The organism is Geodermatophilus sp. CPCC 206100 (assembly GCF_048569675.1).
Classification (GTDB): domain Bacteria; phylum Actinomycetota; class Actinomycetes; order Mycobacteriales; family Geodermatophilaceae; genus Geodermatophilus.
Genome location: NZ_JAQISV010000034.1, coordinates 1 through 56,982, shown reverse-complemented (window position 1 = coordinate 56,982; position 56,982 = coordinate 1). Strand labels below are relative to the sequence as shown.

Annotated in this window: 52 protein-coding genes; 18 read left to right on the top strand and 34 right to left on the bottom strand. The window is 74.6% G+C overall.

Annotation, left to right across the window (positions count from 1 at the left end):
* Nucleotides 1-34 precede the first annotated feature (34 nt).
* The 3 genes from paaZ to paaK are packed head-to-tail and all read right to left on the bottom strand — an operon-like array spanning nt 35 to nt 4,095.
* Nucleotides 35-2,086 (bottom strand): phenylacetic acid degradation bifunctional protein PaaZ, encoded by a 2,052-nt coding sequence (gene paaZ / locus PGN05_RS16530; protein WP_419753650.1) that lies wholly within the window; start codon nt 2,084-2,086, stop codon nt 35-37.
* A gap of 57 nt (nt 2,087-2,143) precedes the next feature.
* The gene (locus PGN05_RS16525) at nt 2,144-2,752 is read right to left on the bottom strand and encodes a TetR/AcrR family transcriptional regulator (RefSeq protein ID WP_419753649.1); all 609 of its coding nucleotides are present in this window, start codon (nt 2,750-2,752) and stop codon (nt 2,144-2,146) included.
* A complete protein-coding gene (gene paaK / locus PGN05_RS16520; protein ID WP_419753648.1) occupies nt 2,749-4,095 on the bottom strand; it encodes a phenylacetate--CoA ligase PaaK in 1,347 nt (448 codons plus the stop codon). The genes PGN05_RS16525 and paaK overlap by 4 nt, the downstream gene beginning before the upstream one ends.
* 227 nt (nt 4,096-4,322) lie before the next feature.
* On the opposite strand from paaK, the gene paaA reads away from it, so the two are divergent.
* The 8 genes from paaA (at nt 4,323) to PGN05_RS16480 (ending at nt 10,940) form a co-directional block, all read left to right on the top strand.
* Entirely contained in the window at nt 4,323-5,315 is a 993-nt protein-coding gene (paaA, locus tag PGN05_RS16515) for a 1,2-phenylacetyl-CoA epoxidase subunit PaaA (RefSeq protein WP_419753647.1), read from the top strand.
* A gap of 47 nt (nt 5,316-5,362) precedes the next feature.
* A complete protein-coding gene (paaB, locus tag PGN05_RS16510; RefSeq protein WP_419753652.1) occupies nt 5,363-5,674 on the top strand; it encodes a 1,2-phenylacetyl-CoA epoxidase subunit PaaB in 312 nt (103 codons plus the stop codon).
* 101 nt (nt 5,675-5,775) lie between these two features.
* Nucleotides 5,776-6,684: a 1,2-phenylacetyl-CoA epoxidase subunit PaaC gene (paaC, locus tag PGN05_RS16505; RefSeq protein WP_419753646.1), complete on the top strand. Its 909-nt coding sequence runs from the start codon at nt 5,776-5,778 to the stop codon at nt 6,682-6,684.
* Nucleotides 6,681-7,193, top strand: coding sequence for a 1,2-phenylacetyl-CoA epoxidase subunit PaaD (gene paaD / locus PGN05_RS16500; RefSeq protein ID WP_419753645.1), 513 nt, complete (start codon nt 6,681-6,683; stop codon nt 7,191-7,193). Before paaC ends, paaD begins: the two co-directional genes overlap by 4 nt.
* The gene (paaE, locus tag PGN05_RS16495; RefSeq protein ID WP_419753644.1) at nt 7,194-8,279 is read left to right on the top strand and encodes a 1,2-phenylacetyl-CoA epoxidase subunit PaaE; all 1,086 of its coding nucleotides are present in this window, start codon (nt 7,194-7,196) and stop codon (nt 8,277-8,279) included.
* Nucleotides 8,276-9,049 carry an enoyl-CoA hydratase-related protein gene (locus PGN05_RS16490; RefSeq protein ID WP_419753643.1) on the top strand — a complete coding sequence of 258 codons (774 nt, stop codon included), beginning with the start codon at nt 8,276-8,278 and terminating at the stop codon, nt 9,047-9,049. The genes paaE and PGN05_RS16490 overlap by 4 nt, the downstream gene beginning before the upstream one ends.
* Nucleotides 9,046-9,495, top strand: coding sequence for a thioesterase family protein (locus PGN05_RS16485; RefSeq protein ID WP_419753642.1), 450 nt, complete (start codon nt 9,046-9,048; stop codon nt 9,493-9,495). The genes PGN05_RS16490 and PGN05_RS16485 overlap by 4 nt, the downstream gene beginning before the upstream one ends.
* Nucleotides 9,496-9,551: 56 nt before the next feature.
* On the top strand, nt 9,552-10,940 hold the full coding sequence (locus tag PGN05_RS16480) for an MFS transporter (protein ID WP_419753641.1): 1,389 nt from the start codon (nt 9,552-9,554) through the stop codon (nt 10,938-10,940).
* 29 nt (nt 10,941-10,969) lie between these two features.
* On the opposite strand, the gene PGN05_RS16475 is transcribed toward PGN05_RS16480, so the two are convergent.
* From PGN05_RS16475 to PGN05_RS16435, 9 genes are all read right to left on the bottom strand, one after another.
* Entirely contained in the window at nt 10,970-12,193 is a 1,224-nt protein-coding gene (locus tag PGN05_RS16475; RefSeq protein ID WP_419753640.1) for an MFS transporter, read from the bottom strand.
* Nucleotides 12,194-12,255: 62 nt separating this feature from the next.
* On the bottom strand, nt 12,256-13,035 hold the full coding sequence (locus tag PGN05_RS16470; RefSeq protein ID WP_419753639.1) for an IclR family transcriptional regulator: 780 nt from the start codon (nt 13,033-13,035) through the stop codon (nt 12,256-12,258).
* Between the two features lie 13 nt (nt 13,036-13,048).
* On the bottom strand, nt 13,049-13,744 hold the full coding sequence (locus tag PGN05_RS16465; protein WP_419753638.1) for a TetR/AcrR family transcriptional regulator: 696 nt from the start codon (nt 13,742-13,744) through the stop codon (nt 13,049-13,051).
* 103 nt (nt 13,745-13,847) lie between these two features.
* Complete coding sequence (locus PGN05_RS16460) at nt 13,848-14,933, bottom strand: LLM class flavin-dependent oxidoreductase (RefSeq protein ID WP_419753637.1); 1,086 nt, start codon at nt 14,931-14,933, stop codon at nt 13,848-13,850.
* Nucleotides 14,930-15,817, bottom strand: coding sequence for an alpha/beta fold hydrolase (locus tag PGN05_RS16455; RefSeq protein ID WP_419753636.1), 888 nt, complete (start codon nt 15,815-15,817; stop codon nt 14,930-14,932). Before PGN05_RS16455 ends, PGN05_RS16460 begins: the two co-directional genes overlap by 4 nt.
* A complete protein-coding gene (locus PGN05_RS16450; RefSeq protein WP_419753635.1) occupies nt 15,814-15,954 on the bottom strand; it encodes a hypothetical protein in 141 nt (46 codons plus the stop codon). Before PGN05_RS16450 ends, PGN05_RS16455 begins: the two co-directional genes overlap by 4 nt.
* Nucleotides 15,955-15,989: 35 nt before the next feature.
* Complete coding sequence (locus tag PGN05_RS16445) at nt 15,990-17,252, bottom strand: Rieske 2Fe-2S domain-containing protein (protein ID WP_419753634.1); 1,263 nt, start codon at nt 17,250-17,252, stop codon at nt 15,990-15,992.
* A 97-nt stretch (nt 17,253-17,349) separates the two neighbouring features.
* Nucleotides 17,350-18,351, bottom strand: a complete 1,002-nt coding sequence (locus PGN05_RS16440) for an asparaginase (RefSeq protein WP_419753633.1) — start codon at nt 18,349-18,351, stop codon at nt 17,350-17,352.
* Nucleotides 18,352-18,389: 38 nt separating this feature from the next.
* A complete protein-coding gene (locus PGN05_RS16435) occupies nt 18,390-19,337 on the bottom strand; it encodes a PDR/VanB family oxidoreductase (RefSeq protein ID WP_419753632.1) in 948 nt (315 codons plus the stop codon).
* A 233-nt stretch (nt 19,338-19,570) separates the two neighbouring features.
* Between PGN05_RS16435 and PGN05_RS16430 the strand changes: the two genes are divergently transcribed.
* The gene (locus tag PGN05_RS16430) at nt 19,571-20,449 is read left to right on the top strand and encodes a TIGR03619 family F420-dependent LLM class oxidoreductase (protein ID WP_419753631.1); all 879 of its coding nucleotides are present in this window, start codon (nt 19,571-19,573) and stop codon (nt 20,447-20,449) included.
* Nucleotides 20,450-20,493: 44 nt separating this feature from the next.
* Here the strand turns inward: PGN05_RS16430 and PGN05_RS16425 are convergent, their stop codons facing one another.
* The 4 genes from PGN05_RS16425 to PGN05_RS16410 form a co-directional block, all read right to left on the bottom strand.
* Complete coding sequence (locus tag PGN05_RS16425; RefSeq protein WP_419753630.1) at nt 20,494-21,468, bottom strand: ABC transporter substrate-binding protein; 975 nt, start codon at nt 21,466-21,468, stop codon at nt 20,494-20,496.
* A gap of 132 nt (nt 21,469-21,600) precedes the next feature.
* A complete protein-coding gene (locus PGN05_RS16420; RefSeq protein ID WP_419753629.1) occupies nt 21,601-22,413 on the bottom strand; it encodes an ABC transporter permease in 813 nt (270 codons plus the stop codon).
* A complete protein-coding gene (locus tag PGN05_RS16415) occupies nt 22,410-23,237 on the bottom strand; it encodes an ABC transporter ATP-binding protein (RefSeq protein WP_419753628.1) in 828 nt (275 codons plus the stop codon). The genes PGN05_RS16420 and PGN05_RS16415 overlap by 4 nt, the downstream gene beginning before the upstream one ends.
* Nucleotides 23,238-23,251: 14 nt before the next feature.
* Complete coding sequence (locus PGN05_RS16410) at nt 23,252-24,193, bottom strand: ABC transporter substrate-binding protein (protein ID WP_419753627.1); 942 nt, start codon at nt 24,191-24,193, stop codon at nt 23,252-23,254.
* 259 nt (nt 24,194-24,452) lie between these two features.
* On the opposite strand from PGN05_RS16410, the gene PGN05_RS16405 reads away from it, so the two are divergent.
* Nucleotides 24,453-25,199, top strand: coding sequence for an IclR family transcriptional regulator (locus PGN05_RS16405; protein ID WP_419753626.1), 747 nt, complete (start codon nt 24,453-24,455; stop codon nt 25,197-25,199).
* A gap of 15 nt (nt 25,200-25,214) precedes the next feature.
* Here the strand turns inward: PGN05_RS16405 and PGN05_RS16400 are convergent, their stop codons facing one another.
* From PGN05_RS16400 to PGN05_RS16370, 7 genes are read right to left on the bottom strand one after another with little or no spacing between them, the layout of a single operon-like run.
* Complete coding sequence (locus tag PGN05_RS16400) at nt 25,215-26,618, bottom strand: amidase (RefSeq protein ID WP_419753625.1); 1,404 nt, start codon at nt 26,616-26,618, stop codon at nt 25,215-25,217.
* 10 nt (nt 26,619-26,628) lie between these two features.
* Nucleotides 26,629-28,080, bottom strand: a complete 1,452-nt coding sequence (locus tag PGN05_RS16395; protein WP_419753624.1) for an amidase — start codon at nt 28,078-28,080, stop codon at nt 26,629-26,631.
* Nucleotides 28,081-28,095: 15 nt separating this feature from the next.
* The gene (locus PGN05_RS16390; RefSeq protein ID WP_419753623.1) at nt 28,096-29,184 is read right to left on the bottom strand and encodes a sugar ABC transporter substrate-binding protein; all 1,089 of its coding nucleotides are present in this window, start codon (nt 29,182-29,184) and stop codon (nt 28,096-28,098) included.
* A 31-nt stretch (nt 29,185-29,215) separates the two neighbouring features.
* Nucleotides 29,216-30,274, bottom strand: a complete 1,059-nt coding sequence (locus PGN05_RS16385; RefSeq protein ID WP_419753622.1) for an ABC transporter permease — start codon at nt 30,272-30,274, stop codon at nt 29,216-29,218.
* Nucleotides 30,271-31,821, bottom strand: a complete 1,551-nt coding sequence (locus PGN05_RS16380; protein WP_419753621.1) for a sugar ABC transporter ATP-binding protein — start codon at nt 31,819-31,821, stop codon at nt 30,271-30,273. Before PGN05_RS16380 ends, PGN05_RS16385 begins: the two co-directional genes overlap by 4 nt.
* Nucleotides 31,818-33,257: an amidase gene (locus PGN05_RS16375; RefSeq protein WP_419753620.1), complete on the bottom strand. Its 1,440-nt coding sequence runs from the start codon at nt 33,255-33,257 to the stop codon at nt 31,818-31,820. The genes PGN05_RS16380 and PGN05_RS16375 overlap by 4 nt, the downstream gene beginning before the upstream one ends.
* On the bottom strand, nt 33,242-34,024 hold the full coding sequence (locus PGN05_RS16370; RefSeq protein WP_419753619.1) for an aspartate/glutamate racemase family protein: 783 nt from the start codon (nt 34,022-34,024) through the stop codon (nt 33,242-33,244). The genes PGN05_RS16375 and PGN05_RS16370 overlap by 16 nt, the downstream gene beginning before the upstream one ends.
* Before the next feature lie 125 nt (nt 34,025-34,149).
* Here PGN05_RS16370 and PGN05_RS16365 point away from each other — a divergent pair, with 125 nt between their 5' ends.
* Together PGN05_RS16365 and PGN05_RS16360 are read left to right on the top strand one after the other, a co-directional pair.
* Complete coding sequence (locus tag PGN05_RS16365) at nt 34,150-35,544, top strand: MFS transporter (RefSeq protein WP_419753618.1); 1,395 nt, start codon at nt 34,150-34,152, stop codon at nt 35,542-35,544.
* Complete coding sequence (locus PGN05_RS16360; protein WP_419753617.1) at nt 35,541-36,770, top strand: multidrug effflux MFS transporter; 1,230 nt, start codon at nt 35,541-35,543, stop codon at nt 36,768-36,770. Before PGN05_RS16365 ends, PGN05_RS16360 begins: the two co-directional genes overlap by 4 nt.
* 79 nt (nt 36,771-36,849) lie before the next feature.
* Here PGN05_RS16360 and PGN05_RS16355 read toward each other — a convergent pair whose 3' ends face one another.
* Together PGN05_RS16355 and PGN05_RS16350 are read right to left on the bottom strand one after the other, a co-directional pair.
* Nucleotides 36,850-38,805: a GMC family oxidoreductase N-terminal domain-containing protein gene (locus tag PGN05_RS16355; protein WP_419753616.1), complete on the bottom strand. Its 1,956-nt coding sequence runs from the start codon at nt 38,803-38,805 to the stop codon at nt 36,850-36,852.
* Nucleotides 38,802-39,656 carry an alpha/beta fold hydrolase gene (locus tag PGN05_RS16350; RefSeq protein WP_419753615.1) on the bottom strand — a complete coding sequence of 285 codons (855 nt, stop codon included), beginning with the start codon at nt 39,654-39,656 and terminating at the stop codon, nt 38,802-38,804. The genes PGN05_RS16355 and PGN05_RS16350 overlap by 4 nt, the downstream gene beginning before the upstream one ends.
* A gap of 242 nt (nt 39,657-39,898) precedes the next feature.
* Between PGN05_RS16350 and PGN05_RS16345 the strand changes: the two genes are divergently transcribed.
* The 4 genes from PGN05_RS16345 (at nt 39,899) to PGN05_RS16330 (ending at nt 45,872) form a co-directional block, all read left to right on the top strand.
* Entirely contained in the window at nt 39,899-41,881 is a 1,983-nt protein-coding gene (locus PGN05_RS16345) for an FAD-dependent oxidoreductase (RefSeq protein WP_419753614.1), read from the top strand.
* Nucleotides 41,882-42,013: 132 nt separating this feature from the next.
* Nucleotides 42,014-43,555 carry a sugar ABC transporter ATP-binding protein gene (locus PGN05_RS16340; RefSeq protein WP_419753613.1) on the top strand — a complete coding sequence of 514 codons (1,542 nt, stop codon included), beginning with the start codon at nt 42,014-42,016 and terminating at the stop codon, nt 43,553-43,555.
* 41 nt (nt 43,556-43,596) lie between these two features.
* A complete protein-coding gene (locus PGN05_RS16335) occupies nt 43,597-44,706 on the top strand; it encodes an ABC transporter permease (protein WP_419753612.1) in 1,110 nt (369 codons plus the stop codon).
* Nucleotides 44,707-44,849: 143 nt separating this feature from the next.
* Nucleotides 44,850-45,872 carry a sugar ABC transporter substrate-binding protein gene (locus tag PGN05_RS16330; protein WP_419753611.1) on the top strand — a complete coding sequence of 341 codons (1,023 nt, stop codon included), beginning with the start codon at nt 44,850-44,852 and terminating at the stop codon, nt 45,870-45,872.
* An 82-nt stretch (nt 45,873-45,954) separates the two neighbouring features.
* Here PGN05_RS16330 and PGN05_RS16325 read toward each other — a convergent pair whose 3' ends face one another.
* From PGN05_RS16325 to PGN05_RS16295, 7 genes are all read right to left on the bottom strand, one after another.
* The gene (locus PGN05_RS16325; protein WP_419753651.1) at nt 45,955-46,755 is read right to left on the bottom strand and encodes an IclR family transcriptional regulator; all 801 of its coding nucleotides are present in this window, start codon (nt 46,753-46,755) and stop codon (nt 45,955-45,957) included.
* Nucleotides 46,756-46,835: 80 nt separating this feature from the next.
* Nucleotides 46,836-47,777: a quinone oxidoreductase family protein gene (locus PGN05_RS16320; protein WP_419753610.1), complete on the bottom strand. Its 942-nt coding sequence runs from the start codon at nt 47,775-47,777 to the stop codon at nt 46,836-46,838.
* Entirely contained in the window at nt 47,777-48,634 is an 858-nt protein-coding gene (locus tag PGN05_RS16315; RefSeq protein ID WP_419753609.1) for an alpha/beta fold hydrolase, read from the bottom strand. Before PGN05_RS16315 ends, PGN05_RS16320 begins: the two co-directional genes overlap by 1 nt.
* 137 nt (nt 48,635-48,771) lie before the next feature.
* Nucleotides 48,772-49,641: an alpha/beta fold hydrolase gene (locus tag PGN05_RS16310; RefSeq protein ID WP_419753608.1), complete on the bottom strand. Its 870-nt coding sequence runs from the start codon at nt 49,639-49,641 to the stop codon at nt 48,772-48,774.
* A complete protein-coding gene (locus PGN05_RS16305) occupies nt 49,638-50,978 on the bottom strand; it encodes a M20 family metallopeptidase (protein WP_419753607.1) in 1,341 nt (446 codons plus the stop codon). Before PGN05_RS16305 ends, PGN05_RS16310 begins: the two co-directional genes overlap by 4 nt.
* Complete coding sequence (locus PGN05_RS16300) at nt 50,975-51,919, bottom strand: hypothetical protein (protein WP_419753606.1); 945 nt, start codon at nt 51,917-51,919, stop codon at nt 50,975-50,977. Before PGN05_RS16300 ends, PGN05_RS16305 begins: the two co-directional genes overlap by 4 nt.
* A gap of 60 nt (nt 51,920-51,979) precedes the next feature.
* A complete protein-coding gene (locus PGN05_RS16295) occupies nt 51,980-53,197 on the bottom strand; it encodes a Rieske 2Fe-2S domain-containing protein (protein ID WP_419753605.1) in 1,218 nt (405 codons plus the stop codon).
* Nucleotides 53,198-53,469: 272 nt separating this feature from the next.
* Between PGN05_RS16295 and PGN05_RS16290 the strand changes: the two genes are divergently transcribed.
* Together PGN05_RS16290 and PGN05_RS16285 are read left to right on the top strand one after the other, a co-directional pair.
* A complete protein-coding gene (locus tag PGN05_RS16290; RefSeq protein ID WP_419753604.1) occupies nt 53,470-54,453 on the top strand; it encodes an NAD(P)/FAD-dependent oxidoreductase in 984 nt (327 codons plus the stop codon).
* A 24-nt stretch (nt 54,454-54,477) separates the two neighbouring features.
* Nucleotides 54,478-54,819, top strand: a complete 342-nt coding sequence (locus PGN05_RS16285) for an indolepyruvate ferredoxin oxidoreductase subunit alpha (protein WP_419753603.1) — start codon at nt 54,478-54,480, stop codon at nt 54,817-54,819.
* A 54-nt stretch (nt 54,820-54,873) separates the two neighbouring features.
* On the opposite strand, the gene PGN05_RS16280 is transcribed toward PGN05_RS16285, so the two are convergent.
* A complete protein-coding gene (locus tag PGN05_RS16280; protein ID WP_419753602.1) occupies nt 54,874-55,665 on the bottom strand; it encodes an enoyl-CoA hydratase/isomerase family protein in 792 nt (263 codons plus the stop codon).
* A gap of 10 nt (nt 55,666-55,675) precedes the next feature.
* Nucleotides 55,676-56,982 (bottom strand): CaiB/BaiF CoA transferase family protein (locus tag PGN05_RS16275; RefSeq protein ID WP_419753601.1); only part of this gene is annotated, 1,307 nt, incomplete at its 5' end.

The following is a 56,982-nucleotide window of genomic DNA, read 5'->3' as shown; positions in this document are numbered from 1 at the left end:
CTCGGGAGCGGTTTCCGCTCCCGAGCGACTCCGCTCAGGCCGGGGGCCAGGTGTTGGCGACCATGGTGAGGACGTCGTAGGTGGCCACCGGCCGGCCCGCGGTGTCGACCACGACGGCGTCCCAGCGGACCTCGCCGTGGTCGGCGCCGCCCCGCGGGGTGATCTGCTTGCAGGTGAGCGTGACCGTCAGCTGCTCCCCCGGCTTGACCGGCGTCAGGAACCGCAGGTCGTCCACCCCGTAGTTGGCCAGCACCGGGCCGGGCGCCGGGTCGACGAAGAGCCCGGCCGCCCACGAGACGATCAGGTAGCCGTGCGCGACCCGGCCGCCGAACAGCGGGTTGGCCGCGGCGGCCGCCTCGTCGGTGTGCGCGTAGAAGGTGTCGCCGGTGAACTCGGCGAAGTGCTCGATGTCCGCCAGGGTGATCGCGCGCGGGCCGGCGGTGATCGAGTCGCCGATGCGCAGCTCGGCCAGCGACTTGCGGAACGGGTGCACGCCGTCGTCGGTGCGCCGCGCTCCGGTCACCCAGCGCCCGCCGACGGCGGTGAGCACGTCGGGCGAGCCCTGGACGGCGGTGCGCTGCATGTGGTGCAGCACGCCGCGGATACCGCCGAGCTCCTCGCCGCCGCCGGCGCGGCCCGGGCCGCCGTGCACCAGCACCGGCAGGGGCGAGCCGTGGCCGGTGCTCTCCGCCGCGTCGTCGCGGTCGAGCACCAGGATCCGGCCGTGCGCGTGCGCCGCCCCCAGTACGAACGCCCGGGCGAACTCCCGGTCGGCGGTCACCACCGAGCCGACCAGGCTGCCCTGGCCCCGGGCGGCCAGCTCCACGGCCTGCGCCACCCCGTCGTAGGGCAGGACCGTGCTGACCGGTCCGAACGCCTCGACGTCGTGCGGCTCGGCCGCGCCGAGGTCGTCGCAGCGCAGCAGCATCGGCGGCAGGAAGGCGCCGCGGTCGCGGTCGGCGCCGACCACCTCGAAGCGCTCCGGATCGCCGGCGACCAGCTCGGCGACGCCGCGCAGCGCCTTGAGCGAGCGCAGCACCTGCTCGCGCTGGTCGAGGCCGGCCAGGGCGCCCATGGTCACGCCCTCGGCACCCGGCGCCCCGACGACGACGCGGGACAGCCGTTCCCGGGTGGCCTCGACGACGTCGTCCACCAGCGCGCGGGGCACGAACGCCCGGCGGATCGCCGTGCACCTCTGGCCGGCCTTCACCGTCATCTCGGTGACCAGCTGATCGACGAACAACCCGAACTCGGGGGTGTCGGGGCCGGCGTCGGGTCCGAGCACCGAGCAGTTGAGCGAGTCGGCCTCGGCGTTGAACCGCACCGAGTTGGCCACGACCGCGGGGGAGCTGCGCAGCGCGCGGGCGGTCGCGGCCGACCCGGTGAACGACACCAGGTCCTGCCCGGCCAGCCCGTCGAGCAGGCCGGTCGGGCTGCCGGCGAGCAGCTGGACCGAGCCCTCGGGCAGCAGGCCGGACTCGACGACGGCCCGGACCACCGCCTCGGTGAGGTAGGCGGTCTGGCTGGCCGGCTTCACGATCGTCGGCAGGCCGGCCAGGAACGCCGGCGCCAGCTTCTCCAGGAACCCCCAGACCGGGAAGTTGAAGGCATTGATCTGCACGGCGACCCCGCGCAGCGGCGTGTAGAGGTGCTGGCCGGCGAAGGTGCCGCCCCTGCCGAGGGGCTCGACGGGGCCGTCGAGGACGACGGTGTCGTCGGGCAGCTCACGGCGCCCCTTCGACGCGTAGGAGAGCAGGGTCCCGACGCCGCCGTCGACGTCGACCGCGCTGTCCCGGTCGGTGGCGCCGGTGCGGCGGGAGAGGGCGTAGAAGGCGTCCTCGTCCGCCATCAGCCGCAGACCCAGCTGCTTGAGCAGGCCGGCCCGCTGGGAGAACGTCAGCTCGCGCAGTGCCGGTCCGCCGACGGTGCGGGCGTGGTCGAGCATCGCGGGCACGTCGAGGCCGGTGCTGCTGATGCGGACGACGGTCTCGCCGGTGACCGCGTCGGCGATCGGCGTCCCGTCGTCCGGCGCCGCGTACCACCGCCCCGCGACGTAGCTCTCCAGGAGGGGCGCTGAGCTGGTCATGGTGCTCTCCTCGCGTCCCGGCGGGGACCGGGCCCGGCAGGGGTCGGTGGGCGGGGGTCAGGACCTGGCGCGCAGGCCCTCGAAGGTCGTGGCGACGAGCGCGTCGGCGAGCTCGTCCGCCGACAGCCCGCCGTCCGGGCGGTACCACTCGGTGAGCGAGTTGACGGTGCCGAACAGCAGCCGGCTGGTGACCGCGGGGTCGACGTCGGGGCGGACGTCGCCCTCCTCCTCCGCCGCGCGGACCAGGTCGGTGACGATCCGGTCGAACTCCCGGCGGCGCTCCAGGGCGGCCTCCTCGACCGGGGAGTTGCCGCGCACCCGGAGCAGCAGCGTGACGAAGGACAGCTGCTCGGTGAGCACCCGCACCGAGCCCCGGACGACGTGCTCGAGCCGGTCGATGGCCGGGCCCGTGGTGGCGCCGGGCTCCTCGGTGACCGCGAACAGCGCGTCGAGCGCGCGGTCCAGCGCCAGCCGGAGCAGCTCGACCTTGCTGGCGACGTGGTGGTAGATGGCCGACTTGGTGACGCCGAGCCGGGTGGCGAGCTCGTCCATGCTGGTGGCGTCGTAACCGCGCTCGTTGAAGACCGCGACGGCGACGTCGAGCAGGGAGTCCAGCGAGTGACCGGGCCGCCCCCGCCGTCCGGCCGTGGTGCTCGAGGCGGTCACGCCCCCGTCCGCTTCCGCAGGTCGCGCAGCCGCTGCAGCTTGCCCACCGACCGCGGGAGGGTCTCGGGGTCGACGACCAGGACCTCGATGCTCGTGCCGACCATGTCCTTGACGCCCTTCGCCACCTCGGCGGCGGCGGCGTCCCGGCGCTCGGCCGGGCTGTCCGGGCGCGCCTCGATCCGGCAGGTCAGGTGGTCCAACCGGCCGCGCGTGGTCAGCTCCAGGGCGAAGTGCGGGCTGAGCCCCGGCGTGCGCAGCACGATCTCCTCGATCTGGGTGGGGAAGAGGTTCACCCCGCGCAGGATGATCATGTCGTCGGTGCGGCCGGTGACCTTCTCCATCCGGCGCATGCCCGGCCGAGCCGTCCCCGGCAGCAGGCGGGTGAGGTCGCGGGTGCGGTAGCGGACGACCGGCATGGCCTCCTTGGTCAGCGAGGTGAAGACCAGCTCCCCGCGCTCGCCCTCCGGCAGCACCTCGCCGGTGAGCGGGTCGATGACCTCGGGGTAGAAGTGGTCCTCCCAGATGTGCAGCCCGTCCTTGGTCTCCACGCACTCCTGGGCGACGCCGGGTCCCATCACCTCGGACAGGCCGTAGATGTCGACGGCCTGGATGTCGAGGCGCTGCTCCATCTCGCGGCGCATCTGCTCGGTCCACGGCTCGGCGCCGAAGATGCCGATCTCCAGGCTGCTGGCGCGGGGGTCCAGCCCCTGCTTCTCGAACTCGTCGATGACGGTGAGCATGTAGGACGGCGTCACCATGACGATCCGAGGCCGGAAGTCGGTGATCAGCTGCACCTGGCGCGGGGTCATGCCGCCGGACACGGGGACGACGGTGCAGCCCAGCTGCTCGGCGCCGTAGTGGGCGCCCAGCCCGCCGGTGAACAGGCCGTAGCCGTAGGCGTTGTGCAGCACGTCGCCGGGGCGCCCGCCGGCGGCGCGGATGGAGCGCGCCATGACCGTCGCCCACGTGCCGAGGTCGCGCTCGGTGTACCCCACCACGGTGGGCCGGCCGGTGGTGCCGGAGGAGGCGTGCACGCGGCGCACCTGCTCGCGCGGCACGGCGAACATGCCGAAGGGGTAGTTGTCGCGCAGGTCGGTCTTGCTCGTCGTCGGGAACCGCGCCAGGTCGGCGAGCTCCCGGCAGTCGTCGGGGTGCACCCCGGCGTCGTCGAAGGCCCGGCGGTAGTGCGGCACGTTCTCGTAGGCGTGCCGGAGGCTCCACCGCAGCCGCTCCAGCTGCTGGGCCCGGAGCTCGTCGAGGGACAGCCGCTCCGCCGGGTCCAGGGTCCCCGGGTCGGGCGCCGTCCCGAGCCGCCGGGTGGTCTCGCTGGTCGCAGCCGTCATGGCGGGTGCCTCCGTGGTCGCCGCGTCGTCGCCGGACGGTCGGCGGGGGCCGGTCCTCCCCAAATACCGACCAGATGGTCAGGTAACCAACTCCGCCCCGCGCCCGCTGTCAAGACCCCCGGCGCCGGCGCGCGCCCGGTCTTGTGCCGGGCGCCGTTCTCGGGCACACTCTTTACCGACCAAGCGGTCAGTAAATGACCTCCCGCCGTCGCGAACGAGGGAACGAGATGTCAGCGCCGACTCTGGACCGGCCCGGGGGCGAGAGCCCCGTCGACACCGCCGCGCTGCAGGAGCACTTCGACACCACGATCGCCGCCGAGCACCGGATCGAGCCGCGGGACTGGATGCCCGAGGGCTACCGCAAGACCCTCATCCGGCAGATCGCCCAGCACGCGCACTCGGAGATCATCGGCATGCAGCCCGAGGGCGACTGGCTGCTGGCCGCCCCGAGCCTGCGGCGCAAGGCGATCCTGCTGGCCAAGGTCCAGGACGAGGCCGGCCACGGCATGTACCTGTACTCCGCCGCCGAGACCCTGGGCGCCGACCGCGCCGACCTCACCGACAAGCTCATCGAGCGCAAGCAGAAGTACAGCTCGATCTTCAACTACCCGACGCTCAGCTACGCCGACGTCGGCGTGATCGGCTGGCTGGTCGACGGCGCGGCGATCTGCAACCAGGTGCCGCTGTGCCGCTCCTCCTACGGGCCCTACGCGCGGGCGATGATCCGCATCTGCAAGGAGGAGTCCTTCCACCAGCGGCAGGGCTACGAGCTGCTGATGACGATGATGCGCGGCACCCCGGAGCAGCGGGCCATGGTGCAGGACGCCGTCGACCGGTGGTGGTGGCCCTCGCTCATGATGTTCGGCCCGCCGGACGACGACAGCCCCAACTCCGCGCAGTCGATGGCGTGGGGCATCAAGCGGCACAGCAACGACGAGCTGCGCCAGCGCTACGTCGACATGAGCGTGCCGCAGGCCCAGTTCCTCGGCGTCACCCTCCCCGACCCGGACCTGGCCTGGGACGCCGACAGCGGCCACTGGCGCTTCGGCGCGATCGACTGGGACGAGTTCAAGCGGGTCATCGGCGGCCAGGGCCCGGCCAACGCCGAGCGGATCGCCCGCCGGCGTGCCGCGCGCGACGACAACGCCTGGGTGACCGAGGCCGCCACCGCCTACGCCCGCAAGCACGACGACCGACGGGCGAGCGGGAGCGCCGCGTGAGCCTCACCAGCGAGGGCGGGCACGGCGCCGTCCCCACCGGGCCCGAGGTGCCGGTCGAGCCGAGGCCGGCCACCAGCCGACGGGACTGGCCGCTGTACGAGGTCTTCGTGCGCGGCAAGCGCGGCATCAACCACGTCCACGTGGGCTCGCTGCACGCGCCGGACGACGAGATGGCCGTGCACGCCGCCCGCGACCTCTACACCCGGCGCAACGAGGGCGTGAGCATCTGGGTGGTCCGGGCTGCGGACATCACCGCCTCCAGCCCCGACGAGAAGGACCCGCTGTTCGCCCCGAGCGGCGACAAGGTCTACCGGCACCCGACGTTCTACGAGATCCCCGAGGACGTCCCGCACATGTGAACCACCCCCTCCCTCCCCACCACCGCTCGGTAAGGACCCCCTCCTCCCCACCCCTCGCACGCTCGCGGCGGGGCCCGGGAGGGGGCCGGAAAGGCTCTCCTGTGCATGAGGAAACGGTCTACGAGGCGCTGGACCACGCTTCCGGGGGCGAGGGGCACTGGGCGTTCGGCACCGGCTTCGACGAGCCGCTGGCCGGCGTGGACACCACCGTCCCCGAGGGCATCGACCCGGCCGACCTCGGCGAGTACTGCCTGATGCTCGGCGACGACGCCCTCGTGCTGGCCCAGCGCCTGACCCAGTGGATCACCGCCGCACCGGAGCTCGAGGAGGAGGTGGCGGTCGCCAACACCGCCCTCGACCTGCTCGGCCAGGCCCGGCTGCTGCTGGCCCGCGCCGGGTCGGTGGGCGTGCTCGGCCGCTCGCGGGAGAAGGCGACGGAGAGCATCCCCGACGAGGACGCCCTCGCCTACTTCCGCGACCCCGACGAGTTCCGCCACACCGACCTGGTCGAGGCCCCGAACGGCGACTTCGCCCAGACCATGGTCCGGCTCCTGGTCGCCGCCACCGTGCGACTCGCCGTCTTCCACCGCCTGCGGGAGTCGCGGGACCCCGTGCTGGCGGCGGTCGCGGCCAAGGGGGTCAACGAGCTCGCCTACCACCGCGACCACGCCGCCCGCTGGGTGCTCCGCCTCGGCGACGGCACCGAGGAGTCGCACCGCCGCACCCAGGCCGGCGCCGACGCCGTCTGGCCGCTGCTGGACGACGTCTTCACCGCCACCGACGTCGAGGCGCGGCTGGCGCGGGCCGGCGTCGCGGTCGACCCGGCCGACGTGCGCGACGAGGTGACCGACGTGCTCACCCAGGTGCTGGAGCGGGCCACGCTACGGGTGCCGGCGGAGCCGGCCGACGCACCCCCGCGCGGGCGCCGCGGCCAGCACACGGCGGAGCTCCCCGAGCTGCTCGCCACCCTGCAGGGCCTCGCCCGACGGCACCCGGCGGCCACCTGGTGACCGCGCCGACCGCGACGACCGGCCCGCGCGCGGTGGCCGAGACCGTCACCGACCCCGAGCTGCCGATGCTGACCCTCGCCGACCTCGGCGTGCTGCGCGACGTCCGCGTCGAGGACGGCGGGACGGTCGTCGTCGACATCACCCCGACCTACTCCGGCTGCCCGGCGATGGGCACCATGCGCGCGGACCTGCTGCACGCGCTGCACCGGGCGGGCTTCCCCGACGTCGAGGTCCGCACCGTTCTCGCCCCTGCCTGGAGCACCGACTGGATCAGCGCCGAGGGCCGCCGCAAGCTGGCCGCCGGCGGCATCGCCCCGCCGCGGAGGGCACCGGTCCGCCCCGCGGGCCCGGTGCCGCTGCAGCTCGGGCCGACCCGCCGCACCGCCGCCTGCCCGCTGTGCGGATCGGACGACACCGAGGAGCTCAGCGAGTTCAGCGCCACCGCCTGCAAGGCCCTGCGCCGCTGCCGCAGCTGCCGCGAGCCCTTCGAGCACGTCAAGGAGATCTGAGTGACTCCCGCCCAGGCCCCCGCCCGCCGCCGGCCGCGGTTCCACCCGCTGAGAGTGGCCGCCGTCGAGCGGCTCACCGACGACGCCGTCGCGGTGACCTTCGACGTCCCGCCCGAGCTGGCCGAGGACTACGCCTTCAAGCCGGGCCAGGCCCTCACCCTGCGCCGGGTGGACGGCGACCGCGACGAGCGCCGCTCGTACTCGATCTGCGCCCCCGTCGGCGCCCCGCCGCGGGTCGGCGTCCGGGAGGTGCCCGGCGGGTTCTTCTCCTCCTACCTGGTGCACGCGGTGCGCCCGGGCGACCAGATCGAGGTGCTGCCGCCGTCGGGCACCTTCACCGCGGACCTGTCGGTGCCCGCCGACCACGTGTTCGTCGTCGCCGGCTCCGGGATCACCCCGGTGCTCTCGCTGGCCGCCAGCGTGCTGCGCGACGGGCGGTCCACGGTCACCGTCTTCTACGGCAACCGGCGCACCAACACCGTCATGTTCGCCGACGAGCTGGCCGACCTGAAGGACCGCTACGGCACCCGCCTGCAGCTGGTGCACGTCCTCTCCCGCGAGCCGCGGGACGCCGAGCTGACCAGCGGCCGGCTCGACGGCGCCCGGCTGCGCACGCTGGTCGACCACCTGGTCGACGCCGAGCACGTCGACCACTGGTGGCTGTGCGGCCCGCACGGGATGGTGGCCGACGCTCGCGAGCTGCTGGCCGAGCTCGGCGTCCCGGCCGAGAAGGTGCACCAGGAGCTGTTCTACGTCGACGACGTCCCCCCGGAGCCGGTCCGCGGCGACGAGGAGACCGTCACCGGCCCGAGCAGCCAGGTCACCGTCGTCCTCGACGGGCGCACCACCACCCTCGCCCTCCCCCGCGACGTGCCGGTCCTGGACTCCGCCCAGAAGGTGCGCGGCGACCTCCCGTTCGCCTGCAAGGGCGGGGTCTGCGGCACCTGCCGGGCACGGGTCACCGAGGGCGAGGTGCGGATGCGGCGCAACTACGCGCTCGAGCCCCGGGAGGTCGAGGCGGGCTACGTGCTCACCTGCCAGTCGGTGCCGCTGTCGGAGACCGTCACCGTGGACTTCGACGCGTGAGCGGCGACCGGGTGCTGCGGGTCGACGTCGGCCGGGGCGTGGCCACGCTGACCCTCGACTCCCCCGCCAACCGCAACGCGCTGTCCCGCGCGATGCGGGCCCAGCTGCGGGAGGCACTCGCCGGCGCGCTGGCCGACGACGCGGTCCGGGTGGTCGTGCTCGACCACACCGGCCGGGTGTTCTGCTCCGGCATGGACCTCGCCGAGGCCGCCGGCGGCGCTGCCGAGGACCAGGGGGTGAACGAGTTCCCGGCGCTGCTGGAGACGATCTGGGAGTCCCCGAAGCCCGTGGTGGCCACCGTGCGCGGGCCGGCCCGGGCCGGTGGCGTGGGCCTGCTCGCCGCCTGCGACGTGGCGGTCGCCGCGACGTCGGCGACGTTCGCGTTCACCGAGGTCCGCATCGGCATCCTGCCGGCGGTGATCTCCGCGGTCTGCCTGCCCCGGATGGTGCCGAACGTGGCGCACCGGCTGATGCTCACCGGGGAGGTGTTCGACGCGCAGACGGCCCTGACGGGCGGCCTCGTGGACCTGGTCGCGCCGGACGACGGGGTCGATGCCTGCGTGGCCGCCCAGGTCGAGGCCCTCGGGAAGGGCGCGCCGCTGGCCCTGGCGGAGACCAAGCGCCTGCTGCGGGCGGCCCGCACCGGGCCCCTGGGCGACCGGTTCCCGGACCTGCTGGGGCTGTCCGCGCGGTTCTTCGCCGGCGAGGAGGGCCAGGAGGGCATCGCCGCGTTCCGCGAGAAGCGGCCCGCCCGCTGGGTGCCCGCGTGATCCCGGTCGCCGCCGGTGCGACCGCGGAACTCGACGTCGTCGTGACCCCGGAGATGACCGTGCACTTCGACGAGCTCGGCCCGGTGCACCCCGTCTACGCCACATACACGATGGCCAAGCACTTCGAGGAGGCCGGTCGCAAGCTGCTGCTCCGGCACCTCGAGCCCGGCGAGGCCGGCATCGGGCGGTCGGTGTCGGTCGAGCACCTCGGTCCGAGCTGGGTCGGGGACCGCCTCCGGGTGACCGCCCGCTGCGTGGAGGTGCAGGGCAACCGGCTCACCTGCGCGTGCACCGCCGTCGATCCCGGCGGCCGCGAGCTCGGCCGCGGCACGACCGTCCAGGCCGTCCTCCCCGAGGAGGCCCTCCAGGCCCGCATCGGGGCAGCGGCCCGCGACCGGCGGAGGACGCCGCCCGATCGGGGTGAGCCGGGACACTCCTCCCGGTAGCGTCGTCGCCACCACACACCGGCCTCGCGGCCGGGTCGGACGGCGTGGGGAGTGCCATGTCTGCTGGATCGGCCACCGCACCTGCCGGGCGCGAGCGGGTCAGCGCCGAGGAACGCAAGGTCCTCGCCGCCACGCTCGCCGGCACCACCATCGAGTGGTACGACTTCTTCATCTACGCCCAGGCCGCCGGCCTGGTGCTGGCGCCGCTCTTCCTCGCGCCGGTCAGCGAGGACTCCCCCGGGCTGGCCACGATCATCTCGCTGGCCACGATCGGCATCAGCTTCCTGTTCCGTCCGCTGGGCGCGATCGTCGCCGGCCGGTTCGGCGACCGGCTCGGCCGCAAGCGGATGCTGGTCTTCACGCTCGTCCTCATGGGTGCGGCCACCGCGCTCATCGGCCTGCTGCCGACCTACGGCCAGATCGGGATGGCGGCGCCGGCCCTGCTCATCGCGCTGCGGATCCTGCAGGGCTTCTCGGCGGGCGGCGAGTGGGGCGGCGCGGCGCTGATGTCGGTCGAGCACGCGCCGGTCGGCCGGCGCGGCCTGTTCGGGGCGTATCCGCAGATCGGCGTGCCGGTGGGCATGATCCTGGCGACCGGCGTCCTGTGGGTCCTCACCACGGTGACCACCCCGGAGCAGTTCCAGTCCTGGGGCTGGCGGATCCCGTTCCTCTTCTCCGTGGTGCTCATCGTCATCGGCTACCTGATCCGTCGCGCCGTCGAGGAGAGCCCCGCCTTCCAGGAGATGCGGCTGCGGCGGAAGGAGTCCTCGGCACCGCTGCGCGACCTCTTCCGGACCAACACCAAGGAGGTCGTCCTCGCCGCGCTCATCTTCATCGCGAACAACGCCGCGGGGTACCTGCTCATCGCCTTCTTCATCGCCTACGCGAGCGGGACCCTGGAGATGCCCCGGGAGTCGGTGCTGCTGGCGACCACGCTGGCCTCGTTCGGCTGGCTGGCGTTCACCATGTACGGCGGCGCGCTCTCCGACCGCATCGGCCGGGTGCGCACCTTCCAGATCGGCTACGCGCTGGTCTTCGTCTGGATGATCCCGCTGTTCCTGCTCATCGACACCCGCAACATCTGGCTGTACGGCGTCGCGCTGTTCCTGCTGACCGTCGGGCTGGGGCTCTCCTACGGGCCGATGTCGGCGATGTACGCAGAGATGTTCCCGGTCGCCGTCCGGTACTCCGGGGTCTCCATCGGCTACGCCCTCGGCGCGATCCTCGGCGGCGCCTTCGCCCCCCTCATCGCCGAGGTGCTCCTGCAGTCGACCGGGTGGTCGGGGTCGATCGGCGTCTACATCATGGTGCTCTGCGTCATCTCCTTCGCGGCGGTGACCGCGGCCGGCGAGACGCGGGGGAACAACCTCCGGGTCGCCGAGGCCCACGAGCAGTTCGTCCGCGAGCACCCCGACGAGGCCCGCGAGCTCGGCCGGGGGCGGTGAGCGGCCGCCGGGCCCGTCCCGGTCGTCGCTCAGCCCGCCGTCGGGGTCCCGTCCCGCGCGGCACCGGGGTCCCCCACGGCCGCCGGCCGGTCCGGTCCCCTGCCCGCGCGCAGGACGTCGATGCTGAGGACCGCCCCGGCCACGGACATCGCCGCCGCCACGGCGAAGGGCAGCGCGAACCCCCCGCTCGCCTCCGCCAGGAACCCGCCCATGGACGTGCCGCACGTCTGGGCGAGGGCGAAGGCCAGGGTGCAGCGGGCGAAGACGGCGGAGAACTCCCGCCGCGGCAGGACGTCGGCGAGGCGGGCGGCCACGACGGAGGGCAGCCCCGACATCATCGCGCCGAAGACCAGGGCCGAGACCGTCGCCAGCGGCTCGGCGCCGGCGAGGACCAGGAGGATGGCCCCGGCCATCAGCAGGTGGCCCAGCACCAGCGCCTGCCCGCGGCCCCACCGGTCCGAGAGCTGGCCGAGCAGCACCCCGCCGACGACGAGGGCGGCGCCGACCACCGTGTACACCGCGGAGGCGTGCCCCGGGGAGAAGCCGGCGTCCTCCAGGGCCGCGACCAGGTAGCTGGTGTAGATCGAGTACGCCAGGCCGTAGGCCGCGTAGCCCCCGGCCAGCCCGCGCCACCCCGGGACCTGGCGCAGGGACACCGGGCGCCCGGGCTCCTCGGCCGGGGACCGCGGCCCCGCGCGGAGGAACCCCAGGCACGCTCCGAGCACGAGCACGGCGAAGACCGTCTCGACGAGGTAGACGCCGCGCCACCCGGAGTCGCCCCCGCCCGCCCGGAGCGAGGTGAGCCCGCCGGCGAAGACGATGCCCAGGCCGATGCCGGACCCGATCAGCCCGATCGCCGCACCCCGGCGGGACGCGGCCACGACCCCGCCGACGAAGCCCGGCGACGGGAGCCAGATCAGCGCGGCGCCCCACCCGGTCAGCGCGAGGCCGGCGGCGAGCTCGGGCACGGTGGCCGACCGGGTGAGCAGGACGAGGCCTCCCGTGCAGCAGGCCAGCCCGAGCCGGATCCAGGTCGCCGGGCGCAGCCGCCGTCCCAGCGTCCCCACCACCAGGACGGCCAGCACGTAGGCCGCCACGTTCACGGCGCCGACGACCCCCGCGACCGCGTACGAGCCCGCCAGCTCGCGTTCGATCGACGGGAGCACCAGGGAGTAGGTGAACCGGCCGAAGGCCTGGGCGACGGCCGACGCCAGCGCGACCAGCGCGACCAGGCCCCACGCACCGGTCCTCACCGCAGCCGCCCGGTGGCCGGCCGGGGGTGGGACGGGGGCACCGCGGTCCTCTCCGGTCGCGCTCAATGCGGTGCGTCGCGGCGCGCGAGGACGGCGGCCGTGCCGGCGGCGGCGGCCTTCACCGCGGTCGCGGACCCCTCCGGCCGGAACCGGGTCGCCGGGCCGGTGACGCTGATGGCCGCGACCGGCCGCTCGACGGCGTCCAGGACCGGAGCGGCCACGCAGACGATGCCGACCGCCGACTCCTCGTACTCGTAGGCCACGCCGGTCTCGGCGACCCGGTCCAGCTGGCGGCGCAGCAGGCCGGGCGCGGTGACCGTCCGCGGCGTCCGGCGGGCCAGCCCCGTCTCGACGACGCGGGCCAGCAGCTCCGGCGGGGAGTGGGCCAGCAGGGCCTTGCCGATCGCCGTGCAGTGCAGGGGCATGCGCCCGCCGATCCGGGACGGGGAGGTGGCCTGCCGGTGGCCGCCGATCTTCGCGACGTAGACGACCGACGCCTCGTCCAGGACCCCGAGGTGCACCGTCTCGTGGGTCCGCTCGTAGAGGTCCTCCATGAACGGCGTGGCCACCTCGAGCAGTCCCCGCTCGACGGAGGCGCGCATCCCCAGCTGGAACACCTGGCCGCTGAGCCGGTACCCCGCGTCGGCCTTGTCGAGCAGGCGGACCTGCACCAGGTCGCCGACGACCCGGTGCAGCGTCCCCTTCGGCATGCCGGTGCGCCGCGCGAGCTCGGCCAGGCTCACGCCGTGGTCGTCGGCCCGGAAGGCGAACAGCACGGCCACGACCTTGCCCAGGACGGTGCGCAGGTCCACCGGTGGCTGGTCCGGGGGCGGCGAGGTCATCGGGTGCGGGCGGTCAGCGCGCGGCGGACAGGTCGCGGAGGACGGAGCCGATGAACGCCTCCACGCCGAAGGCGTACTGCTCGTCGCTGGGCAGCTCCACCAGCCGATCGGAGAGCTCCACCAGCCGGGGGAAGTCGTCGGCCGGCATGGCGGCGTAGAAGTGCCGCTGCTGGCGCCGCAGCTCCTCCCCCTCCCCGCCGGGGCGGCCCCAGGGCCGGGGGGCCTGGTAGCTGGCGAACCCGATCGCGTAGGTGATGAGGAAGCCGTAGCAGCGGACGGCCAGCGGCCCGGGGATCCCCGCCGAGACCAGCCGTTCCAGGACCGCCTCCATGGCCCCGCGCCGGGCCACCGGGCTGGTGGTGACCCGCGTGGCGAACAGCCGGACCACCGACGGGTGGGAGCGCATGAGGTCCAGGAAGACGCGGGACACGACGCGCAGCGCGGTGGCCGGGTCCTCCTCCGGCTCGGGTTCGGGCAGCTCGAGCCGGCCGAGGACGTGGTCGGCCATCGAGTCGAGCAGCTCCTCCTTGCCGCGGAAGTAACTGTAGAGCGTCATGGTGCCCACACCGAGCTCCGCGGCCAGCCGCCGGACGGTCAGCCCCGACAGGTCGTTCTCGGCGTCGGAGATCCGCAGCGCCGCCTCCAGGATCACCTCCGGCGACAGCGCACTGGCCCGCGCGTCGACGCCGCGGGCACGGTCCTGAGCCACGGTGCCTCCTCCTGCTCGATCGGGTGCGGTGCGGTCGAGCCCCGTCCGGCACGTCCGCCGTCGAGGCTAGTGGGGCGCCCGGACCGGCCCCGGTCCGCCGGTGTCAGCGGGCCGGGGCGGCCGACAGCCGCGGGCTCACCTCACGGGCGAACGTGCTCAGCAGCTCGTCCGGCAGCGTGTAGGAGCCCACGTGCTGCAGGAAGACCGCCGTGGCCCCCACCTGGGCGACGGCCGCCAGCCGGGCGGCGATCTCCTCGGGGGTGCCGTAGAGGCAGAACTGCCGCGCGAAGGCGGTGACCGCCTCGTCCGAGACGTACCGGTCGCAGGCGCGGACGGCGAGCTCCCAGTCCTCGGCGTGCACCAGGTCCGGGTACACCCCGGGCACGTGCTGGGGGACGTCGACGTGCACCCCGGCCAGCGCGAGGAACGGGCCGCCCCCGTTCTGCGCGATCCCCGCGCAGATGGGCTTGAGCTCGCGCGCCGCCGCGGGGACGTCGTCGGTCACCCGGCAGAACGCCGACACCGTCATCGACACCCGGCCGGCCTTCCCGGCGGCCGCCGCCCCCTCCTGGACCCGGGCCGAGCTGGCCGCCAGGTTGTCCGGCGCCACCCCGGACAGGAGGATCACGCCGTCGGCGATCTCCCCGGCCAGGCGCAGGTTCTTCGGGCCGCTGGCGGCCATGTGCAGCGGCACGGGCGCCGGGTCCCGCAGCCGGGAGCGGACGCCGAGGAAGTCCACCTCCTCCCCGTCGAGGAGGGCCCGGATGACCCCGACCCGCTCGCGCATCTCGGCACCGGTCGACGGCCGCAGCCCGACCGGCTGCACGGAGCTGTTGCCGACGCCCAGCCCCAGGGTGAACCGCCCGGGGGCCACCTCGGCCACCGTGCGCGCCGCGGAGGCGACCACCGCGGGATGGCGGGTCACCACGTTGGTCACCGCGGTGCCGACGCCGATCCGCCGCGTGCCGGCGGCCGCGGCGGCGGCGACCGCGTAGACGTCGCGCCAGAGCAGCTGCGAGTCGGGCAGCCACACCTGGTCGTAGCCCAGCGCCTCGGCCTGCTGGACCACCTCCACCAGCTCCCCCACCGGCCGGCACGGGGGGATCCGGATACCGACGCGCAGCCGGGGCGCCGCGGCACCGGGCGCCGCGTCGAGGGGGGTCTCGGTCCGGTCGGTCGAGGAGGTCACTGCTCGGTCTCCGTTCTCGTGGTGGGGACGCCGGCCGGGCCGGCCTCGGGGTGGGCGGCGGCGCGGGCGGCAGCAGGCGCCCCGTTCCCGGACCGGCGGTCGATCCGGCCCAGGAAGGCCTCGACGACCGCGGCGAACTGGACCGGGTCGGCGTCCACGGCCGCCACGCCGACCCCCTCGAGCGGGGTCGCCTCGACGTCGGGCAGCGCCGCCGTCAGCCGCGGCACGTCCGGCCGGGAGAACTCGTCGAACTCGCCGCAGACGACGAGCGCGGGCGCGGTCACCCGGCCGATGCGCTCCTCCATGCGGTAGGCGTTGACCGCACGGTGTCCCTCCTCGACGCGCTCGCCCGCGACCAGGGCGTCCCGGACGAGGCGGTCGAGGAGGTCGGGCCGGTCGGCCGGGTAGTAGGGCAGCCGCGCGCGCCACAGGGCCGCGAGGTGGGCGCCGTCCCGGGGGGCGTCCACCTCGTCGATCGGCGGGCGGGCCGCGACGCGCCGGCGCCGGTCGGCGTCGACGAAGGGCACCCCCGACAGCACGAGCGACCGGACCAGCGACGGCTGCGCGGCCGCCACCTCCAGGGCCACGACCCCGCCGGTGTGGTGGCCGACCAGGTCGACCGAGGTCAGCCCGAGGTCCGCGCACAGTTCGAGCACGCCCTCGGCGAACAGCTCGATGGTCCACGCCTCCTCCGGCGCGGCCGAGGCGCCGAAGCCCAGCGTGTCCATCGCGATCGCCCGCCGGGTGCGGCCGAGCAGGGGCAGCACGTCGCGGTACTCGTCCCAGGAGCGCGGCGTCTGGTGCAGCAGCAGCACGGGCGCCCCGGCGCCGTGCTCGACGTGGTGGACCTGGCCGAACCGGGTGTCGGCGTAGGCCCGCCTCATCGGCGCCGGGCCGGCTCGGGGACGACGCGGACGTTGGTGCCGCGCCCGGCCCGGGCCAGCCAGCCGGCCAGGGTCCGTCGCACGGCGGGCAGGGCCGCGGCCCCGGCCAGCGCGGCGAGGACGACGACGTTCTTCACGGGAGCTCCCCTCGGAGGGTGGGTGGGACGCGCGGTCAGTGACCGCGACGCCGCTCGGCGGGCTGGACGACGAGGTCGCTGCGCTCGACGTGGCGGCGGAAGGCCGTCAGCGAGAGGTCGGGGCGGTACAGCTTCTCCGGCGGGGCGTCCATGACGTCGACCATCCAGGCGTCCTGGGCGGTGAACTGGCCGTGGAAGAGCCAGCGGATGGCCGCGAGGTACTTGAGCTTGAACACCTGGGCCCTGAGGCCCTCCTCGAACCGCACCATGAGCTGCACGTACCGGACGGAGTCGGCGTCGACCGGCACGTACCACTCGTAGTGGATGAACTCGGGATAGGCCACGCGCAGCAGCCCGGGCAGCCGGATGGAGACGAAGCCGGGGATGTCCAGCCCGGCGATGACGGGGTTGATCCGCCTGCCCTTGCCGGGCCGGTCGGGCAGGGGCCGCCGCTTCCACCACCGCTTGTTGGTCCAGGTGCCGTACCCCGGGTAGTGCGCCTCCCAGTGGATCTCGTCCTGGACGCGGACCAGCCACCCGTCCCGCTCCACGATCCGGGTCTTGTTCCAGGCCGGCATGACCTTGAACAGCCGCCACAGCGCCGTGTTGTGCAGGTACTTCGCGTGCCCCTCGTCGAAGCCGTTCTCGGCGGCGAACCGCCAGTTGCCCCTGCGGACGTCGTTGCGGCCCCCGAGCACGAACGCGTTGTCGTTGAGCTCGTCGGGGATGTCCCGCTCGACCGGCGGCGGCGCCTCGCCCTCGGGCACGTCGCCGATGTAGATCCACAGCAGGCCGAACCGCTCCTCCACCGGATAGGTGGCCACCGAGACGCGGCCGCAGATCGGGGAGTCCGGCCCGTCGGTGAGGACCGCGCAGAGCCGTCCGTCGGTGAGGTCGTAGGTCCACCCGTGGTAGGGGCAGCTGATCGTGCCGGGGAACTGCCGGCGACCGAGGGACAGCGGCACCCCGCGGTGCGGGCAGCGGTCGTGCAGGCCGCGGACCACGGCGCCGTCCCGGATGAGGACGATCCGCTCGCCGCAGACGGTGACGGGCACCGGCTTGTCGCCGACCTCGCTCGTCCACACGGTCGGGTACCAGTAGTTGCGGAAGCCGACGACCGCCGCGTCGTACGTCGTCCAGGCCGACCAGTCCGCGCCGGCCTGCACCGGCGGTCCCGGCACGACCGGCGTGGTCGGCTCGGTCGCGCGGCCGGACGTCGGGCGCGGGCGGGCGCGCGGCGCCCGCCGTGGTGCCTCGGCAGGCGCGGGGGCGGTCGGGTGCTGCGGGTGGGCCGTCATGTCGTCTCCGTCCGAGAACGCGTGGTCGTACGATGTACGGTGCAGATCGGCCGGACAACGGGGGGTCCCGTCCCACGGGACGCCCCGCGCCCGGAGGTCAGGCGTCGAGGAAGAACTCGGCGACCCGGTGCGGATCGCGGGTGCGGGTGAGCGCGAGGAGCAGCAGCAGCCGGGCCTTCACCGGGGGCAGGTTCCCCGCCGAGACGATGCCGCGCGCCACCGACGTGGGGCGGACGCTCACCCGGCCGGAGCCCGTGCGGCTGGCCTGGCACACCACCACCCCGCCGTCCGCCGCGGCCTCGAGGGCCGCCTGCTCGGCCGGCGTCGGGAAGCCCGCCCCCGTGCCGGCACTGACGATGCCGGCGGCACCGGCCCGCACGCTCGCGTCGATGAGCGCGCCGTCCGCCCCCAGGTAGGACACGACGACGTCGACCCGGGGCAGCTCCCCCAGCCCGCCGACGGGGAACGCACCCTCCGCCGGCCACGGCTCGCGGCGGTGGGAGAACACGATCGCCCCGTCCGGCTCGACGAAACCGAGCGGGCCGAGCTCGCCGCCCCGGAAGGCGTTGAGCCGGGCGGTGGACGCCTTGGTGACGTCCCGGGCGGCGTGGACGGTGTCGTCGAGGAGCACGAGCACACCGCGGCCGGCGGCGACCGGCGCCGCGGCCAGGCGGATGGCGTTGAGCAGGTTCAGCGGCGAGTCCGAGCTGAGCCCCGACGCGGGCCGCATCGAGCCGGTGACCACCACCGGCGTGGCCGACGACAGCACCAGGGCGAGGACGAAGGCGGTCTCCTCCAGGGTGTTCGTGCCGTGGGTGACCACGACGCCGTCCACCGCGGGGTCGGCGACGAGGTCCGCGACCAGCCGGCCGAGCCGCACGACGTCGTCCACCTGGAGTCCGTGGCTGGGCGCGCCGGTGAACGGCACCGGCCGCACCCGCGCCACCTGCCCCACCTCCGGGATGAGCCCGAGGAGCTCCTCCACCGCGTGCTGCCGGTCCAGCTCGCCGTAGAACGCCAGGTCCAGCCGGTCGCGCCCGCGGGCGCCGATGGTGCCGCCCGCGGGAACGAGGGCGACGGTGGGCAGCTGCTGCGACACGAGGGGCTCCTTCCCGATCCGGCCGCGAGGAGGGCCGGTCAGAGGTCGAGCACCAGCTCGTCGGTCCGGGCGCGGGACACGCAGATCAGCATCGAGCCGGCGGCGTCGGCCGGGAGCACCGAGTCGCGGTGGTCCGGGACGCCGCCGAGCACCGGGGTCTCGCAGCTCCCGCACACGCCGTCACGGCAGGCGTTGGCGACCGGGACGCCGGCCCCGTCCACGGCGTCGAGCACGCTGCGGTCGGCGGGGACCGGGACCCGGAGCCCGGACCGGCGCAGGACCACCTCGAACGCCCGCTCGTCGGCGGGGTCGACCTCGTCGCGCGGCCGGGCCTGGAACCGCTCGACGTGCAGCGCGCCGGGCGGCCAGTCGGCGCAGTGCGCGGTCACCGCCGCCAGCAGCGGCTCCGGGCCGCAGCAGTAGACGGCGACGCCCGGGCGCGGGGGGCCGACGGCGGCCGGGAGGTCGATGAGCCCCCGCTCGTCGGCCGGCTCCAGCGCCACGCGGTCCCCGTACGCCGACAGCTCGTCGAGGAAGGCCATCGACCGCCGCTGCCGGCCGCCGTACGTGAGCCGCCACGGGCGCCCGGCGCGCTCCGCCGCCGCGATCATCGGCAGCAGCGGGGTGATGCCGATGCCGCCCGCCACGAACACGTACTCGTCGGCCGCCGCCAGCGCGAAGTGGTTGCGCGGCCCGCCGACCTCGACCAGCTCGCCGGGGCGCAGCGTCTCGTGCACGTACCGCGAGCCGCCGCCGGACCGGTCCTCGCGGAGGACGGCGATCCGATAGGACCGCCGGTCCGCGGGGTCCCCGCACAGGGAGTACTGGCGCACCTGGTCGGGCAGCCCGAGGTCGATGTGCGCACCCGGTGTCCAGGCCGGCAGCAACCGCCGCTCCGGATCGGCGAGGACGACCGACAGGACGCCGGCCGCCTCCTGCTGCAGCGCGACGACCTCGGCCTCGACGACCCCGTCCGGCTCGTTCATGCCGACCCCTCCTTCACTCGTACGTTGTACGATACAGCGTAAGGACTGGAGCGCAAGGACGGGGAACACCGGGGTCCGCTGGGCGGACCGGCGTGGTTCCCCCCGCTGGCTGCGGCCTCGTAGCGTCGTCGCGGTCGTCCGCACCCGAGGAGGGATCCGCGCCCCGTGATCGGCACCAGGCACCGCCTCGCCGCGGGCGACGCGGCACGGGACCGGCGGTGAGGATCGGCGCCGTGCTCCCCACGAGCGGGCCGCTCCCCCTGCAGCTCGGCGTCGTGGCGATGGGCCAGGCCGCCGCCGACGCCGGCGCGGCCGGGCTGTGGGTGGGCGACCACCTGGTCCTGCCGCGGCAGACGGTCGACAACTACCCGTACAGCCCCGACGGCCGGCTGGCCTGGGACGCCGACCGCGACTACCTCGAGGCGCTGACGACGTGCGCGCACCTGGCCGGGGCGGTCCGGTCGGACTGCACGGTGGGAACCGCCGTCCTGGTGCTGCCGCAGCGGAACGTCCTGCAGACGGCCAAGGAGGTCGTCACCCTCGACCGGCTGACCGGCGGGCGTCTGCAGCTGGGCGTGGGCGCCGGCTGGAACGACGTCGAGATGGCGGCGCTCGGCTACCGCTTCGCGACCCGGGGCCGACGGTTCGACGAGATGCTGACCGTGCTCCGCGACTCCTGGCAGGGCCGGACCAGCGGGTTCGAAGGAACCGAGGTCCAGGTCCCGGCCGGCCTCGGGCTGCGCCCCCGCCCCACCCGGCCCGAGGGGCCGCCGCTGCTCGTCGGCGGGACGTCCCCGGCCGCGCTGCGCCGCGCCGCGACCCTCGGCGACGGCTGGCTGGCGCTGGCCGCGGTCGACACCTGGGACGCCGCGTCCCTGGGGAGCGGGATGTCCACCCTGCGGGCCGGCTGGGCGGCCGCCGGGCGGGCCGGGACCCCGCGGGCGGTCCTGAAACTGGCCTGCCCGGAGGGCGCGCTGCCCGACCTGCCGCGGCGGGTCGAGGAGGCCGCCGCCCTCGGGTTCGACGAGGTGGCCGTCGAGCTCCCCTGGCACCTCGGCGTCCCGCGCGCGGCCGCCGTCCTCGGCGCGCTGACGGCGACGCCCGCGGCCTGACCGCGGCTGCACCGCGGTCCGGCCGGGGCGCGGGGTCGCCGCGGTCAGTCGGTGTGCTCGCCGTACCACCCGACGAGCAGCTGCTCGTCCAGGTCCGGCACGGACGCCAGGCTGCCCTGCTCCACGAAGAACTCCGCCGTCCGCCGCGCCGCCTCGACGTCCTCGGCGGTGAGGTCGCGCACGGCGAAGTCGATCTGCGGGAGGATCTCCAGCGCCTGGTCGACCGGGATCTGCACGGCCTGCTCCATGGCCTCGGCAGCGGCCTGGGGGTCCTCCTGCACCCGCTCGTCGGCCTCGGCGATGGCCGCGGCGATGTCGGCCGCGGCCTCCTCGTTCTCCGACAGCCAGCCCGCGTCGGCCAGCAGCCACTGCGAGTAGCTGACCCCGAAGTCGCCGATGTCGGCGACGACCCGGCCGCCGGCCGCGTCGGACCGCGCGGCCCACGGCTCGAAGATGACCGTGGCGTCGATGTCGCCGCGCTGCAGCAGGGTCGGGATGTCCGGGGGCGCGACGTCGATGAACTCGATGCCCGCGGGGTCGATGCCCTCGTTTTCCAGGTACCGGAAGCTGGCCAGCCGCATCAGCCCCGGCACGTTGCTCATGGTGCGGATGTCGGCGGGCGACTCGATCCCGTCCCGCAGCACCACCTTGATGTACTGGTCGGACTGCTCGAACACCGCGAAGGCGCGCAGGTCCGGGGCCGTGGCCATCAGGCTGGTCGTCGTCGCGTCCGACAGCGTGGCGACCTCCGCCGCCCCGGCGATCACCGTCTGGCCGGCGGCCGGGCCGCCCTCGGTGGTCACGTACTCCACGTTCACGCCGTGGTCGGCGAAGATGCCCTCCTGCGCCGCCAGGTACACCGGCGCGTACGAGGCGTCGACGCCGGTGGCGATCCGGATGACCGGGCCGGCGCCGCCGCCACCGCCGGCGTCGTCCGTCGTGCCCTCCCCGCAGGCAGCGAGGGAGACCAGGGCGAGGACGGCCGCTGCGGCGAGGGCCGATCGACGGGACGTGCGCACGGCAGGTGCCTCCTCCTCGGAGTGGGGTGCGGGGGACGCCGGGCGACCGGCGGTGTGTGCCCCGGACGGTTCCCGTCCGGGACCGCGGCGGGCGGCCACCGCCAGGTCTCCCCGACGGCGGCCACCGGCCGGTCACAACTTGACGGAGTACCTCGCCAGCACCCGGGACGCGACGATCCGCAGGACCCGGTCGAAGAGGAACCCGAGGATTCCCAGCGTGATGATGCCGACGAACACCCAGTCGATCCGGCCGAAGTTGCGCGACTGCCAGATCAGCGCCCCGAGCCCCACGTTGGCCGCGACGATCTCGGCCGACACGATCGTCAGGAAGCTGTTGCCCATGGCCAGGCGGGCACCGGTGACGATCGAGGGGACGCTGGCCGGCAGGACGACCCACTTGAGGACCTGCCGCCGGTTGGCCCCCAGGCTGCCCGCCGCGCGGAGCTTGTCCTCGGGGATGGCCAGCACACCCGCGATCGTGCTGATGGTGACGATGAAGACCGAGGTGTAGAAGATCAGGACGACCTTCGAGGCCTCGCCGAGCCCCAGCCAGACGATCGCCAGGGTGACGAACGCGATCGGCGGGATGAACCGGAAGAACTCGATGTAGGGGTCCATCAGCTGGCGGATGATCTTCACCCGGCCCATCAGCAGCCCCAGCGGGGCACCGATGACGACGCCGAGGCCCCAGCCGATCAGGATCCGGCGGCTGGACGCGATCACCGAGTCGAACAGCCGGCCGTCCTTGGCGAGGTCGACGGCCGAGTCGAGGGTCTGCAACGGTGAGGCGACCAGGCTCGGCCCGTAGCTCACCGCCAGCAGCTGCCAGATCAGCAGCCCGACCCCGAGCGACAACGCGTACCGCAGGAGGACGGCGGCCGCCCCCCGGCCCTGCCCGCCGCGGCCGAAGACGGTGGTGCGGCCGGGCGCCTCGATGACGCTCACGAGTTCGTCCCGTCGTCCAGGCCCTGGTCGCGCAGGGACTTGTTCACCTCGGCGCCGATGTCCTCGCGCAGCCGTTCGTAGAGCGCGAGGAACTCCGGCGACGTGCGGTTGCGGGGCCGGGGCAGGTGCACCTCGTGGATCTGCTTGACGCCGGCCGCGGGACCGGCGGTCATCACCAGGACCCGGTCGGCGAGCAGCAGCGCCTCGTCGATGTCGTGGGTGACGAACACGACGGTGCAGGCGTTCTGCCGCCAGATGCGGTCCAGCTCGCCCTGCATGACCTCGCGGGTCTGCGCGTCGAGCGCGCCGAACGGCTCGTCCATGAGCACCAGCTGCGGCTCGTTGGCCAGCACCCGGGCCAGCTGGACCCGCTGCCGCATGCCCCCGGAGAGCTGGCCGGGCAGCTTGTCGGCCGAGTGGGACAGGCCCACCATCGCGATGTACTGGTCGGCGATGCGGCGCTGCTCGGCCCGCGACAGGCCGCGGGACTTGGGGCCGAACGCGACGTTCTGCCGCACCGTCAGCCACTCGAAGAGCACCTCGGTGCTCTGGAACACCACCCCGGCGTGCTGGTTGCGGCCGTTGACCGGCGCACCCGGGCCGGAGATCCGCCCCGCGCTGACCGGGACGAACCCGGCGATGGCCGAGAGCAGGGTGGACTTCCCGCAGCCGCTCGGGCCCAGGATGCAGAGGAACTCACCGGGCCGGATGTCCACGCTGGCACCGGAGACGGCGTGGAACGAGCCGAACGAGATGCCCACGTCCTCCAGGGTCACTCCGACGGCGTTCTCCGACGTGGTGGTGGAGGAGGCCGGCGGCGCCATGTGCGTCACGGTAGTCATTCGCCCTTCCCGCTGTACCAGTCGAGGAGCACCGCGCTCTCGACGTCGGGGGCGCTCTCCGCCTTGCCCGTGTCGACGTAGAACTGGGCCACCGACTCCAGACCCGGCAGGTCCTCGGCCGGGATCCCGCGCACCGCGAAGTCGATCTCGTCGATGGCGGTCAGCGTCTCCTCGACGGGCACGCTGGTCGCCGCCTCGGTCGCCTCGGCGGCGGTCTGCGGGTCCTCCTCGGTGCGCTCGGCGGCCTCGGCGAGGACGTCGGCGAGGGACTGGGCGGTGTCCTCGTTCTCGTCGATCCAGCTCTGGTTGCCCAGCAGCCAGTGGACGTAGGACCAGCCGTAGTCACCGGTGGTCATGACGATCTGGGCGCCCTGCTCCGCCGCGTTGGCCGGCCACGGCTCCCACATCACGAAGGCGTCGATGTCGCCGCGCTGCATCAGCGGCCCGGCCTCGGGCGGCCCGACGCTGATCATCTCGACGGAGGCCGGGTCGATGTCCTCGGACTCCAGCAGCTTGAGCGCCGAGAGCTCGGAGAGGCCCGGGACGAACCCGAAGCGCTTGGCCTCCGACACGTCGGCCAGGCCCTCGCGGAGCACGACCTTGAGGTAGTCGCCGGACTGCTGGTAGACGAGCATGGCCCGCAGGTCCTCGTTCTGGGGCAGGCGGCCGATGGCCGTCACCTCCGAGGTGCCGGCCAGGTTCACCGCGTCGGTGCTCAGGGCGTCGACCGCCTCGCCGCCGACGGCGAACTGCACGAGCTCCACGTTGAGCCCGGCCTCCTCGAACATCCCCTCGGCGTCGGCGAGGAAGAACGGGGTGTAGGCCGAGTCCACGCCGACGCCGATGCGGACCAGCGGGGAGCTGGCGCCCGCGCCTCCGCCGCTGTCGGTCGTGCCCTCACCGCAGGCGGCCAGCGAGCCGGCGGTCACCGCGGCCACTGCCCCGAACGTCAGGGCTCTCCTCGAAACGTTCATGACATCCTCTCCAGGGACGTTCGGAACGGGCTACACCCGGCCGGGGTCAGCCGGCCGCCGTGTCACAGAGCCGGCGTCCTTGCCGGTAGGCCCCGTGGGCGCGGGCCCCGGCCGGTCGAGCTCCGGGACGCCGGCCCCATACCGACCCCGACGAGGGGATCGGCGGTGAAGCGCACGCAGACATCAAGCCCGCCGTCGGTGCGGATGGACAAGGATGTGTCCCGTGACACGGGACACGACCTCGATGCTGGAGAAGACCGCCCTGCTCCTCGGCGCCTTCACGCCGGGCAGCGCGCTGTCGCTCAACCAGCTCAGCGAACGCACCGGGCTCGCGAAGTCCACCGTGCACCGGTTGATCCTCGACCTGCACGAGCTCGGCTGGGTCGCCCGCGTCGGGCAGCGCTACGAGCTGGGTATGGCGATCTTCGAGCTCGGCGAGTCGGTGCCCGTCAAGCACCGGCTGCGCGCCGCCGCGCTGCCGTTCATGCAGGACCTCTACGCCGTGACGCAGGAGACCGTGCACCTGGCGGTGCGGGACGGCCACGACATCGTCTACGCCGAGAAACTGCACGGGCACGCCTCCCTGCCGCTCCCCTCCCGCACGGGCGGCCGGGCACCGCTGAACTGCACCGCCGTCGGCAAGGCGCTGCTGGCGCACGAGACGCCGGCCATGCTCGACGACCTGCTCACCCGCCCGCTGCGCCGCTGGACGCCCCGGTCGATCGTCGACCCCGCGCAGCTCCTGCGGGAGCTCGAGTCCATCCGCCGGACCGGCGTGGCCGTCGAGCGCGAGGAGGCCACGCTGGGCGGCGCGTGCGTCGCCGCGCCGGTGCTCGTCGGGGGCCAGACGGTCGCCGCGCTGTCCGTCTCCGTGCCGATCGAGCGGTTCCGGCCCGAACGCCTGGGCCCCGCCGTGCGGACCGCCGCGCTGGGCCTGTCCCGCACGCTGGACACCAGCAAGGGGGCCTGACGGCGGCCCGGGCGCTCACCTCCCCCGGTCCGCCGCCTCCAGGTGCCCGGTGACGGCGAGGGCGACGTCCTCGCGCCAGGGGTTGGCGACGACCTGGACCCCGACCGGCAGGCCGTCCTCCACACCGACCGGCACGGCGGCCGCGGGGAGCCCGGCGAGCGAGCAGGTGTGCGTGAAGTTGAACCCCCGGAACCGGAAGTAGTCCTCGTCGGCGACCGCGCCCGGCGGCCGCCCGTGCGCCGGCGCGGGTCCGGCGACGACGGGCGTCAGGACGACGTCGTAGCCGCTCGTCCAGCGGCGGAGGCGGGACCGGAAGTCCAGGATCCGCTGGAGGACGTCGAACCACTCCGCCGACGTCGGCCGGGTCACCGTCATCAGGTCCAGGAACCGCGCGAACTGGGGCGCGTGCCGCCCGTCGCAGCCCTCGACCAGCGCCAGCAGGTCGGCTCCCCCGGACGCTCCGGTCGCGGCGAAGAAGAGCTCGGTGGCCTCCCTCGTGTCGGGCGGCCGCACCACCGTCACCTCGGCCCCCGCGGCGCGCAGCCGCTCCGCCGCCTCCCGGACCGCCGCCACGGTGCCGGCGGTCGGCTCCGCGACCCCGTCCTCCCAGTACACCGCGACCCGCAGCGCGGCGACCTCGACGGCCCGCCAGTCGCGCAGGGGGACGGGGACCGCGTACGGGTCCACCAGGTCCGGCCCGGAGACGACCTGCAGCAGCAGCGCCAGGTCCGCGGTGCTGCGCGCCAGCGGCCCGAGGCACACCATGTCTCCGTAGCCGCTGGCCCGCGACGGCGGCCACTGCCCGGTCTCGGGGACCCGCCCGGGGGTGGGCCGCAGCCCGAGGACGCCGCAGTAGTGCGCCGGCACCCGGATCGACCCTCCCCCGTCCGAGCCCAGGCCCAGGGGCGAGAGGCCGGCCGCCACCGCCGCGGCCTCGCCCCCGCTCGAGCCGCCGCTGGTGCGCGCCACGTCGTGGGGGTTGTTGGTCCGCCCGAACACGGCGTTGTCGGTCTCGTAGGCGGCGCACAGCTCGGGGACGTTGGTCTTGCCGAGCACGACGGCGCCCGCGGCGCGGATCCGCGCCACCGCCGTCGCGTCCTCCTCCGGGACGTGGCGGCGGCGGGCCCAGGACCCCCCGGTGGTGCGCACCCCGCGGACGTCGATGCTGTCCTTGACGGTCACGGGGAGGCCGAGCAGGGCCCCCGGCTCCCCGTCGCGCAGGCGGACGTCGGCGGCGTCGGCCTGGCGCAGGACGTCGTCCGGGTCCACGGTCACCACCGCGTTCAGGACGCCGTCGACCTCCTCGATCCGGCGCAGGTGGTGCTCGGCGAGCGCGCGCGCACTGGTCTCGCCCGCCCGCAGCCGCGCCAGCAGCTGTCCGGCGGACGGGGCGGAGACGTCGACGAGGTCCGCGGGCACCCCGCCGTCCCTACCGGGCACGGTGCACCGGGGGACGACGGCCGGCCCACGGGCGCAGCTGCTCGATCTCCGCGGCCAGCCGGAGCAGGGTGGCCTCCTCGCCGTAGCGCCCGGCGAGCTGCACGCCGATCGGCAGGTCGTCGTCGGTCCAGGCTGCCGGCACGGAGACCGCCGGCGCGCCGGTGCTGTTGAACTGGGGCGTGAACTGCAGGACGTCCACCGAGTCGCGGATCCCCCCGGGGTAGGACCAGAAGGACGACACCTCCGCCGGAGGGCCGAGCTGGACCGGGCTGAGCAGCACGTCATACCCCTCCGCCGACCACCAGCCCGCCATCCGCCGGCGGAAGCCGTCGAGCCAGAGCAGGGCGCGGGTGTGCGTCATCGCGTCGATCTGCCGGCCGCGGCCGGCCCACAGGTCGGTGACCGCGTCGGACCGCGGTTCGACGCCGGCTGCCGCGGCGCGGCCCGTCGTCTCCTCGACGGCGAGCCCCACGGCCGGGCTGAGCGCGTCGAACCAGTGCGACCAGTACTGCTCGTCGAACAGGTCGCGCGGCCAGGACTCCACCACCCGGTGCCCGGCGTCGGACAGGACGGCGGCGACGTCGCGCACGGCCGCCGAGACCCGCGGGTCGGTGGCCCACCGGGAGCTCGTCGAGCGGTCGACCACGCCGATGCGCAGGCGGGCCGCTCCGGGCCGGGCGGCGTCGAGGAACGGGGCTCCGCCCGCCGGCGCGACCACGGGGTCCCCGGGCTCGGCGCCGGCGAGGACGTCGAGCAGGGCGGCCGTGTCCCGGACGGTCCGGGTGAGGACGCCGTTCGTCGTGTGGCCGAACAGCGGGTCCGCCTCCCCCGGGCCGTCGCTGATCCGCCCTCGGCTGGGCTTGAGCCCGACCAGGCCGCAGGCGGAGGCCGGCATCCGGATGGAGCCGCCGCCGTCGGTGCCGTGGGCGACCGGGACCATGCCGGCCGCGACCGCGGCCGCCGAGCCCCCGGAGGAGCCCGACGGGGTGTGCGCCGGGTTCCAGGGGTTGCGGGTGATGCCGTGCACCGCGTTCTGGGTGTCCGAGACCAGCCCGAACTCGGGCACGTTGGTGCGCCCGAGGAGGACGAAGCCCGCCCGGCGCAGGCGCCGCACCACGGACGAGTCGTGCGCGTGGGCGGCGCCCAGCCGCTGCAGCGTCGGGTTGCCCTGATGGTCGGGCTCGCCCCGCACCGGGGCGCCGAGCCCCTTGAGGAGCATCGGGACCCCCGCGAACGGGCCGGAGAGGTCGCCCGCCGCCTCCTCCAGGGCGGCCTCGAAGCGGCGGTGGACGACCGCGTTGATGCCGGGGTCGAGCCGTTCGATGCGGTCGATGGCCGCACCGACCAGGTCCGCGGCGCTGAGCTCGCCGCTGCGGACCAGGTCGGCCGAGGCGAGCGCGTCCAGCGTCGCGAGCTCGTCGTCGCCCACGTCGTCCCCCACGTCCGGAGCCGGGTCTCAGAACGGCCGGGTCGCGTCCTCCGGCGAGATGCAGCCGGCGTTCTCGCAGGTCAGCTCGCCGCTGCGGATCGCCTCCACGGCCTCGTCCCAGTCCCGGCGGTCGGCGATGTTGTCCGCCGTGTACAGCTCGACCCGCCCGAAGGTCAGCGTCGGGTGGTCCTCCTCCTGGAGGACCCGCTGGACCAGGTCGATCAGCTCGAGGCCCTGCCGCCACGGGACGAGGTCGGTCATGGCGTCCATCTGGCCGTTGTTGATCGCGTCGACGCCGATCTGGTCGCCGTTCTGCCCGACGATGACCGCGTCCTGGGACGGCGTGCCGCGCAGCGCCTGGCGGGCGCCCACGGCGCTCGAGGTGTTGTAGGCCAGCACCGCGTCGATCCGGGCGCCCTGGAAGCGGGTCGTCGCCTCGCTGACGACCTGCTGCGCGCCGGCGATGTCGTCGGTGGGGTTCTCCACGGTGGCCAGCCAGTTCAGCGACCCGCCGCCGGTGGTGACGCCGGCCTGGTAGTTCTCGAGCATGAACTGCAGGGACGGGACCGGGACGCCGATGCCGACCCCCAGCGCGTTCCCCCCGGCGGGCACCGCCTGGTTGACGTAGTCGGACAGCAGCTTCGCCCCGCCCACGGCCGAGTTCTGCTCGAACAGCGCGTCGTACGGGCCGAAGTCGCCGGTCGGCTGCTCGTCGGTGACCACGGCCGAGCTGCCGATCACCTTGATGCCCTGCCCCTGGGCCCGCTCCAGCGCCGCGTTCAGCGAGCTCGGCGAGAGCGGGAACACGATGATCGCGTCCATCCCCTGCGCGATGAACTGGTTGACGTCCTGCAGCTGCTTGTTCACGTCCAGTGCCGCATCGAGGACCGTGACGCAGACGCCGGCCTGCTCCCCCGCCGCGATCAGCGCCTCGTCCAGGACCGCGTCGATCTCCTGGGCGGCGGCGGGCTCGGCGTAGCCGATGTTCCACTCGCAGTCGCCCCCGTCCCCGCCGCCCCCCGTCGCGGAGGCGTCGCCCCCCGACGAGCACGCGGCGAGGACGAGCGATCCGGCCGCGAGGCCGGCGAGCAGGCTGGTGCGGGACGTCGAGCGCATGGGGGTCTCCAGGGTCCGGGGGGTGGGGCGGTCAGGAGGTGGCGATGACGGGGGCCTTCGCCCGTCGCCGGGCGACACGGTGGAACTGGTCGAGGGCGACCGCGACGATCAGGACGAACCCGGTGAGCACGTCCTGCCAGTAGCTGGCCACGCCGAACAGGCCCAGCCCGTTCTGCAGGACGGCGATGACCAGGACGCCGACGACGGTCCCGGTGACGGTGCCCGAGCCGCCGCTGAAGCTGGTGCCGCCCAGCAGCACGGCGGCGCCGGCGGTGAGCGCGATCGTGGTCCCCACCGTGGGCGAGGCCGCCGTGAGCAGCCCGGCCTGCACCACCCCGGCGACCGACGCCAGCAGCCCGCACACCGCGTACACGGTGATCGTGATGGCGGCGACCCGGATCCCGCTGAGGCGGGCGGCCTCGCGGCTGCCGCCCACCGCGTAGATGTTGCGGCCCAGCGGGGTGAGGTTGAGCAGCAGCCAGCTGGCGGCGAACGCCAGCACGATGACCACGATCGGCACCGGGATCCCGAACAGCTCGCCGTTGCCCATCGTGAACACGGCGTCCGAGTCGATGGTCTTGGTCTGGCCCCCCGACACCACGTAGACCACCCCGGTGAGGGTGGTCATCGTGCCGAGGGTGACGACGAAGAAGTTCAGCTTCAGGCCGGCGATCAGCGGGCCGTTGACCAGCGCCCCGAGGGCGACCCCGGTGAGGAGGGCCACCAGGATGGCGACGGGCCCGGGCAGGCCGCTGGTCAGGGCCAGGTGCAGGGTGATCCCCGTGGCGGCCAGGGTGGCGCCCACGGAGAGGTCGAAGCCGCCGCTGATCATCGCGATCGTCATGCCGATCGCCACGATCATGAGCGGGGCGTTCGTCACGAGGACGTTGGTGATGTTGGCCGTGGAGAAGAAGAACGGCCGGAAGAGCGACAGCACGACGCACATGAGGACCAGGGCGACCAGCGGCCCGGAGTAGGGCGGCAGCCGGAACGCCCGGCGGGGGCGACGGCTCCCGGCCGGGGCCCCGGCGTCGGTGACGTCCTGCTGCAGGCTCATCGGCGAGGCGGCCGTGGTGGACGGTTCGGTCATGAGGGGTCTTCCATTCCTGAGGCGGCGAGCAGCAGGGCGCCTTCCGAGGTCGAGGACGCCGGGACGTCGGCCACGATCCGGCCGCGCCGCAGCACGACGATCCGGTGACAGACCTCGAGCAGCTCCGAGTCGTCGACCGAGCTGACGAGCACCCCGACGCCCTCGGCGGCCAGCCGGGTGACCACGCGGTAGAAGTCGGCCTTGGCCGCGACGTCGACGCCGCGGGTGGGCTCGTCGAGGATGAGGAACGACGGGCGCAGCGCCAGCCACTTGCCGAGCACGACCTTCTGCTGGTTGCCGCCCGACAGCGTCCCGACGGCCGCCAGCGGCGTGGGTGTCCGGATCCGCAGGTCCCGGATGAGGTCGGCGACCTGGCTGCGCTCGGCGCGGAACGGCAGCGGCCGCAGCGACGACTGCCGCCGGCGCACCATCATGAGGTTGTCGTGGACGCTGCGGTCCAGCAGCAGCCCCTCGCGCCGCCGGTCGGCGGTGACCATCGCGATCCCGTGCCGGATGGCCGTCCGGGGCGTGAGCTTGTCCACGCGCCGGCCGTCGACGGCGATCTCCCCCGAGTGCGGGCGGTCGTGCGCGCCGAACAGGGCGCGCAGCAGCTCCGTGCGCCCGCAGCCGACCAGGCCGGAGACCCCCACGATCTCCCCGGCGCCCACCGTGAGGTCGACGCCGTCCAGCGCGTGCCCGTCGCGCAGGCCGCGGACGGCCAGCAGCGGACGGCCGCCGGTCCACCCGCCGGCGCTGCGCAGCGCGGCCAGCGCCTGGCCGGTGACCAGCTCCTCCACGCCGCCGAGGCCGGTGGCGCGGTCCCGCTCGGCGACCTTCCGGCCGTCCCGGAGCACCGTGACGCGGTCGGCGATGGCGGCGATCTCCTGCAGCCGCTGGGTGATGAGCACCATCGCCACGCCCCGCGACGCCAGCTGGCGCAGCAGCGCGAACAGCCGGTCCACCTCGCGCACCGACAGGGAGCTGGTCGGCTCGTCCAGGATCAGCAGCCGCGACCCCTGGGCCAGCGCCCGGGCGATCGCCACGGTCTGGCGATCGTGCGGCGCCAGCCGCCCGAGCTCCGCCCGGGGGTCGACGTGCGACCCCACCTGGGCGAGGACGTCGGCCGCCCGCCGGTGCACCTCCGCCCAGTTCACCCACGGACCGCGGCGCGGCAGCGCGCCCAGGAGGACGTTCTCGGCGACCGACAGCTCCAGGGCGGCGGGGATCTCCTGGGCGACCATCGCCACGCCGGCGGACCGGGCGTCGTGCGGGCTGCGGAAGGCGGCCGCGGCGCCGTCCAGGAGGACCTCGCCCTGGTCGGGCGGGACCTCGCCGTAGGCCACCTTCATCAGCGTCGACTTGCCGGAGCCGTTCTGCCCCAGCAGCGCGTGCACCTCACCGGCACGGACCTCGAAGTCCACGCCGTCCAGGGCCCGGGTCGCGCCGAAGCTCTTGCTGATCCCACGCAGCTGGAGGACCGGCGCCTCCCGCGGCTGCGCCGGAGCCGTCGCGGAGCGGTGCACCGGGGTCACCGGGGAGCCCGTCACCCGGCACTCCTCGCCACCAGGCCCGGCCGCCGGTCGCGCCACGGCGCCGCGCGTTCCACCTGCCCCGCCAGCTGGATCAGCAGGTCCTCCCGCCCGGAGGCGGCGGCGATCTGCACGCCGATCGGCAGGCCGTCGCGAGTGGTGCCGAGCGGGAGCGACGCGGCCGGTTGCCCCGTGGTGTTGAACTGCGGGGTGAACCGCAGGACCTCCACCGAGCGGCGGATCCCCTCCTCGCCGTCGAACCAGCCCAGCGGGGTCGGGGGCATGGGGAGGACCGGGGACAGCAGGATGTCGTGGCCGGCGTGCCACCAGGCCGCCATCCGCCGACGGAAGTCGTCCCGCCACGCCTGGTTCTCGACGTGGTCGACCGCGCTGAGCCGACGGCCGCGCTCGTTCCACCACCAGGCCATCGGCTCCGCGTCGGCGTCGGTCAGCGGCCGGCCGGCCTGCCGCTCGAGGTCGCCGAACGCGGAGGCCACGCTGGGGCTGAGCAGGTCGACCCAGCGGTCGAGGTAGGCGGGGTCGACCATCGCCTCCGGGTACCCCTCGTCGACGTGGTGGCCCAGCGACTCCAGCAGCCGGGCCGCCTGCTCGACCGCCGCGACCACCTCCGGGTCGACCGGGTGGCCGTTGACCTCGGCGGGGGCCAGGACCCCGATGCGGAGCGCGGGCGGGTCGACGTCCACGAAGCTCGCGAACGGCGCCCCGGGTGCCGGGGGCGTCACGGCGTCACCGGGCTGCGGACCGGCGGCGACGTCGAGGGCCAGCGCGCTGTCGCGCACCGTGCGGGTGAGGAAGCCGTAGGCGTTGTGGCCCTCCATGAACTCCGGTTCGGGGGCGGGGCTCACCCGGCCCCGGCTCGGCTTGAGGCCGAACAGCCCGCAGTGCGAGGACGGCATCCGGATCGAGCCCCCGCCGTCAGTGCCCTGGGCGATGGCGACCATCCCGGAGGCCACCGCGGCGGCGGCGCCGCCGGAGGACCCGCCCGGGGACCGCGTCAGGTCCCACGGGTTGGGCGTGGCTCCGTAGGCGGCGGGCTCCGTGGTCGCCACGAGGCCGAGCTCCGGCACGTTGGTCCGGCCCAGCACGACGAAGCCGGCCGCCCGCAGGGCGCGGACCAGCGCGGCGTCCTCGGGAGCCCGGGCGCCGAGCTCCCGGAGCAGCCGGTTGCCCGAGTGGGCCGGCTCGCCGGCCATGGCGGCACCGAGGTCCTTGAGCAGGATCGGCACGCCCCGGAAGGGCCCCGCGGGCAGGTCGGCCGAGGACGCCTCGGCGCACGCCTGCTCGAACCGCTCGTGGATGACCGCGTTCAGGACGGGGTTGAGCCGCTCGATGCGCCGGATGGACTCCTCCACCAGCTCGCGCGGGGAGACCTCACCCGAGCGCACGAGCGCGGCCTGCGCCACCGCGTCGAGATCCGCTACCGCGTCGTCCACTGGAGCCTCCTGGTGGCTGGGATGGGGAGAGCCGGGTCGGCGTCGTCGAAGTCCCCGGCGAGCAGCCGGCCGTGGGACCGGGGCCGCGCCGGCACCCCGAGCGTGCGCAGCACCTGCCAGAGCAGCGCCTGGTTGCTGGCCACGACGGGCACGCCGAGCTCCCGCTCGATCGGATCGATCACCGGCGCCACGCGGACGCCCGCGCAGCTGAGCAGGACGCCGTCGACGGGCGGCGTGTCCCGGCCGGCCAGCGACCGGGCGATCTCCAGCCAGGCGGACGGCTCGATGCCGGCCTGCTCCACCGGGGTGCGGCACGGGATGCCGGCGTGCCGGGCGACGTCCACGCCCTGCGCGGCCAGGAAGGCGGTCTCGGCGGCGACGACGTCGTCGGGATAGGGGGTGATCAGCGCCGGACGCCGGATGCCGGCGGCGCGGAGGGCGGCGAGGACGGCCTCGATCGTCGTCGTGGACGGCAACCCGGTCGCCTCGCGGACGCGCCGGCGGATGACGTCCGGGCCGGTGAGCATGGTCGCCGCGGTGCAGTTGACCGCGACGAGCGCCACGTCGGCGTCCGCCACCAGGCGCGCGTGGTCCTCGAGGTCGGCCAGCAGTCGCCGGTCGTCGGCCAGGCCCGTGCGGGCGAAGGGCAGCCGCGTGGTCACGAACTGGACGCCGTCCGGGGCCATGAGCTGCAGCTCGTAGTCGCACAGCCCGCCCGACGGGTACAGGTGCCCGACGCGCGCGACCGTGCCGAAGCCGAGACTCACCCGGCGCGCCCTGCGCCGCGCTGCCGATCCCTCGCCACAGCAAGCCTCCAGCCGGACCGTCGCGGTCGCCGTCCGCGACCGCTCGTGCGTTGTACGGGACAACGTTCGAGCTGCCGCGCGCGACAGTGTTCGAGCTCACAGGGGTGGTGTCCAGAACTCGTCCCGTGTCATGGGACGGACGCTTTCCGGGTCGGGGGCCGCCGACGTTGAGTCCTCCCGTGGGGAACTCGCGCGGTGCTCCTCAGCGAGCTCCCCGGGCGGCCGGTTCGGGTCGACGCGGCCGGTGGGCCTTCCCGACGGTCGCCGTCTCGCTGGCCGTGCTCACGACGGGCGCCAACCTCGCCACGCCGCTGTACCGCCTCTACGGCGCGGAGTTCGGGTTCTCCTCGCTGGTCGTGACGGCGTTGTTCGCCGTCTACAGCATCGCGGTGATCCCGTCGCTGCTCGTCTTCGGCCCGCTGTCGGACGTGATCGGACGTCGCGGCATCCTGCTCGCCGCGGTCGTCGTGGCCGCGCTGGCCTCGGTCTGCTTCGCGCTCGCCGACGGGGTGGGCCAGCTGTTCGCCGCGCGGATCCTGCAGGGGCTCGCCCTGGGCGCGGTGCAGGGCACCGCGACCGCCGCGCTCATCGACCAGGAGCCGCGGGGCGACCGGTTCCGGGCGGCCCGGGTGGCGACGGCGGCGAACCTCAGCGGCAGCGCGGCCGGCCCGCTGGTCGGCGGACTGCTCGCCCAGTACACGTCGCCGGGCCTGGTCATCCCGTTCCTCCTCGAGGCGGTCCTGCTCGGCGTCGCCTTCGGTGCGCTGCTGCTCCTGGTGCCGCCCAGCCCGGCTCCGGGCGGCCGCTGGCGTCCGCGCCGGCCCGCGGTGCCCCCCGGACTCGGCCGGCTGTTCTCCGCCGCCGCCCTGACCGCCGCGTTGTCCTGGGCGGTGACGAGCCTGTTCCTCGCCCTGCTGCCCTCCTACCTCGCCCAGCAGCTCGGCGCCGGCAACGCCGCGCTGGCCGGGGTCGCGGTCTCCCTCATGCTGGGCCTGGCGGCCGGTGCGCAGCCCGCCCTGCGCCGGCTGGGCACCGCCCGGGCCCAGGCCGTCGGACTGGGCCTGCTGCTGGTCGGCACGCTCGGGCTGCTCGTGGCGGCCGGGATCGCGTCGCTGCCCGTGCTGCTGCTCGCCTGCGTGGTGTCCGGCCTGGGACACGGGCTGACCTTCGGCGCCGCGCTGGCCGAGGTGAGCGAGGCCAGCCCGGCCAACCGGCGCGGCGAGCTGATCTCGGCCTTCCAGGTGGTCGCCTTCCTCGGCTCCGGCATCCCGGTGGTGGGGGTCGGGGCGATGGCTGAGTACGGCGACCTGCTCTCGGCCGTGCAGGTCTTCGTCGTCGTGACGTCGATCGGGTGCCTGGGCGCGCTGGCCGCCCTGGTCCTCCGGTCCCGCCGCCGTCGCGGCCGGGCCCGCACACCGCTGCCCCTCGACCCGGCGACGGCGTCCCTCGTCCCCCGTCCCGCGCGGGAGGAGGCCTCGTGACGCGCGCGCCGGCGCCGGTGCGCCCCGTCCGCGGCGGCGCCTCGCTGGTCCTGGTGCTGGGCGGCCTGACCGCCGTCGGTCCGCTGTCCGGGGACACCTACCTGCCCGCGCTGCCCGCCATCGCCGCCGACCTCGGGGTCGGGCACGTGGCGGTGCAGCTGACCCTGACCGCCAGCTTCGTCGGCCTGGGGCTCGGCCAGCTGCTCGCCGGCCCGCTGTCCGACCGGTTCGGCCGGCGGCGCCTGCTGCTGGTCGGCACCGCCCTCTACGCCGTGGCGTCGCTGGCCTGCACGCTCGCGCCGTCGATCGAGACGCTGATCGCCGCCCGTCTCGCCCAGGGCCTCGGCGGCTCCGTCGGGATCGTGGTGTCCCGGGCCATCGTGCGGGACGTGTACACCGGCGCCCGGGCCGTGGCCTTCTTCTCCCGGCTGCTCCTGGTCTTCGGCGTCGCCCCGATCGTGGCGCCCCTGCTGGGCGCGGGCGTGCTGGAGCTGGCCGGCTGGCGGGTGGTCTTCGCGCTGCTCGCGGCCGTCGGCGTGGTTCTGTTCGCCGCGGTCGCCCTGCTGATCCCCGAGACCCTGCCGCCCGAGCTGCGCAGCACCGGCGGGGTGCGCGCCACGCTCGCGACCGCGCGGACGATGCTGACCTCGCGCGGGTTCGTGGGCTACGCGCTGGCCTGCAGCCTGGCCTTCGGCGGCCTGTTCAGCTACCTGGCCACGTTCCCCTTCATCGTCCAGGAGGTGCACGGCCGCCCGGCGATGGTCTACGGGGCGCTGTTCGCGGTCAACGCGGCCGGGCTCACCGCGGCCACCCAGGTCACCGGCCGGATGGCCCGGCGGGTCGGGGCCCGCACGCTGCTGGGCGTCGGCCTCGGCACCTACACCGCGGGCGCCCTGGCCACGCTCCTCACGGTCGCGCTCGACCCGCCGGGCGGCGGCGGCCCGGGGCTGGCCGGGCTCACCGTGTGCCTGTTCGTCGTCGTGGCCAGCCTCGGCGCCATCCTGCCCAGTGCCACGGCCCTGGCGATGGAGCGCTTCCCGTCGGCGTCCGGCACGGCGTCGGCGCTGCTGGGCGGCGTGCAGTTCCTCCTCGGCGCGGCGATCGCCCCGCTGGTCGGGCTCGGGGGCCGCGACTCCGCCGTGCCGCTGGGGATCAGCCTGGCCGTGCTCGGGTCCGCCGCGCTGCTGGCCTACTCGGTCGCGCGGAGGAGCCCGGCGGGCGGTTGACGCCGCCGCCGGGACTCCCCCGACCCCGCACCGGCCGGTCCGCGCCCGGACCCGCCGCCTGCCTCGGGCGGGCGCGGCCTCAGGACTCGAGGATGAAGGCCGCCGTCCGGCTGGCGTAGGCCTCGATCGAGACCATCGGGTTGACCCCGGGCGCGGTCGGGAAGGCCGAGGCGTCGGCCACCCACACCCCGTCCACGTCGTGCAGCCGGCCGCGGCCGTCCACCACGCTGCGCTCCGGGTCGGTCCCGGCCGCGCAGGAACCGCTCTGGTGGGCGGACAGGGTGAAGACGTCCTCGGCCCGCAGCTCCCCGAGACGCGCGGTGAAGGCCTCGAAGTCCTCGCCGTCCCGCCAGCGGGGGTCCCCGGGGAGGAAGGTGAAGATCTCCGTCGCCCCGGCGGCGCGGAGCAGCCGGGCCAGCTCCTGGTGGCACCGCCGGACGACGGCCAGGTCGACCGCGTCGTCGAGGTCCCAGGCGGCCAGCGGCCGGCCCTCGGCGTCGGCGGTGACGGATCCGGCACCGTGGTCCCGCACGAACCCCCACACGCCGGAGACGTGGCGCAGGCGCAACTGGTCCTGCTTGTGCGCGGCGCCGTCCCGCCACGGGGTCAGGCCGGTCCAGAACCCGAGCCCCATGGGTGCGGCCTCCACGAGGAACCCGTGGTCCTGCTCCACCCGCTCGAACTCCCGGCACCAGCTGGTGAGGATCTGCCCCCGCCACCCGTGGACGGGCTCGTCGAACACCCCGCTCATGAAGTAGGACGGGTGGACGTGCAGGTTCTCGCCGACCGCGGGACCGCCGATGCCCGAGGCCTGCAGCAGCAGCGGCGTGGACAGCGTCCCCGCGGCGAGGACGACGGTCGGCGCGTGCACCACCAGCGGAGTCCGGGTGCCGTCCGCGCCGATGACCGTGGCCTCGACCCCGGTGGCCGCACCGTCCGCGACGAGCACCCGCTCCACCCGGCAGCCGGGGAGCAGGAGGGCCCCGGCATCGGAGGCGTCCTGGAGGAACGTCTTCATGGTCGACTGCTTGCAGCCCACGAGGCAGCCGGCGTTGCAGGAGCCGCAGTAGCGGTCGTCGGCGTCCCGGGCGTTGCGGGCCAGCACCCCCCACTCCAGTCCGCGTTCCTCGAAGGCACGGATGAGCAGCCGGTTCACGGCGTTGTGGCGGGTGTTCTCGGCCGTGGCGTTGATGCGGCGCTGCACGTCCGACAGGTGGGGGGTGAAGCCCTCCGGCGAGACCCCCTCCATGCCGCGGGCCGCCCACTCGTCGAGGACGTACTCCGGTGTCGGCAGGCAGGCCATCGAGTTGACGGTGGTCCCCCCGCCGACGGTGGCGCCGGCCAGCATCGCCAGCCGCCCGTTCGCCGACCAGACGTAGCCGCCGTCGAGGTACAGGTTCGGGAAGCTCAGGGCCTCCAGCTGCGGGAGGTCGGGTTCGTTGCGGTACGCCCCCCGCTCCAGCACGAGGACCGACCGGCCCGCGGCGGCCAGGCGGGCCGCGGCGACACCGCCGCCGGCGCCGGAGCCGACCACCACGACGTCGGCGTGCAGCTCCGCGGGACCGGCGGGCAGTTCCACCGTCTGGAGCGTCTTGGGGAACTCGGCGTCGCTCGGCGGCTCCAGCAGCGGGCCGTCGAAGCCGATGACGGGCCAGCTCGGGTTGCGTCCCTGCGCGTCCGGCGCCGTGTAGAACATCGCGCACACGGTGCTGCGCAGGACCATGGCCCCGAACGCGGTGTCGGCGGCGGCCGCCACCGCGTTCCAGCGTCGCGTCGCCTCCGGGACGGAGGATCCGGCGGCGGGGACCCAGGCCTGCAGCGTCGCCTCGACCGCGGCGCGGACGTGCGGCGCCAGCCCGGTGAGGACGACGGGCAGGATCTCGTGCAGGCCCAGGTCGCTGGCCTTCCGCTGCAGCAGCGCGCGGACCTCGGCCGACTCGCCCCCGGCGGGGTCCACCGCGGGGACCAGCGTGTCGCACAGCTGACGCAGCACGACGGTGTCGGTGTGCAGTTCCGCACGGTCCAGGACGGTCACGACGCCTCCAGGTGGGGGGTGGACGGTGCGGTCGGGGCGCCCACGGAAGCGAGGAAGTCGAGGACGGCGGCGGCCACCTCGTCCGGCAGCTGCTCCATGAGCGGGATGGTGCCGCCCTCCAGGACGACCCTGCGGACGCCGGCCGACGCGGTCAGGTGCTCGGAGAGGGGCTCCAGGTCCGGCAGGGCGAAGGGGTCGGCAGCGGCCCCGAGCAGCAGCACGGGGGCCTGGACCAGGCCGATCCGGTCCTCCATGCGGTACCGGGCACAGGCGAGGTGCCCCTCGGCCGGGTCGACCCCCGGCGCGAGGGCGTCGCGGATGAAGCGGTCCAGCAGGTCGGGACGGCCGGGCGGGTAGTACGGCTGCCGCAGCCCCCACAGCTGGGTCAGGTGGCTCCCGTCCTCGCTGGCCACCGCCTCGTCCACCCCCGGTCCGCCGGCGTGGGAGCTCCGGTACGCGGCGTCGGTCCACGGCGCGGACGAGAGGACGACCGCCCGGACGCGGTCCGGGGCGCTCGCCGCCAGTTCCACCGCCACGGCTCCACCGGTGTGGTGTCCCATCACGACGGCGGTGTCCACCTCCAGGGCGTCCAGCAGCGCGAGGGCGCCCGCGGCCATCTGCTCGATGGACTGGGGAGCCGGCACGGGAGCGCTCAGACCGAAGCCGAGCATGTCCATGGCGATGGCGCGGGAACTCCGGGCCAGCAGGGGCAGCAGCTCACGGAACTCGTCCGCCGACCGCGGGGTCTGGTGCAGCAGCAGGATCGGCTCCCCGCTGCCCTGCTCGACGTAGTGCAGCTGACCGAACGAACTGTCCGCGTAGCCGCGCCGCGGTGGGTGATCGACCGTCAATGTCCCGTCCTCGCTCGTGGGGAAGGGACTGACTCCACTGCACGCCGGGCCCCCGCGTCGAGGTGCCGAGTCCGCTCACCGGAACAGCCACTCGGTGCACCGGCTCCGTGTTTCGGGCGCGTGAACCCCGTCGGGACGGTCCGGTGAACGGAACGCGGCGTGCCGGTCTCCCGCCGTCCTGCTGCCAGTGTCCCCATCCAGTCGAGGCAGGGCGGCCTCCCGGACCGATGGAGCGACGAGCCATGGACCACCAGACGGGCCGGACGGCGGAGGTCATCGCGGCGGTGTGCGACACCCTCCTGCCGTCGCTGGAGCCACCGGCCGGGGAGCTGCGCGCAGCCGAGGACGCCGAGGGCGTCGCGCGCTACTACCGCGACGGCGCCGCGGCGCGCGGGATCGACCGGGGGGTGGTCGCCGCCGTGCCGGGCCTCGACGCGTCCCTGCGGCGGGCCGTCGAGCGCCTGGTCACGCACCTCGACGCGGCGGGCTTCGCCGGTCGTGACCTCGCCGGCCGCACCGCCCTGCTGCACGAGGCCGCCGCGGAGGAGGAGCTCCGACTCGCCCTGCGCCAGGTGAAGTCCATGGTGATGGGCAGCTTCGTGGGCGCGGTGGACCTCGGCGGCTCCAACGACACGTGGGCCGTCCTGGGCTACCCCGGTCCGGCGACCCTCCCCCCGGCCCCGCGGGACGCTCCCAAGCGCATCCCGCTGACCGAGGTGACCGGTCCCTCGGCCACCCTCGCCGCCGACGTGGTCGTCATCGGCTCCGGTGCGGGGGGCGCGATCGTCGCTGCCCGCGCCGCGCAGGCGGGGCTCTCGGTGCTCGTGCTGGAGGCCGGCGGCTACCGCAACGAGGCCGACTTCCGGCAGATCGACTCCCTCGGTGCGGAGATGTTCCTGCGCCGGGGTTCGTTCTGGTCGGACTCCGGCCAGATGGGCCTGCTCGCCGGTACGGCGCTCGGCGGCGGCACGCTCATCAACTCGATGGTCTGCCTGCGGACCCCGCGACACATCCGGGAGCTGTGGGCGGCCGAGGGCCTCGAGGGGCTCGACGGCCCGGACTTCGACAAGTACACGGACGCCGTGTGGGACCGCCTGGGGGTCAACACCGACGCCACCACCTACAACGCCAACACGCGGGCCATGATCACCGGCCTGGCGTCCCGCGGGTACAGCCACGAACGGCTCCCCCGCAACGCGCTGCTCTCCGACGACCCGTCCCTGTGCGGCTACTGCAACGCCGGCTGCCAGCAGGGCGCCAAGCGCTCCACCCTCCACACGTACCTCGAGGACGCCGTCGCGGCCGGCGCGCGCGTGGTGGTCGACTGCTCCGTCGACCGGATCACGACCGCCGACGGCCGGGCCACCGGCGTCACCGCCACGGTCGGCACCGCGGACGGCCCCTGCGCCCTGACCGTCGACGCCCCCACCGTCGTCCTGGCCGCGGGTGGCATCGAGTCACCCGCGGTGCTCCTGCGCTCGGGCATCGGCGGTCCGGCCGTGGGCAAGAACCTCCGGCTGCACCCCGCGTGGATCGTCACGGGGGTCTACGACGAGCCGGTGCAGGCCTGGCACGGGCAGATCCAGTCCGCGGTGAGCTTCGACCTGACCCGGGTCGTCGACGGTGGCGGCTTCCTGGTCGAGAGCCTCGCGCTCAACCCCGGCACCTGGGCCGCGCAGTCGCCGTTCACCGACGCCGCCGCCATGCGGCGACGGCTGCGCGACCTGCCCTACTTCGCCACCTGGCACGGGGTCGCGCACGACCACGGAGCGGGCGAGGTGGTCCTCGACGACGACGGGCGGGCGGCCGTGCGCTGGCGCCTGGACGACGCGGTCGACCACCGCATCGCCGTCCGCGCCCACGTCGAGCTGGCCCAGATGCACCGGGAGGCGGGCGCGCGGGAGGTCTTCACCTGGCACTGGACGGACCGCACCTGGCGGCGGGGCGAGGACTTCGACCGCTACCTCGCCTCGCTGGCCGAGGCTCCGCCCGAGGACCACACCGCCTTCTCGGCGCACCAGATGGGCTCCTGCCGGCTGGGGAGCTCACCGGACACGTCGGTCGCCGACGGACGCGGCGAGCTGCACGACACCCGCGGCGTCTGGATCGGCGACGCGTCGGCGCTCCCGACCGCTCCGGGCGTGAACCCCATGATCACGGTCATGGCGCTGGCGGAGCGCACCGCCGCCTTCCTCACCGCGTCCGCTCCGGCGCCCGTCCCCTGACCTCGACCGCGGTCGGTGACGACTGCGTTGCCGGACCGCTGAGCGGACCAGGCCGGTAGGTCGGGCTCCGTGGCACACCTAGCTTCTCCTGCACGTCCGCCGGCCGGGACGGCCGCCCGCGAAGGGATCACGATGCTCGCTGACGCACCGGACGCCGACCGCCCGGCGAGGTCGCCCCTCCTGGCGGTCCGTGCGGTCTCGAAGGCCTATCCCGGCGTCCAGGCGCTGGACGGCGTCGACCTCGACGTGCGCGCCGGCGAGGTGCACGCCCTGACCGGGGAGAACGGCTCCGGCAAGTCGACGCTGGCGAAGGTCATCGGCGGCGTGATCCGGCCCGACAGCGGCACGGTGCTCGTCGACGGCGAACCGGTCCACTTCGCCCGGCCGGCCGACGCCCTGCGGTCGGGGATCGTGACGATCTCGCAGGAGCTGACCCTGGCCCCGACGCTCACCGTCGCGGAGAACATCCACCTGGGACGCCTCCCCCGGCGACAGGGCCGGATCGACTGGCCCACGATGCGGGCGCAGGCGCGCCGGGTCCTCGAGCAGCTCGACGTCCACGTCTCCGAGACCGACCGCGTGGACCGGCTCAGCGTGGAGCTGCAGCAGGAGGTGGAGATCGCCCGCGCGCTCTCCACGGACGCCCGCCTGATCATCCTGGACGAGGCCACCAGCTCGCTGTCCGAGGCAGCCACGGAGCGGCTGCTCCAGATCATCGGCGAGCAGAGCGCCCGCGGCGTCGCGGTGCTGATGATCTCCCACCGGATGCCCGAGCTGTACGCCACCGCCTCCAAGGCCACCGTGCTCCGGGACGGGCGCCTCATGGGCAGCGTGCCCCTCCCCGAGACGCCGGAACGCGACCTGATCCGGCTGATGGTGGGTCGCGAGCTGACCGACTACTTCGGCACCCGGCAGGGCGAGACCTCCGACGTCGCGCTCGAGGTCCGGGACCTGCGCAGCGACGACGGGCTGCTCAAGCCCACGACCCTCGACGTCCGGCGCGGCGAGGTCCTGGGCGTGGCCGGGCTGGTCGGCTCCGGGAAGTCCGAGCTCGGGATGGCCCTGGGCGGCGCGATCCCGGCGCGGGGCGAGGTCACCGTGAGCGGTCGCGCCGTCCGCCTGTCCGACCCCCGCCGCACCCTGGCGGGCGGCATCGGCTACGTCCCGGACGACCGGAAGAGGTCGGCCCTGCTCCCCGTGCGCTCGGTCACGGAGAACTTCGCGATGTCCTGGCTCGGGCACCTGTGCCGGTTCGGCGTCCTGAACACGACCCGGGAGAGGAGGGAGGTGCGCGCGGCCATCGACCGGTACGGCGTGGTCACCGCCTCGCCGGGGACGCGGATCCAGAACCTGTCCGGCGGGAACCAGCAGAAGGTCATCCTCGGCCGGATGTTCGCGCTCGACTGCGACGTCTACGTCCTCAGCGAACCGACCCGGGGTGTGGACGTGGGGTCCAAGAGCGCCATCTACGCGCTGCTGCGCGAGATCGTCGCCCGGGGGGCGGCCGTCGTCCTGATCTCCTCCGAGCTGCCCGAGCTCATCGGCCTGTCCGACCGGATCGTCGTCTTCTTCGAGGGCGAGATCCGCGGCGAGTTCTCCGGGGACGGGATGAACGAGGACGACATCGCGCACGTCGCCGTCGCCGGGGCGACCACCACCCCGGTTCCGGCCTGATGCACCACTCCCGACCCGACGTGACCTCCGAGGGGACCCCGATGCCACAGCCGATCTCCCGCGACCTCGACCCGCAGGCCGCCGCGACGGACGCCCCGCCCGGCGCGCGCCTGGCGGGCGCCGGCGCGGCGGGCGGCGGGCCCGGGAACGCCGTCCGCCGTCGGCGTCCGAGCCTGCACGCGGGCCGCAGCGCCGGGATCCTGATCGGCCTCGTGGCCGTGTGCGTCTACCTCGGGATCACCCAGCCGGTCTTCCTGACGTGGGGGAACGTCACGAACATCGTGCAGTCCAACAGCGTCATCCTCGTGCTGGCCCTCGGCGCGACGTTCGTGATCATCGCCGGGGGGATCGACCTGTCCGCGGCCTCGGCGCTGGCGGTGACCGGCATGGTCCTGGCCATCGGCCTGGAGGCGGGCCTGGGCACGACGCTGTCGTTGCTGCTCACCCTCGCCGCCGGTCTGCTCGCCGGGCTCGTCAACGGCGCGCTGATCAGCTACCTGCGCATCTCGTTCCTCGTCGTGACGCTCGGGACCCTCTCGATCTTCGCCAGCCTCGCCCTGGTCCTCAACGACGGCCAGACGATCACGACGTTCGGGCTGGAGGGCTTCGACCCGATCTACGCGTTCACGCTGGAGTCGGTCGCCGGCATCCCGTACGTGCTCATCTTCGACGTGGCGATCGTGGCCCTCGGCGGCTTCCTGCTGCGCTACACCGCCTTCGGCCGGGCCGTCTTCGCGCTCGGGTCCAATCGGGAGGCGGCCCGCCTGAACGGGATCAACGTCGCGGCGACCACGCTGCTCGTGTACGTGATCGCCGGCCTGGCCGCGGGCCTCGCCAGCGTGCTGTCGGTGGGGCGCCTCACCGCGGCGGCCCCCACCCAGGACGCCACCCTCCTGCTGACCGTCATCGCCGCCGTGCTGATCGGCGGCACCGCCTACACCGGCGGCGAGGGCGGCGTGCTGGGGACGGTCGTGGGCGTCCTCTTCCTCGGGGTGATCCAGAACGGGCTGACGCTCGCCTCCGTGTCGCCCTACTGGCGGGGCACGGTCAACGGCCTGGTGCTCATCGTCGCCGTCGGGATCGGCGTCATGCGCGAGACCGGCGTGCTCGCCCGGCTGCGCCGACGACACGGAGGTCCGGTGCGCGCGTGAGACCGGCACCTCCCGGAGGTCGGAGGACCCGCCGCTGCCCCGTCGGAGCGGCGCCGCAGGACTCGTCGTGGCGTGTCGCCAGGACGCAGCAAGGACAACGAGGAGCCGCGGCGATGAGCCCTGGCCGGCAACCGGAGGATTTCGTGAAGCGTGTGCAAGGGGTGGCCGTCCTCGGGGCGGTCACGATGGGACTCGCGGCGTGCGGGGGCGGCTCGGGCAGCGAAGGCGGTGGCGGAGGCGGCGGAGAGGGCTCCCTGTCCGTGGGCTACTCCAGCCCGATCGCCTCGCAGCCCGGGCAGGGCTTCGTGTCCGACGGTCTGGAGGCCGGCGCCGAGGACCTGGGCTGGGAGGTCCAGGTCTACGACGCCAACCTGCAGGCATCGGCGCAGGTGTCCGACGTCCAGACCATGATCTCGCAGCAGAAGTCGGCCATCGGCCTGTGGCCGCTGGACGCCGGCGCGCTGAGCGGCTCGTTCGCCCAGGCACAGGGCGCCGGGATCCCGGTCGTGGCGGTGAACACCGAGGGCGACCAGATCGACACCACCGTGTGGTGGGAGACGAACCGCTGCGGGGCGGACTCCCCCTACGCCCGGGACGCCGAGCGGTTCGCCGCCGCCAAGCCCGGCGGCCAGGTCATCGTCATGGGCGGTCCGGCCGTCCCGTCGATCCAGGCGAACGTCGCCTGCTTCACCGAGGCGGCCGAGGCTGCCGGCCTCACCGTCCTCACGCAGGTCGACAACACCTCGGACTCGTCCTCCGGTGCCGCGACGCTGGCGTCCGACGTGCTGACCCGCTTCCCGGAGGTCGACGCCTTCTGGACGTACAACGACTCCTCGGCCCTCGGGATCTCGTCGTCGGTCATCGCGGCCGGCCTGCCGGTCCAGTCCGGCGACACCGAGGGGATCATGATCGTCGGCACCAACGGTGACGCCGAGGCCATCGACGCGGTCCGTCAGGGACGGATCACCGGCACCTGGGACACCGACCCCTACGCCACCGGCCTGGCCGTCATCCGGGCCATGCGCGACGTCGTGGAGAACGGCTCCGCCGACCCGCTGGTCGTGGAGGCCGTGTTCTACGACGCCGGCAACATCGACGACTACGTGGCGCCGACCGAGCGGGACTACTCGGTGGACGACATCCCCCTGGTCGAGGCGACCGGCTGAGCCGGGACGACCGGCGGAGGGCCTGCGCGCGTCGGCGCGCAGGCCCTCCGCCACGTGGGGGCCGGATCGCGGACCGCCCCGGTCAGACGTCCTGGACGCTGAGCAGCTTGGTGACCCTCCGGCCGACCATGGTCAGCAGGCCCGCGAAGCGGTCGACGTTCGCCCGCGCCGTCGGCGCGGTGACCGACAGCGCGGCCACCGTCACGCCCGTTGCTCCGCGCAGCGGGACGGCGACGCTCATGTAGCCGATGCGGGTCTGCTCGAACTCCACCGCGTAGCCGCACTCCCGGGCGCGTTGCAACTCCTGCGCGAGGAGCTTGGGTGCGACGACGGTCCGGGGGGTCACCCGCGGCAGCGGCTCGGCCACCACCTCGTCGGCGAGCGAGGCCGGGCCGAAGGCCAGCAGGGCCTTGCCCGTGGCCGTGCAGTGCAGGGGCATCCGGCCGGCCACCCGGGAGGGGCGGGCCACCTGGCCGTGCCCGGACACCTTCTCCAGGTAGAGCACCTCGAGCCCGTCGAGAACGGCCAGGTGGATCGTCTCGTTGGTGGCCTGGAACAGGTCCTCCATGAAGGGACGCGTCAGGTCCCGCAGGATGCGCTGCCGGGGCACCCGCTGCCCGATCTCGAACAGCCGCATGCCGAGCCGGTAGTCACCGTGCTGCCGCTCGAGGAGCCCCCAGCGCACCAGCTCCTGCGCCAGGCGGTACACCGACGCCTTGGCGAGGGCGGTCCGGCGCGAGACCTCCGAGAGGCTCAGCGTCTCGTCGTCCGGCCCGAAGGCCTCGAGGATGCGCTGCACCTTGCTCAGGACGCTGTTGGTGTCCCCCGGCTCCAGGGCCCGGCCGGACGCGTCGGGGTCCCCGGGGGGTCGTGCCGCCTGCATCGAGGTCACCACGCCACCGTCGCCGAGGAGAACCGGTCCGGTCAACGGACCGGTTCCACTCAACGGACCGTGCGGCGGGCTCAGAAGAGGACGACCGCCCGGCCGCGGACGCGACCCTCGCCCATCCGGGCCAGCGCGTCGGCGGCCGCATCGAGGCCGACCGTCTCCACCCGGAGCTCCAGCTCACCGGAGGCGAGCTGGTCCACCAGCCCAGGCAGGAGCTCCCGCGCCCGCCGCTCCTGGCGGATCATGTTGACCGGCAGCAGCGCCACGTCGGAGAGCAGCCAGTTCGGCAGGTCCAGGGTCACGCTCGTGCCGGCGACGTACCCGATGACGACGGCCCGGCCGCCGGCACGCACCCAGCCGGTCCGCCGGGTGAGCTCGTCCCCGCCGAGGGTGTCGACGAGGAGGGAGAACGGGCGGTCGGTCGACCAGGACGCCACCCGCTCGTCGTCCAGGAGGACCGCCTCGGCGCCCGCCGGGACGTCGTCCACCTGGTCCGGTCGCGCCACCAGGCCGACCACCTCGGCGCCCGCGAGCAGCGCCTGCTGGACCACGATCGACCCGACGGCACCGGCCGCGCCGACGACGGCGACGCACTCGCCCTCGCCCAGCCCGGCGACGTCCTGCAGGACGACACCGGCGGTGGTCGTGGGCACGAAGAACGTGGCGGCCACGGCCGGGGGCAGCTCCCGGGTCAGCGGGGTCACGGCCTTGCGCGGCACGCTGACCCGCTCCTGCCAGGTGCCGTCGCGCAGCAGGCCCAGCCCGCCGCCCCGGAGCATCACCTGCGTGCCCGGCGCGAGGTCGTCGGCCTCGAGGACGACGCCGCTGCCCTCCACGCCCCCGGTGTAGGGCAGCGGCGGGCGCATGCCGAAGGAGCCGGAGGCGACCGTCAGGTCGAGGTGGGCCAGCGCCGCGGCCTGGACCTCGACGAGCACCTCCCCCTCGCCCCGGACCGGCTCGGGCACCTGCTCCACGACCGGGGCCTGGCCCCAGTCGTGGATGCGCAGCGCCCGCATCAGCGCGTCGCCGAGGTCTTGGCCAGGAACTCCAGGCTCAGCGGGTTGTACAGGTCGGCCCGCTCGTGCTGGGGCCAGTGGCCGCAGTCGTCGAAGAGCTCGAGCTGCGAACCGGGGATGGCCTCGTGCATGGCGCGGGCCTCCGGCACGTCGCCGAACGGGTTCTTGCGGCCCCACACGACCAGGGTCGGGCAGGTGATCTTGCCCATCTGCTCGGTGGTGAGCAGGTTGCGCTGGCGGATCTCCATCTTCTGCAGCGAGAGCAGGTTGTCGATGTTCGCCACGAAGTCCGGCTCGTGGTAGATGCGGTGTCGGACCTCGACCAGCTCCTCGGTCGCGTCCTCCTCGGAGGCCATGAGCAGCCGCAGCCGGCCCCGCGTCAGCTCGATGTCGTCGGTGGTCACCGCCTGCCGGGTGCTGGTGTCGATGCGCTTCATGACCTCGGGGTTGGCCACGGTGCCGCCGGCGCAGAGCAGCTGGAGGCTGGCGATGCGGTCGGGGTGCTCGACGGCGGTGCGGGCGCCGACCCAGCCGCCGAGGGACTCCCCCACGATGTGCGCCCGCTCGATGCCGGTGGCGTCGAGGTAGTCCAGCAGGTGCTGCATGTACAGGGGGATCTCGTACGGGTGGCCGGGCTTGTCCGTGTACCCGTGGCCGAGCATGTCGATGGCGTGCACGGCGTGGTGCTCGGCGTGCGGGACGACGTTGCGGCTGAAGGCCTCGAGGTGCCCGCTCGTGCCGTGCAGGAAGACGACCGGGTCACCGGACCCCGCCTGCAGCGAGCGCGTCCGGACGCCGCCGGCGTCGACGTAGGAGAGGGAGAACGGGAGGGGCGTCAGATCGGTCCAGATGGTCATGGGATCACCGGTTCCGTGAGTCGGGTGGTCAGTGCTGGTTGATGCGGTGGACCTGGGTGTTGCTGCGCGGGGCCAGCCAGCGCCACAGCGCGGCGGCCACCGCGGTGCCCACCAGGAGGAGTCCGGTCCGGTTCATGTCACCCCACCTCCGGAGCCGAGGGGGCGGCGCCGGCGAGGAACCCGGCGACCACGGCGTGGTAGCGCTGCGGCTGCTCCTCCTGCAGGTGGTGGGACACGTGGTCCATCACGTGCAGGTTCCCGCGGGGCACCATCCGGGCCAGCATCATCGGGTAGTCGGGGGTGAGGAAGGCGTCCTCCCGGCCCCACATGAACAGCGCCGGCGCCTGGATCCGGCCGAGCTCCGCGGTCAGGTCCTGCCAGTCCCCGCGCGGGGAGTCCGACATCGCGGCGAGCGCCCGCTCCTCGGGGTCCAGGCTCTGCTCGTACCGGAGGTCGAGCGTCTCCTCCGGCAGCGCGTCGCCGTCGAACCACTCGAGCCGGGTGATCAGCTCGCGCATCTTCTCCCGGGTCGGCCCCTCGCCGCCGTAGTAGACGTCGCGGGCGTTGCGCCCCCGCCGGCCGCCCTCGGGCAGCGGCGCGAGCGGCCCGTAGAACACCGGCATGCTGCCGGTGACCACCAGCGACCGGACCCGCTCGGGGTAGCGCGCGGCCAGGCACAGCGCGATGGTGCCGCCCCAGGAGTTGCAGATGAAGTCGGCCTGGGCGACGCCCAGCTCGTCCATCAGCGCGACCGTCTTGGCCGCGTGGAAGTCCCACATCGGGCCGGTGATCCGGCACTTCTCCGACCGGCCGTACTGCAGGATGTCCACGATCAGGCAGCGCCGGTCGGCCGCGAACAGCGGCGCGACCGGACCGAAGTCGCTCCAGCCGGTGCAGCCGGGGCCACCGCCGTGCAGGAAGATCGTGTCCGGCCCGGACCCCATGTCCAGGTAGTGGTAGGTGACGCCGTCCGCCTTGGCGTACGTCCCCTCCGGTGCAGCGGTCATGTCGTCTCCTCCATCGGTCGGTCCGTCTCGCACAGGGCGGTGGACACGGTGACGCGGGCCAGCACCTCGCAGAGGCGGCGCATGGCACGCACGTCCACGGTGTTCATGCCGAGGGCGAAGTCCACGGCGGTGTCGTCGAGCACGACCTTGGGCATCCCGACCCGGGCCGTCGGGATCCCGCGGTTGCGCAGGATGTTGGCGTCGGTGGCGCCGCTGTTGTCCGGCACCGGCTCGTGCGGGCGGCCCGAGGTCGCCTCCCAGGCCCGCACCGTCTCGGTGACGATCCAGCTGGCCGGATCGGTCCGGGAGCCGGGGATGGCGGTGACCAGCTCGCAGTCGACGCGGATCCCCGTCTCGGCCGAGACGGCGGCCAGGAACCGCTCCAGCTCGCGCCGCACGTCCAGGGGCTGCTCCCCCGGGGCCAGCCGGACGTCCAGCCGCAGCCGGCAGGCGGCCGGCGTGACGGCGAGCATCCGCTCCCAGCCGCCGGCGATGGCGCCGATGACGCCCTGCGGCGCCGCGGTGTCGGTGCGGTGCCGCGCCGGGTAGTCGGCGAGCCAGCGCTCCAGGCGCACGACGACCTCGGCCGCCGAGACGATCGGGTTGTCGTAGGCCAGCCGGTGCCGGCTGCCGACGTAGGTGTGGATGCCGTGCACGACGACCTCGAACCAGCACAGGCCGACCTCGTCGTGGGCGACGAAGTCCCCGGGCTTGGCGATGACCGCAGCGTCGGTCACCCACCCGCGCTCGAGCAGGAAGGAGGCCCCGACGCCGTGGCCGGTGTTGGCCCGGCCGGGACCGAGGGCGTTGGTCGGCATCCCGCCGGCGCCGAACGCGAGCACCAGGTCGCCCGCGGGGACGACGCCGGTCTCCGCGAGCGCCTCGGCGTAGGCCTGGCCGGTGACGAGGACGCACGCGGCGTGGCCCTTGGGGTTGCTGGCCCCCAGGCCGGTCACGAGGTCCCCGTCGACGCGTGCGGCCGGCAGCATGTCCGGGCGCAGCTCCGGCCCGATCCACGGCAGGTCCACGGCCGGGTCCCCGGTGGTGAGCGTGTCGATCGGCGCGTAGAGCATGAGGTCGCGCCCGCTCCGGCGGCTGCGCACCCGGCCGACCGCGTTCGCCTGGTCGGCGTCGATGGACTGCACGTGCCCCTCGACACCGGACGCCGACAGCTGCCCGGCCAGCCAGCCGGCCAGCGGCGCCTCGCTCCCGGTCGGGCTGGGGATGGCGGCCATGGCCGCCGCGGCGTCCCGGAGCCGGTCCACCGTCACCCGCCGCAGCACCGCTGCCAGCAGGTCGGCCCGGACCGACGGAGCGGCGGAGGGCGCCGCGGTCACTCCCCCGTCCCGGGAGGGATCACGGCCACGCCCATGCCGGTCAGCCACTCCGGCATCGGGGCGTAGGCCAGCCGGCGACCGGGGGCGAACCCGAGCGCGGCCGCCATCGTCAGCCAGGTGCGCAGCTCCTGCCCGCCGTTGCCCGCGGCCGCCTCGATGTCGGCGGTCGACCAGTTCGCGTACTTCTCCAGCTCCCCGGCCTCGAGAGCGGCGAGGAACTGCTCGTCGAAGTCGGGGAAGATCGTCGGTCGGGCCGCCGTGATGATCTGCCGGCGCCGCTTGTCGTACCGCTCCCAGTCGCCGCGGCCGTTGCGCCACGCCTGGACGAGGAAGGCCTCGTCGTCGTTCTCCGGGTCCTGCCAGCGGCTGGGCCAGGGCAGCTGGTGCGACAGGCCGCCCGAGGCGACGACGGCCACGCGGGTGTCGGCGGGCATCTCGGCGACCGCGCGGGCGATCCCGCGCCCCAGCTCGACGCACCGGCTCACCTTGGGCAGCGGCGTCGCGAAGACGTTGATCACCAGCGGCACGATGGGGACCGGGAGGTCGCGCAGCAGGTACTGGACCGCGTGCGACTGCCCGTGGTCGATCTGCATGCGGGCCGAGATCGCGACCTCGGTGCCGGCCTCGACGAGGTGCTCGGCCAGCGCCTGGGCGAACGGCGGGTCGGTGAGCTGGGGCCCCTTCGGCGTGCCGGCCTCGCCCGAGGAGACGACCTCGTCGACGCCGAGCGTGAAGGACGGGATGAGGTCGAGCCAGAAGCCGCGGAAGTGGTTGGAGCCGACCACGACGACGACGTCCGGGCGGGCCGCGGCCAGCGCGTCGCGGGCCTCTCCCAGCGCGTCGCGGAACGCCTCGGCGCGGTCCTTGTGCTCGACCTGGTCCCAGTGGGTGTTCATGAGCGTGGAGTGCGAGGCGGCGACGCCGAGCACGATGCGAGCCACAGGTCCTCCTGGAGTGGGGGCCGCGCCCGCCCGGCCGGGAGGCCGGGCGGGCGGGGCGGACTACTTGACGATCTCGGGCTCGGCGTCCGCGGGCGACAACCCGGCCTCGGTGAGCTCGGCGAGGCGCTGCTCGGTCACGTCCTCGGCGAGCTTGCGCCACTGGAGCAGCGAGTCGTCCGGCCGGTAGAGGCGCTCCGGCGGGGCGTCGGTGACCTCCACCATCCACTTGTCCTGACCCGAGAACTGGCCGTGGAAGAGCCAGCGGACCGCACCGAGGTACTTGGCGTAGAAGGGCAGCGTCTTCAGCCCGCTCGCGAAGTTGGCCATCACGCCGACGTAGAGGTGGTTGTCGGCGTCCACCGGCACGTAGAACTCGTAGTGGATGAACGTCGGGTAGGCGACCCGCAGCACGCCGGGCATCGACACCGAGACGAACCCGGGGAACTCCTGCGCGGCGATCGTGGGGTTGATCTCGCGGTGCCCCGCCGTGTTCCCGATGTTGGTGACCTCCTTCGGCGGCCGCTTCTTGTACCACGCCTGCCCGGTCCAGCGGCCCAGGCCTGGGAACTCCGCGTCCCAGTACTGCTTCTCCTGGACCCGGAAGATCCAGCGACCGCGCCGCTCGATGCGGGTCTCGTTCCACACCGGCATGGGCTTGAACAGCCGCCACAGGGCCGTCCGGTGCAGGTACTTGGCGTGCCCCTCGTCGTAGCCGTTCTCGACCGCGAAGCGCCAGTTGCCCTCGCGCGCCTGGATGCGGGCGCCGACGACCGCGGGGTTGTCCCGCAGCTCCTCGGGCAGCTGCTCGTCGATCGGCGGGGCCTCCTCGCCGTCCCCCACGAAGACCCACACCATGCCGAGCCGCTCCGCGGTCTCGAAGGTGGGCTGGGTGACCTTCCCGCAGATGGGCGAGTTCGGGCCGTCGGTGATGGCCGCGGCCAGGTCGCCGGTCTTCAGGTCGAAGGTCCACCCGTGGTAGACGCAGGACACCGTGCCGGGGAACTGCTGGTTGCCGTAGCTGAGCGGCACGCCGCGGTGCGGACAGCGGTCCTTGAGCGCGTACACCTGGCCGCGGTCGCGCATCACCATGATCCGCTCGCCCAGCAGGGTGATCCCCGTCGGCTTGTTCGTGATCTGCGACGAGAAGGCGACCGGGTACCAGTAGCCCCGGAAGCCGGCGGCGGCGCCCTGGTAGTTCGGCCAGCTCGACCAGTCCTGACGGCCCGGCAGGCGGCCCCGGCGCGACCGGCGGGCCCGCTCGGAGCGCGGCTTCCTCACGGGCGGGGTGGTGGTCCCCGCCGCGACGTCCTCTGCGACCATCTCGGTCTCCCCTCTGCTCCCGGCGCGGGCCGCGTCGGCCTCGTCCCGCCAGTGGGTGGAGTCGACCACCCGGCCCCCCGGCACCCAAGAGGGGTGTTCCAGTCAGCGGACCGCGGTCCGCTGAGCGAACCATGTTCCGCTGGCCGGACCACCGGGGTCGGTCCGAGCCGGCCGGCGTTCCTACCGTTCTCCCGTCCCGCACGCCGCGGGCCGGATGAGAGGACACGTTCGTGACGAGCACCTCGGTCGAGACCGACCTCACGATCATCGGGGCCGGACCCACCGGTCTCTACGGGGCCTTCTGCGCCGGTTTCCGCGGTCTGCGCACGGTGGTCGTGGACGCCCTGCCGCAGGTCGGCGGCCAGATCGCCGCCCTGTACCCGGAGAAGTCCGTGCGAGACGTCGCGGGGCTGCCCGCCGTCGCCGGGCGCGACCTGGTGGCGTCCCTGCAGGCGCAGGCCGACTCGTTCGGCCCGACGTACCTGCTCGGCCGGCAGGCGACGGAGCTGGCCTACTCGCCGGACGGCCGGCCGCAGCTGACGCTCAGCGACGGCACCCGCGTCGACACCGGCGCCGTCGTCCTGACCGCGGGCATCGGCACGTTCACCCCGCGGCCGCTGCCGGCCGGGGAGGCCTTCCTCGACCGGGGCCTCAGCTACTTCGTCCCCGACCTCGCCGTCCACACCGGCCGGGACGTGGTCGTGGTCGGCGGCGGGGACAGCGCCATCGACTGGGCGCTGGCCCTGCACCCGATCGCCCGCTCGGTCACCGTGGTGCACCGGCGCGCCGCGTTCCGCGCCCACGCGGCCAGCGTCACCGCGGCGCGCGAGGCGGGCGTGGCCTTCCGCGTCAACTGCGAGGTGGCGGAGCTGTCCGGCAGCGACCGCGTCGAGCGGGTCCGCCTCACGACCAAGGGCGCGGACGACGAGCACCTCCCGGCCGGCAGCGTCATCGCCGCCCTGGGCTTCATCTCCGACCTCGGCCCGCTGGCCGACTGGGGGCTGGAGCTCTCCGGCCGGGCGATCCACACCGACCAGCGCATGCAGACCAACCTGCCGCGGGTGTACGCGGCGGGAGACGTGACCGAGTACCCCGGCAAGGTCCGGCTGATGTCGGTGGGCTTCGGGGAGGTCGCCACCGCGGTGAACAACGCCGCCGTGGCCCTGGACCCCGCCGCCTCCCTGTTCCCCGGCCACTCGACCGAGGCCGCCTGAGCCCCAGCACGCGAGGAGACAGACATGCCCTACGTCATCGGCGCCGACTGCGTGGACGTCAACGACCGCGCCTGCACCGACGTCTGCCCGGTCGACTGCATCTACGTCGGCGACCGCAAGAGCTACATCAACGCGGCCGAGTGCATCGACTGCGGTGCCTGCGAGCCGGAGTGCCCGGTCGAGGCGATCTTCGTCGACCGCACCGCGCGCGGGGACGAGGAGAAGAGCCGGTTCGTCACCGACTCCGCCGCCTTCTTCAGCGAGATCCTCCCGGGCCGCACGGCGCCCCTGGGCAACCCGGGCGGCGCCCGGAAGATCGGCGACCTCGGCGTCGACACCGAGTTCGTCAGCCAGTACGACGCCTGAGGCCGGCGCCGCTCCCACCCCGGACCCCCGGGCGGGAGCGGCGCCGGTCCGGGATCACCGCCCGCGGAACACCGGCTCCCGCTTGTCGAGGAACGCCTGGAGCCCCTCGGCCGCGTCCTCGGTGGCGATGACCTGCTGCACGGCGGCCCACTCCACGTCCATCGCCGCGTCGATGTCCCGGTGCGCGCCGGCCTCGACGGCCTGCTTGAGCAGCCCGATGGTCCGCGTCGGCCGCGCGGCGAGGGTCCGGGCCCGATTGGCGACCGCGTCGGCGAACTGCACGTCGGGGACGACGTCGTCCACCAGCCCGATCTCGAGCGCCTCGGCCGCCGACAGCCGCCGTCCCTCCATCATGAGCAGCCGCGCCCGGTGCACGCCGAGGAGGCGGGGCAGCCGCTGACTGCCGCCCGCGCCGGGGAACAGGCCCAAGCCGATCTCGGGGAAGCCGATCGTCGCCGTCTCCGCCGCCATCCGCAGGTCGCAGGCGAGCGTCAGCTCGGCCCCGCCGCCGAGCGCGTGGCCGTTGATCGCCGCGACGACGGGCTTGGGCGCCTCCTCCAGGAGCCGCTGCACCTCGATCCACCGGCGCATCTGCACGTGGTTGGCCAGCGACAGGTCCCGCATCACGGCGATGTCGGCGCCGGCGACGAAGAACCGGCCGGTCCCGGTGAGGACGATGCACCGGACCGCGGGGTCGGCACTGAGCCCCGGCAGCACGTCGAGGAACTCCTGGATCATCGCCGGGTCCACGGCGTTGGCCGGCGGCCGGTCGATCGTCACCGTGGCGACGCCCTCGTCGACGGTCACCGTGAGGACGGAGGGGGCTCCTCCGGACGGGCTGGTCATCTCTCTCCTGTCATTCGAGTGCGCCTGCTTCGGTCAGGGCCTGGATCTCCGCCGGCTGCAGGCCGAGCAGCTCGGTGAGGACGGCGTCGGTGTGCTGCCCGAGCAGCGGAGCGGGCCGGTCGGGCCGCACGGCGGTGCGGCCCAGGCGCGCCACGACGCCCTCGTGCAGGACGCGACCGGCCAGCGGGTGGTCCAGCGCCACGTAGAAGCCGCGGGCGGCCAGGTGCGGATCCCGGTCGACCAGGTCCTCCCCCGTGCTCACCACGGCCGCGGGGACGCCGAGGGCCTGCAGCCGCTCGGCCAGCGTCTCGGCGTCCTGACCCCGCGTCCACGCCGCGAGCGCCTCGTCGATGCGGTCCTCGGCCGCCTTGCGCTCGGTGCGCCCGGCGTCGGCGAGCGCGCTCAGCGCCTCGGCCTCCGGGGACCCCTCGGTCCCGGCGACGGCCGCCTCGACGAGCCGGCGCCACTGCGGGTCCTCCGACACGGCGATCGCCACCCAGCGGTCGTCCCCGCTCGCCGGGTACACCCCGTGGGGCACGTGCTCCGCGTGCCGAACCGGGTGGTCCGGGGTCGCGCCGCGCTCCGGCGCCCCCACCTGGTGCTCCAGCAGGGCGGGACCCATGGCCGCGGCCATGGCCTCGAGCTGGGAGAGGTCCACGAAGCCGCCCTCCCCCCGCAGCAGGAGGTCGAGCACCCCGACGACCGCGGCGTTGGCCGCCACCATGTCCCCGAGGCCGAAGGTCAGCCCCTGCGGCGTCCCCCCGGGGTCGGCGGTCTCGGCGGTGAGGCCGGACATCGCGGCGAGCGTGTCGGCGAAGGTCACCGCCCGGCGCCAGGGCCCGGTCTGGCCGACCCCGGACATGGAGACCGCGATGACGCCCGGGTTCGCCCGGGCCAGGTCCTCGTAGCCCAGGCCCCACCGGGCCATGGTCCCGGGGCTGTAGTTGTCGATGACCAGGTCGCACCGCGCGGCCAGCTGCCGGACCAGGTCCTGTCCGGCCTCGGTCCGCATGTTGACCGCCACGCTGCGCTTGCCCCGGTTGAAGTTGAGGAAGTAGCCGCTCTCGTCCGGACCCGCGCCCGGGCGCAGGCGCATGCCCGGGGAGAACCGGGTGGGGTCCTGGCGGAACCTGGACTCGACCTTGACGACGTCGGCGCCGGAGTCGGCCAGCAGCCGGGTGGCGTAGGGCCCGGCGAGCACCCAGGTGAGGTCGAGAACCCGGAGCCCGGCCAGCGGTCCGGCCGCGGCCCGGCCCGGGCGCGCACCCGCCGGCCGCGGCCGGGCACCGGCGCTCCAGGAGGGCGCCGCCACGGCCC

Coding starts and splice junctions, on each gene's coding strand:
- PGN05_RS16280 (WP_419753602.1), bottom strand. CDS start 55,665: ATGACCAGCCCGTCCGGAGGAGCCCCCTCCGTCCTCACGGTGACCGTC.
- PGN05_RS16320 (WP_419753610.1), bottom strand. CDS start 47,777: ATGCGGGCGCTGCGCATCCACGACTGGGGCCAGGCCCCGGTCGTGGAG.
- PGN05_RS16455 (WP_419753636.1), bottom strand. CDS start 15,817: ATGAGGCGGGCCTACGCCGACACCCGGTTCGGCCAGGTCCACCACGTC.
- PGN05_RS16480 (WP_419753641.1), top strand. CDS start 9,552: ATGTCTGCTGGATCGGCCACCGCACCTGCCGGGCGCGAGCGGGTCAGC.
- PGN05_RS16415 (WP_419753628.1), bottom strand. CDS start 23,237: ATGGCGCCGCCGGCCTCCTCCACCACCACGTCGGAGAACGCCGTCGGA.
- PGN05_RS16335 (WP_419753612.1), top strand. CDS start 43,597: ATGCCACAGCCGATCTCCCGCGACCTCGACCCGCAGGCCGCCGCGACG.
- paaA (WP_419753647.1), top strand. CDS start 4,323: ATGTCAGCGCCGACTCTGGACCGGCCCGGGGGCGAGAGCCCCGTCGAC.
- PGN05_RS16325 (WP_419753651.1), bottom strand. CDS start 46,755: ATGCAGGCGGCACGACCCCCCGGGGACCCCGACGCGTCCGGCCGGGCC.
- PGN05_RS16435 (WP_419753632.1), bottom strand. CDS start 19,337: ATGAACGAGCCGGACGGGGTCGTCGAGGCCGAGGTCGTCGCGCTGCAG.
- PGN05_RS16385 (WP_419753622.1), bottom strand. CDS start 30,274: ATGACCGAACCGTCCACCACGGCCGCCTCGCCGATGAGCCTGCAGCAG.
- PGN05_RS16340 (WP_419753613.1), top strand. CDS start 42,014: ATGCTCGCTGACGCACCGGACGCCGACCGCCCGGCGAGGTCGCCCCTC.
- PGN05_RS16285 (WP_419753603.1), top strand. CDS start 54,478: ATGCCCTACGTCATCGGCGCCGACTGCGTGGACGTCAACGACCGCGCC.
- PGN05_RS16445 (WP_419753634.1), bottom strand. CDS start 17,252: ATGACGGCCCACCCGCAGCACCCGACCGCCCCCGCGCCTGCCGAGGCA.
- PGN05_RS16390 (WP_419753623.1), bottom strand. CDS start 29,184: ATGCGCTCGACGTCCCGCACCAGCCTGCTCGCCGGCCTCGCGGCCGGA.
- PGN05_RS16345 (WP_419753614.1), top strand. CDS start 39,899: ATGGACCACCAGACGGGCCGGACGGCGGAGGTCATCGCGGCGGTGTGC.
- PGN05_RS16310 (WP_419753608.1), bottom strand. CDS start 49,641: ATGACCGCTGCACCGGAGGGGACGTACGCCAAGGCGGACGGCGTCACC.
- PGN05_RS16470 (WP_419753639.1), bottom strand. CDS start 13,035: ATGACCTCGCCGCCCCCGGACCAGCCACCGGTGGACCTGCGCACCGTC.
- paaK (WP_419753648.1), bottom strand. CDS start 4,095: ATGACGGCTGCGACCAGCGAGACCACCCGGCGGCTCGGGACGGCGCCC.
- PGN05_RS16315 (WP_419753609.1), bottom strand. CDS start 48,634: ATGACCATCTGGACCGATCTGACGCCCCTCCCGTTCTCCCTCTCCTAC.
- paaZ (WP_419753650.1), bottom strand. CDS start 2,086: ATGACCAGCTCAGCGCCCCTCCTGGAGAGCTACGTCGCGGGGCGGTGG.